This window comes from Enterococcus sp. AZ191 (assembly GCF_051713845.1).
Classification (GTDB): domain Bacteria; phylum Bacillota; class Bacilli; order Lactobacillales; family Enterococcaceae; genus Enterococcus_B; species Enterococcus_B durans.
On record NZ_JBIOQS010000001.1, the window covers coordinates 2,400,929 to 2,458,599 of the forward strand.

At 38.9% G+C, this 57,671-nt stretch carries 48 protein-coding genes, 4 tRNA genes, 3 rRNA genes, 1 other RNA gene, 1 pseudogene and 1 other annotated feature (2 of these 58 running past the window's edge); of the genes and pseudogenes, 11 read left to right on the forward strand and 46 right to left on the reverse strand.

Features of this window, described 5'->3' with window-relative positions; all coding sequences use genetic code 11:
* From hflX to IGI47_RS11660, 4 genes are all read right to left on the reverse strand, one after another.
* Positions 1-1,053, reverse strand: the 5' portion of a protein-coding gene (hflX, locus tag IGI47_RS11645) for a GTPase HflX (RefSeq protein WP_311929619.1). It extends 183 nt beyond the left edge of the window; the window shows 1,053 of its 1,236 coding nt (coding positions 1-1,053); it begins with the start codon at positions 1,051-1,053; its stop codon lies off the left edge, out of view.
* Entirely contained in the window at positions 1,054-1,968 is a 915-nt protein-coding gene (miaA, locus tag IGI47_RS11650; RefSeq protein WP_311929620.1) for a tRNA (adenosine(37)-N6)-dimethylallyltransferase MiaA, read from the reverse strand. It abuts the gene before it with no gap.
* A gap of 7 nt (positions 1,969-1,975) precedes the next feature.
* Positions 1,976-2,710: a glycerophosphodiester phosphodiesterase gene (locus tag IGI47_RS11655; protein ID WP_311929621.1), complete on the reverse strand. Its 735-nt coding sequence runs from the start codon at positions 2,708-2,710 to the stop codon at positions 1,976-1,978.
* A 504-nt stretch (positions 2,711-3,214) separates the two neighbouring features.
* Complete coding sequence (locus IGI47_RS11660; RefSeq protein WP_005875715.1) at positions 3,215-3,742, reverse strand: hypothetical protein; 528 nt, start codon at positions 3,740-3,742, stop codon at positions 3,215-3,217.
* Positions 3,743-3,921: 179 nt separating this feature from the next.
* Here IGI47_RS11660 and clpP point away from each other — a divergent pair, with 179 nt between their 5' ends.
* Positions 3,922-4,515, forward strand: coding sequence for an ATP-dependent Clp endopeptidase proteolytic subunit ClpP (gene clpP, locus IGI47_RS11665; protein ID WP_005875713.1), 594 nt, complete (start codon positions 3,922-3,924; stop codon positions 4,513-4,515).
* 176 nt (positions 4,516-4,691) lie between these two features.
* Here the strand turns inward: clpP and IGI47_RS11670 are convergent, their stop codons facing one another.
* From IGI47_RS11670 to efrA, 4 genes are all read right to left on the reverse strand, one after another.
* Entirely contained in the window at positions 4,692-5,180 is a 489-nt protein-coding gene (locus IGI47_RS11670) for a gamma carbonic anhydrase family protein (RefSeq protein ID WP_016177332.1), read from the reverse strand.
* Between the two features lie 212 nt (positions 5,181-5,392).
* Complete coding sequence (locus tag IGI47_RS11675) at positions 5,393-5,572, reverse strand: hypothetical protein (protein ID WP_016177331.1); 180 nt, start codon at positions 5,570-5,572, stop codon at positions 5,393-5,395.
* Positions 5,573-5,661: 89 nt separating this feature from the next.
* A complete protein-coding gene (gene efrB, locus IGI47_RS11680) occupies positions 5,662-7,428 on the reverse strand; it encodes a multidrug efflux ABC transporter subunit EfrB (protein WP_311929623.1) in 1,767 nt (588 codons plus the stop codon).
* Positions 7,425-9,155, reverse strand: coding sequence for a multidrug efflux ABC transporter subunit EfrA (gene efrA, locus IGI47_RS11685; protein WP_438784293.1), 1,731 nt, complete (start codon positions 9,153-9,155; stop codon positions 7,425-7,427). Before efrA ends, efrB begins: the two co-directional genes overlap by 4 nt.
* Before the next feature lie 390 nt (positions 9,156-9,545).
* On the opposite strand from efrA, the gene IGI47_RS11690 reads away from it, so the two are divergent.
* Together IGI47_RS11690 and rnjA are read left to right on the forward strand one after the other, a co-directional pair.
* Entirely contained in the window at positions 9,546-9,758 is a 213-nt protein-coding gene (locus tag IGI47_RS11690; RefSeq protein ID WP_311929627.1) for a DNA-directed RNA polymerase subunit epsilon, read from the forward strand.
* 1 nt (position 9,759) lies between these two features.
* On the forward strand, positions 9,760-11,442 hold the full coding sequence (gene rnjA / locus IGI47_RS11695; protein ID WP_438784294.1) for a ribonuclease J1: 1,683 nt from the start codon (positions 9,760-9,762) through the stop codon (positions 11,440-11,442).
* A gap of 497 nt (positions 11,443-11,939) precedes the next feature.
* On the opposite strand, the gene IGI47_RS11700 is transcribed toward rnjA, so the two are convergent.
* The 4 genes from IGI47_RS11700 to IGI47_RS11715 all read right to left on the reverse strand — a co-directional run bounded on the left by IGI47_RS11700 (position 11,940) and on the right by IGI47_RS11715 (position 14,996).
* On the reverse strand, positions 11,940-12,140 hold the full coding sequence (locus IGI47_RS11700) for a cold-shock protein (protein WP_005875700.1): 201 nt from the start codon (positions 12,138-12,140) through the stop codon (positions 11,940-11,942).
* A gap of 150 nt (positions 12,141-12,290) precedes the next feature.
* Positions 12,291-12,980 (reverse strand): RadC family protein, encoded by a 690-nt coding sequence (gene radC / locus IGI47_RS11705; protein WP_438784295.1) that lies wholly within the window; start codon positions 12,978-12,980, stop codon positions 12,291-12,293.
* Between the two features lie 56 nt (positions 12,981-13,036).
* Positions 13,037-13,693: an HAD family hydrolase gene (locus IGI47_RS11710; protein ID WP_438784296.1), complete on the reverse strand. Its 657-nt coding sequence runs from the start codon at positions 13,691-13,693 to the stop codon at positions 13,037-13,039.
* Positions 13,683-14,996, reverse strand: a complete 1,314-nt coding sequence (locus IGI47_RS11715) for a bifunctional folylpolyglutamate synthase/dihydrofolate synthase (RefSeq protein WP_311929631.1) — start codon at positions 14,994-14,996, stop codon at positions 13,683-13,685. The genes IGI47_RS11710 and IGI47_RS11715 overlap by 11 nt, the downstream gene beginning before the upstream one ends.
* Positions 14,997-15,183: 187 nt before the next feature.
* Between IGI47_RS11715 and IGI47_RS11720 the strand changes: the two genes are divergently transcribed.
* Positions 15,184-16,593 (forward strand): helix-turn-helix domain-containing protein, encoded by a 1,410-nt coding sequence (locus IGI47_RS11720; protein ID WP_438784297.1) that lies wholly within the window; start codon positions 15,184-15,186, stop codon positions 16,591-16,593.
* 265 nt (positions 16,594-16,858) lie between these two features.
* On the opposite strand, the gene IGI47_RS11725 is transcribed toward IGI47_RS11720, so the two are convergent.
* The 8 genes from IGI47_RS11725 to IGI47_RS11760 form a co-directional block, all read right to left on the reverse strand.
* Positions 16,859-19,504: a valine--tRNA ligase gene (locus IGI47_RS11725; protein WP_311929635.1), complete on the reverse strand. Its 2,646-nt coding sequence runs from the start codon at positions 19,502-19,504 to the stop codon at positions 16,859-16,861.
* 47 nt (positions 19,505-19,551) lie between these two features.
* Positions 19,552-19,772 (reverse strand) — a binding site (T-box leader).
* A gap of 418 nt (positions 19,773-20,190) precedes the next feature.
* Positions 20,191-20,838, reverse strand: coding sequence for a redox-sensing transcriptional repressor Rex (locus IGI47_RS11730; RefSeq protein WP_311929636.1), 648 nt, complete (start codon positions 20,836-20,838; stop codon positions 20,191-20,193).
* A 499-nt stretch (positions 20,839-21,337) separates the two neighbouring features.
* Positions 21,338-22,549, reverse strand: a complete 1,212-nt coding sequence (thiI, locus tag IGI47_RS11735; protein WP_311929638.1) for a tRNA uracil 4-sulfurtransferase ThiI — start codon at positions 22,547-22,549, stop codon at positions 21,338-21,340.
* Positions 22,550-22,567: 18 nt separating this feature from the next.
* Complete coding sequence (locus IGI47_RS11740) at positions 22,568-23,710, reverse strand: cysteine desulfurase family protein (RefSeq protein WP_438784298.1); 1,143 nt, start codon at positions 23,708-23,710, stop codon at positions 22,568-22,570.
* A 155-nt stretch (positions 23,711-23,865) separates the two neighbouring features.
* Positions 23,866-25,587 carry a septation ring formation regulator EzrA gene (locus tag IGI47_RS11745; RefSeq protein ID WP_438784299.1) on the reverse strand — a complete coding sequence of 574 codons (1,722 nt, stop codon included), beginning with the start codon at positions 25,585-25,587 and terminating at the stop codon, positions 23,866-23,868.
* Positions 25,588-25,810: 223 nt separating this feature from the next.
* Positions 25,811-26,335: an HAD family hydrolase gene (locus IGI47_RS11750; protein WP_123862514.1), complete on the reverse strand. Its 525-nt coding sequence runs from the start codon at positions 26,333-26,335 to the stop codon at positions 25,811-25,813.
* Between the two features lie 28 nt (positions 26,336-26,363).
* Positions 26,364-27,203, reverse strand: a complete 840-nt coding sequence (locus IGI47_RS11755) for a Cof-type HAD-IIB family hydrolase (protein WP_311929642.1) — start codon at positions 27,201-27,203, stop codon at positions 26,364-26,366.
* A 14-nt stretch (positions 27,204-27,217) separates the two neighbouring features.
* Entirely contained in the window at positions 27,218-28,051 is an 834-nt protein-coding gene (locus IGI47_RS11760) for a DUF72 domain-containing protein (protein WP_438784300.1), read from the reverse strand.
* Between the two features lie 162 nt (positions 28,052-28,213).
* Here IGI47_RS11760 and IGI47_RS11765 point away from each other — a divergent pair, with 162 nt between their 5' ends.
* Positions 28,214-29,182, forward strand: a complete 969-nt coding sequence (locus IGI47_RS11765; RefSeq protein ID WP_438784301.1) for an asparaginase — start codon at positions 28,214-28,216, stop codon at positions 29,180-29,182.
* An 82-nt stretch (positions 29,183-29,264) separates the two neighbouring features.
* Here the strand turns inward: IGI47_RS11765 and IGI47_RS11770 are convergent, their stop codons facing one another.
* The 7 genes and pseudogenes from IGI47_RS11770 to IGI47_RS11800 all read right to left on the reverse strand — a co-directional run bounded on the left by IGI47_RS11770 (position 29,265) and on the right by IGI47_RS11800 (position 34,835).
* Positions 29,265-30,008, reverse strand: a complete 744-nt coding sequence (locus tag IGI47_RS11770; protein ID WP_438784302.1) for an acyl-ACP thioesterase domain-containing protein — start codon at positions 30,006-30,008, stop codon at positions 29,265-29,267.
* 15 nt (positions 30,009-30,023) lie between these two features.
* Entirely contained in the window at positions 30,024-30,854 is an 831-nt protein-coding gene (locus tag IGI47_RS11775) for a fructosamine kinase family protein (RefSeq protein ID WP_311929648.1), read from the reverse strand.
* 227 nt (positions 30,855-31,081) lie between these two features.
* Positions 31,082-32,410, reverse strand: a complete 1,329-nt coding sequence (locus IGI47_RS11780) for an aminopeptidase C (protein WP_438784303.1) — start codon at positions 32,408-32,410, stop codon at positions 31,082-31,084.
* 598 nt (positions 32,411-33,008) lie between these two features.
* Positions 33,009-33,512: an alpha/beta hydrolase gene (locus tag IGI47_RS11785; protein ID WP_311929652.1), complete on the reverse strand. Its 504-nt coding sequence runs from the start codon at positions 33,510-33,512 to the stop codon at positions 33,009-33,011.
* Between the two features lie 13 nt (positions 33,513-33,525).
* Entirely contained in the window at positions 33,526-33,840 is a 315-nt protein-coding gene (locus tag IGI47_RS11790; protein ID WP_311929673.1) for a hypothetical protein, read from the reverse strand.
* 21 nt (positions 33,841-33,861) lie between these two features.
* Positions 33,862-34,412 (reverse strand): annotated as a pseudogene (locus IGI47_RS11795) (isochorismatase family protein).
* Between the two features lie 349 nt (positions 34,413-34,761).
* Positions 34,762-34,835: transfer RNA gene (locus IGI47_RS11800), tRNA-Asn, on the reverse strand.
* A 212-nt stretch (positions 34,836-35,047) separates the two neighbouring features.
* Here IGI47_RS11800 and IGI47_RS11805 point away from each other — a divergent pair.
* Positions 35,048-35,120 (forward strand) — tRNA-Thr (locus IGI47_RS11805).
* Positions 35,121-35,430: 310 nt separating this feature from the next.
* Here the strand turns inward: IGI47_RS11805 and IGI47_RS11810 are convergent.
* The 8 genes from IGI47_RS11810 to IGI47_RS11845 all read right to left on the reverse strand — a co-directional run bounded on the left by IGI47_RS11810 (position 35,431) and on the right by IGI47_RS11845 (position 42,568).
* On the reverse strand, positions 35,431-35,781 hold the full coding sequence (locus IGI47_RS11810) for an iron-sulfur cluster biosynthesis family protein (protein ID WP_311929654.1): 351 nt from the start codon (positions 35,779-35,781) through the stop codon (positions 35,431-35,433).
* A gap of 168 nt (positions 35,782-35,949) precedes the next feature.
* Positions 35,950-36,023 (reverse strand) — tRNA-Asn (locus tag IGI47_RS11815).
* Between the two features lie 9 nt (positions 36,024-36,032).
* Positions 36,033-36,148: ribosomal RNA gene (gene rrf, locus IGI47_RS11820) — 5S ribosomal RNA — on the reverse strand.
* A 92-nt stretch (positions 36,149-36,240) separates the two neighbouring features.
* Positions 36,241-39,154: ribosomal RNA gene (locus tag IGI47_RS11825) — 23S ribosomal RNA — on the reverse strand.
* Between the two features lie 210 nt (positions 39,155-39,364).
* Positions 39,365-39,437 (reverse strand) — tRNA-Ala (locus IGI47_RS11830).
* Between the two features lie 77 nt (positions 39,438-39,514).
* A 16S ribosomal RNA gene (locus IGI47_RS11835) occupies positions 39,515-41,074 on the reverse strand.
* The 16S, 23S and 5S rRNA genes sit together here with 2 tRNA genes alongside, the layout of an rRNA operon.
* Before the next feature lie 677 nt (positions 41,075-41,751).
* Positions 41,752-42,114, reverse strand: a complete 363-nt coding sequence (locus IGI47_RS11840; RefSeq protein ID WP_005876724.1) for a hypothetical protein — start codon at positions 42,112-42,114, stop codon at positions 41,752-41,754.
* Positions 42,115-42,187: 73 nt separating this feature from the next.
* On the reverse strand, positions 42,188-42,568 hold the full coding sequence (locus IGI47_RS11845; RefSeq protein WP_311930721.1) for a CvfD/Ygs/GSP13 family RNA-binding post-transcriptional regulator: 381 nt from the start codon (positions 42,566-42,568) through the stop codon (positions 42,188-42,190).
* An 87-nt stretch (positions 42,569-42,655) separates the two neighbouring features.
* Here IGI47_RS11845 and IGI47_RS11850 point away from each other — a divergent pair, with 87 nt between their 5' ends.
* The gene (locus tag IGI47_RS11850; RefSeq protein ID WP_311930722.1) at positions 42,656-43,822 is read left to right on the forward strand and encodes a MalY/PatB family protein; all 1,167 of its coding nucleotides are present in this window, start codon (positions 42,656-42,658) and stop codon (positions 43,820-43,822) included.
* Positions 43,823-43,865: 43 nt separating this feature from the next.
* Here IGI47_RS11850 and IGI47_RS11855 read toward each other — a convergent pair whose 3' ends face one another.
* A complete protein-coding gene (locus IGI47_RS11855; protein WP_005876718.1) occupies positions 43,866-44,450 on the reverse strand; it encodes a peptidylprolyl isomerase in 585 nt (194 codons plus the stop codon).
* Between the two features lie 373 nt (positions 44,451-44,823).
* Between IGI47_RS11855 and IGI47_RS11860 the strand changes: the two genes are divergently transcribed.
* Together IGI47_RS11860 and IGI47_RS11865 are read left to right on the forward strand one after the other, a co-directional pair.
* Positions 44,824-45,822 (forward strand): NAD(P)/FAD-dependent oxidoreductase, encoded by a 999-nt coding sequence (locus IGI47_RS11860; RefSeq protein WP_438784304.1) that lies wholly within the window; start codon positions 44,824-44,826, stop codon positions 45,820-45,822.
* A 120-nt stretch (positions 45,823-45,942) separates the two neighbouring features.
* The gene (locus IGI47_RS11865; RefSeq protein ID WP_438784305.1) at positions 45,943-46,452 is read left to right on the forward strand and encodes a phosphatidylglycerophosphatase A family protein; all 510 of its coding nucleotides are present in this window, start codon (positions 45,943-45,945) and stop codon (positions 46,450-46,452) included.
* A gap of 94 nt (positions 46,453-46,546) precedes the next feature.
* On the opposite strand, the gene IGI47_RS11870 is transcribed toward IGI47_RS11865, so the two are convergent.
* From IGI47_RS11870 to tadA, 6 genes are all read right to left on the reverse strand, one after another.
* Positions 46,547-47,191 carry a TIGR01906 family membrane protein gene (locus IGI47_RS11870; protein ID WP_311930724.1) on the reverse strand — a complete coding sequence of 215 codons (645 nt, stop codon included), beginning with the start codon at positions 47,189-47,191 and terminating at the stop codon, positions 46,547-46,549.
* A gap of 1 nt (position 47,192) precedes the next feature.
* Positions 47,193-47,957 (reverse strand): TIGR01457 family HAD-type hydrolase, encoded by a 765-nt coding sequence (locus IGI47_RS11875; protein ID WP_016177735.1) that lies wholly within the window; start codon positions 47,955-47,957, stop codon positions 47,193-47,195.
* 7 nt (positions 47,958-47,964) lie between these two features.
* Positions 47,965-48,633, reverse strand: a complete 669-nt coding sequence (locus tag IGI47_RS11880) for a YutD family protein (RefSeq protein WP_311930725.1) — start codon at positions 48,631-48,633, stop codon at positions 47,965-47,967.
* Between the two features lie 36 nt (positions 48,634-48,669).
* Positions 48,670-50,052, reverse strand: coding sequence for a bifunctional metallophosphatase/5'-nucleotidase (locus IGI47_RS11885; protein WP_104660974.1), 1,383 nt, complete (start codon positions 50,050-50,052; stop codon positions 48,670-48,672).
* Positions 50,053-50,391: 339 nt separating this feature from the next.
* Positions 50,392-50,478, reverse strand: an RNA gene (ffs, locus tag IGI47_RS11890) — signal recognition particle sRNA small type.
* A 14-nt stretch (positions 50,479-50,492) separates the two neighbouring features.
* The gene (gene tadA, locus IGI47_RS11895) at positions 50,493-51,008 is read right to left on the reverse strand and encodes a tRNA adenosine(34) deaminase TadA (RefSeq protein ID WP_376716956.1); all 516 of its coding nucleotides are present in this window, start codon (positions 51,006-51,008) and stop codon (positions 50,493-50,495) included.
* 105 nt (positions 51,009-51,113) lie between these two features.
* On the opposite strand from tadA, the gene IGI47_RS11900 reads away from it, so the two are divergent.
* Positions 51,114-51,965 (forward strand): helix-turn-helix domain-containing protein, encoded by an 852-nt coding sequence (locus tag IGI47_RS11900; RefSeq protein WP_311930727.1) that lies wholly within the window; start codon positions 51,114-51,116, stop codon positions 51,963-51,965.
* Positions 51,966-53,460: 1,495 nt separating this feature from the next.
* Here the strand turns inward: IGI47_RS11900 and IGI47_RS11905 are convergent.
* Genes IGI47_RS11905 through nadB form a run of 4 tightly spaced genes read right to left on the reverse strand, consistent with a single transcriptional unit; the run spans position 53,461 to position 56,866 of the window.
* Positions 53,461-53,982: a quinolinate synthase NadA gene (locus tag IGI47_RS11905; protein WP_438784306.1), complete on the reverse strand. Its 522-nt coding sequence runs from the start codon at positions 53,980-53,982 to the stop codon at positions 53,461-53,463.
* Positions 53,939-54,559 carry a quinolinate synthase NadA gene (gene nadA / locus IGI47_RS11910; RefSeq protein WP_438784307.1) on the reverse strand — a complete coding sequence of 207 codons (621 nt, stop codon included), beginning with the start codon at positions 54,557-54,559 and terminating at the stop codon, positions 53,939-53,941. The genes IGI47_RS11905 and nadA overlap by 44 nt, the downstream gene beginning before the upstream one ends.
* Entirely contained in the window at positions 54,556-55,407 is an 852-nt protein-coding gene (gene nadC / locus IGI47_RS11915) for a carboxylating nicotinate-nucleotide diphosphorylase (RefSeq protein WP_438784308.1), read from the reverse strand. Before nadC ends, nadA begins: the two co-directional genes overlap by 4 nt.
* Position 55,408: 1 nt before the next feature.
* Positions 55,409-56,866: an L-aspartate oxidase gene (nadB, locus tag IGI47_RS11920; protein WP_438784309.1), complete on the reverse strand. Its 1,458-nt coding sequence runs from the start codon at positions 56,864-56,866 to the stop codon at positions 55,409-55,411.
* An 89-nt stretch (positions 56,867-56,955) separates the two neighbouring features.
* Here nadB and IGI47_RS11925 point away from each other — a divergent pair, with 89 nt between their 5' ends.
* Positions 56,956-57,671, forward strand: the 5' portion of a protein-coding gene (locus IGI47_RS11925; RefSeq protein WP_438784310.1) for a cysteine desulfurase family protein. Its footprint extends 376 nt past the window's final position; only the first 716 of its 1,092 coding nucleotides appear in the window; it begins with the start codon at positions 56,956-56,958; the stop codon falls past the right edge of the window.

Below are 57,671 nucleotides of genomic sequence, written 5' to 3' on the forward strand. Positions count from 1 at the left end.
GATCCCAGCAATCAATTGATCTTTACCTTCCACACTTTGAGCAGAGATCAATACATTCGGGAATAGTGTCGGCGTAAAAAGAGCGGGGTCGATCTGATCCGCTTTATTATATACCGTCAATACAGGCATTTCGCTCATTTTTAATTCTTCCATCAACTGTAATACAGTTTGTTCTTGTAACGTTCGGTCTAGCGAACTTGCATCTACCACGTGTAACAATAGATCCATGTTTTGACTTTCTTCTAGTGTTGAATGAAAAGCATCGATCAGCTGTGTAGGCAAATCCTGAATGAATCCAACTGTATCTGTCACAGTGATTTCAAACCCTTCAGCGAACCGCCATTTTTTAGTTAATGGGTCCAGCGTCGCAAACAATTGGTCTTTAGAATACGTATCTGCTTGTGTGAGAAGATTTAATATCGTTGATTTCCCAGCATTTGTATAGCCGATCAAACCAATCTGAAAAACCTCACTCGTCTGACGTTTTTGTCTGCTTCTTTCCCGATGCGCTTCTACTGTCTTCAATTCACGCTTGACTCCTAGAATTTTGTTGCGGATGTGACGGCGATCTGTTTCCAGTTTTGTTTCTCCTGGCCCTCTTGTTCCAATTCCGCCCCCAAGTCTTGACATCGACTTTCCTTGACCAGCTAAACGTGGCAAAAGATATTCTAATTGTGCCAGTTCGACCTGCAGCTTCCCTTCTTTCGAACGTGCCCGCATCGCAAAAATATCTAGGATCAATTGTACCCGATCAATGACAGGAAGACCGACTGCTTCACCTACTAATTGACTTTGTCTAGGAGTCATTTCATGATTGAAGATGATGAGGTCTGCTTCGTAAGCATCTGCTTGTTGGATCAATTCTTGCAGCTTCCCTTTTCCAATGATCGTTTGCCGATCTACTTGTGGTCTTTTTTGTGTCAATGTGAATACCACTTTCCCAGAAGCTGTCATGGTCAGCTCACTTAATTCAGTCATTGATTCTTCAAAATAGCGTTGATTTTCTTCTGTTTCAACGCCCACGATGATGACTTTTTCCTGTCCATTTTCCATCTATTTTTCCTCCAGCCACTTTTTGATCACTCGCTCGATCTCTTCTTGTTGCTTTGGCTGTTCTAACAAGTCAAACCATTGCGGTTTTAGCCGATTACGAAACCAAGTCAATTGTCGTTTTGCATAACGTCTTGAGTTCTGTTTGATTTGTTCAACAGCCTCTTCCAAGGTTATTTCTCCTTTAAAATAAGGGTACAATTCTTTGTAGCCGATTCCCTGGCTTGCCTGTATCTCACCCAAGCTGTAAACAAAGCGTGCTTCGTCAACCAACCCCGCTGCGATCATTTGGTCCACTCGCTGATCAATTCGTTGATACAGAAGTTTCCTTTCTGTATCTAGCCCGATCATACAATGTTCATATAAGCATTGCGGTTTTTCTTTTGGTGTCATGATACTATAACCAGTTACTTCAAACACTTCTAAAGCACGGATGACTTTTCTTTGATTGTTCCAATGGATCTTTTCAGCTGCCAATGGATCTTTTTCTTTTAAATACTCCCATAATTGTTTTTTCCCGATTTTTTCAGCCAACTCTTCATATTTTTTCCGAACATCAGACACCACTTCTTTTGCTCCCAGCTGATAGTCATAAAGCAACGATTGTATATAAAGTCCTGTCCCGCCAGCAATGATCGGTAGATGCCCTCTCTCAGTTATTTCAGTAATCAGCTGTCTACCAGCCTTTTGGAAATCTGCTACAGAATAATTATCTGTTGGTTCGATCACATCGATCAAATGATGGGGAATCCCACTCATCTCTGAAGTACTGATTTTTGCAGTTCCAATATCAAGTTTTTTATAGATTTGCAGAGAGTCTCCACTAATGATCTCTCCATTGAATTTTTTTGCCAACTCCACACTAAGGGCGGTTTTCCCGACCGCTGTGGGTCCGACGATCACAAGTACTTTTTCCATCGTTAACCTACTTTTTCATTGATTGTTTTAGTCTTATTGCTCTTTCAGGAAAATCCGTGATGATTGCATCCATCGGCTGATTGAAGCATCGGATCATTTGTGCATCTTCATTGATCGTCCAACATCTAATTGCCTTAGGAAACGCTTGGACTTCTTCCAGATTGGAAAAGTACCAATCAACTTTAGGATGGATTCCTTCTAAATAAGTTGTATTTTTGGCTAAGGTCACTTTTTTCTGCGAGCTACTTAATAATAGGTCCAGCTGTACATCGGTTTCTAAAAGAGATAGCCGCTTTAAAGAATCTATATTGAAACTGCAATACGCATGTTGAAAAGGCCAAACACTATTGGTCAATAGCTTGGAGACTTTTTCTTCAATGCCTGCATAATCATATTTATCTGTTTTGATTTCAATCATCACTGTTCCACGATAGTTTTTTTGCAAGAGTAGATCCAACACTTCTTTTAACGTCGGAATCTTAGCTGCTGGAAACTTGTCATTGAACCAAAGACCCGCATTCAACTTTTTGATTTCTTCTAGTGTCTTTTCTCGAACAAGTCCTTTGCCATTGGTTGTTCGATCCACCTCTTCGTCATGGATCACGACCAACTCGCCATCTTCTGTCAAATGAACATCCAACTCAATGCCATCTGCATTTACACGAACAGCTTCAGCAAATGCCGGCAATGTATTTTCTGGATGCGTCCCACTACTGCCTCGATGGGCAAAAATCTGTACCATATCACTTCACTCCGATCCACTTTATTGTAACACAGGAAAAAGTAGTGACAACTGTGATTTATCCTATCCATATGTGAAAAAACACCAATTGATATAGCAACTATCAACTCACTTCACGTGTAGCAAACCACATAAAGCAATGTGGAACAAATCAAAAAATCAGTTTTGCTACAGACTCTCGAATAAACGGCGCCAAAAAGTCAGGTTTTTCGGAAATTTCAAAAAAAAACGAGGTTGGGACAGAAGTGTTTAACTCCGAGAAATAAGAAGAAATTCACGAAAATTGCTTTTCAAATTTTTGTGAATTTCGGCTTATTTAAGAAGGAGTTGCTTCTGCTCCCACCGTTTATTCGTTTTTAAAGAATGAGACAAAAGTGTTTCTTACTTTTGTCCCACGCTCGTTTTTCTCTCCAATTTTTCAAACCTAAACGACTTTTGTTTCGGCCTCAACTTTATCTCATTATTTGTTTTGCCACTTTCATGAGAATAGCATCCCACAGGCTACTAGCTCCATACATCATCTTTAGAGAAAAAGCCGATTGGCTGTCTTGTGACATTCTTTAATTGTGCTTTTTTTTCAATGATCATTTCATTTAAGTTATCGGTGAAATTTTCCAAAATAACCCGTCCACCTTTATAGGCATATCCTCCGATTTTCATTGTTTCATCCGGGGAAAGAATGACTTTTCGATGGGCGATATTTTTAAACAACTCGTCCAAGATATAGTTCGGTAGGTAAAAATTATTTTGAGCGGAGAAAGACTGTAAATAAGCAAAATCATCGATCGTGATATAGCAATCATCGAATGCATCAAAACTAACATATTCATCTAATAAGGTCGCTCTTTTTTGCAATATCTCATTGATTTTTTTATTTAATTGATTCAACGTCTCTATTTCTTTGACTTTCAACTCTAATTCACGTCTTCGTTGTTCTTTATTTTCAAGATGGCGCATTTGGACAGCCATTCCTATATATACGATGATAGCACCTAATAAGACGCCAATAAAACCTACGATACCAACTACCAATTCGTATTCCTCCTTGTTTTGCATTTCAATTTTTATCATAACATAAATTCATATAATAGACCTATTTCGCCAAAGTTTTTTATTTGACCTTTATTGACCAAAAATGTATACTACATTCTAGGTATTAGAAATCAATTTATGTTACACTATTTCTAAAGAAATCAAGGAGGAACCTTATTATGAATTTAATCCCTACAGTTATCGAACAATCCTCTCGTGGCGAAAGAGCCTACGATATTTATTCTCGTCTATTAAAAGACCGGATCATCATGCTGAGTGGACAAGTAACAGATGATTTAGCAAATTCAATCATCGCTCAATTACTTTTCCTAGATGCGCAAGATTCTGAAAAAGACATCTATCTATACATCAACTCACCTGGTGGATCTGTTACAGCTGGTATGGCGATCTACGATACGATGAACTTCGTGAAAGCAGATGTCCAAACAATCGTTATGGGTATGGCTGCTTCTATGGGTAGCTTCTTACTTACAGCTGGGAAAAAAGGCAAACGTTTTGCTTTACCAAACGCTGAAATCATGATCCATCAACCTCTTGGTGGAGCACAAGGACAAGCAACAGAAATCGAGATTGCAGCGCGTCACATTTTACAAACTCGTGAACGTTTAAATAAAATCTTGGCTGAACGTACTGGTCAACCACTTGAAGTAATCGAAAAAGATACAGATCGTGACAACTACATGACTGCTGAACAAGCAAAAGCATACGGTTTGATCGATGAAGTAATGGAAAACAGTGCTTCTTTAAACTAATCGGAGAGTGCTGAATAAGTTCCGTGCCTAAAAATTCGTACAACAAACGAGCCGAATAACAAAAACTATCTAGGTAGTTTTTCCGTTATTCGGCTCGTTACGTTTATCTAGAAGAAATACATTTTTTATCCGTTAGGCAAGGCAGTCAAAAGTAGACTCCCCAAAAAATCTTCATGCTACTGTATCTGATCGAACTCGCCTTTCAGGTATTTTTCTCCTAGATCAACATAATGCTGGATATTTTTCCGATTCTTTTCGATCTCTTCTTCCGTAAGCGGACGGATCACTTTGGCTGGTCGGCCAAAAGCCAATACATTGGGTGGGATGACTTTTCCTTCCGTTACTAGCGATCCAGCGCCGATCAAGCTATTTTCTCCAATCACTGCATGATTCAAAATCGTGGAACCCATGCCGATCAGTGCCCCTTTTTCAATCGTACAACCATGCAGCAAACATTGGTGCCCAATAGTCACATTTTCAGCGACTTCGACAGGTGCATCATGATCCACATGAATAATCGTGCCATCTTGAATATTAGTGTTTGACCCAATCTTGATCGTGTTACTGTCACCACGTACAACTGCTTGATACCAAACAGTTACTCCTTCCCCAAGTTCAACCTCACCGACAACAGTGGCGTTTGGGGCAATAAATCGTTCTTTCATCCATGATCCCCCTTCTTTTGTTGTTCATTATAACAGAATCGTGATGACTGCAACAAAAAGAAGATGAGAAAAAGGAAAATTTACCTTTCACTCATCTTCTAAATCAAACAGTGGAAATAGTAGCCTCTTTGAAAAGAAATCGAGATTCTCAAAAATTTGTAAAGTGATTTCTGTGAATCGCAGCTTATTTCTCATGGCTTGATACTTCTCTTTTAGGCTTCTAAATGTTCTAATACAGATTCATATGCCACTACTTGTGCTCGTAACCGTTCGATTTGTAGTTCATTTTCAATAAAATTAATGGAATTTCCTAGTTCTTCTTGTCGGCGTGTTGTCAAACGGTCGATTTCCTTCTTTGTTTCAGCAATTTTTTTGTCCAAAAATTCTTGCATGATCTCATCTCCGCTTCTTATTTGATACATTAAGCGTAACACCAATGACAAAGAAAAACAAAAATAAACCTTCTTTTTTGTTGCGCTTTTTACGCCTCTATTACTTCTTCTGCAAATTGACTATTATAGAGTTTTTCATAGAAACCGCCTTGTGCAAGCAAGCTTTCATGCGTTCCTTTTTCGATGATCTGTCCTTGATCCATCACTAAGATCAGATCAGCATCTCGAATCGTGGATAACCGATGGGCGATCACGAAACTGGTTCGTCCTTTCATCACGCGATCCATTGCTTTTTGGATCAATGCCTCAAGACGTGTATCCACTGAACTGGTTGCTTCATCTAAAATCAAAATCTTAGGATCAGAAACCACTGCCCGAGCAATCGTCAACAGTTGCTTTTGCCCTAGAGAAACATTGTCCCCTTCAGAATTGATCTCCATTTCATAGCCATCTGGCATCGTTCGAATAAAGTGATCAACATTAGCTGTTTTCGCAGCATCAACCACTTCATAATCTGTCGCATCCAATTTACCGAAACGGATATTGTCCGCAATCGTTCCTTCATATAGCCATGCATCTTGCAGAACCATACCGAACAATGACCGAACATCACTTCGGCTCATTGATTTTGTATCGATACCATCGATTTTTATAGCCCCATGTGTCACATCATAAAAACGCATCAATAGGTTGATCAACGTTGTTTTTCCTGCACCTGTAGGACCTACGACTGCTACCGTTTGCCCTGCTTTGACCTCAAAATTCAAGTCTTGGATCAACGGTTTTTTTGGATCATAGGCAAAGTCCACATGTTCAAAAGAAACATTTCCTAATATTGTTTCTGGAAGAGTGACATCTACTTTATTTTCTTTTTCCTCTGGTTCATCTAAAATCTCAAAGACACGCTTCGTAGCCGCCGAAGCACTTTGTAGAACAGAAGACAATTGCGTGATATTTCCCATTGGTTGGCTGATTTGCCAAATATATTGGATGAACGCTTGTAGTTGCCCCACAACGATCACACCTGAAATCACATAAAAACTACCCAATACAGCCATTCCGATATACGTAGCATAGGCGGTAAGTTGAACTAAAGGCATCATCAGGCCAGAAATAAACGCTGCTTTGAATCCATAATGTTTCAACGAATGATTGACCTTTTTAAATCCTTCAAAGGTCTCTTGTTCCCGACCATAGACTTTCAATACACTAAAACCAGTCATATTTTCTTGAACATAGCCATTCAATTCCCCCAATGAATTTTGCATTTGTTGGAAGTATTTTTGGGAAGCATTGATCACTCGTTTAGAGATCCAGATGGAAGCTGGGATCATGATCATTGAAATCAGAGCCATGATTGGTTGTATATAAAACATCATTACCGCTGCCATCGTAATTCCTAAAATCGCATTCACGACACCAATAAACGCTTGTTGCAAAGCACCACTGACAGCATCCACATCATTAGTGACACGAGATAAAATATTTCCTTGCTGGTTCTTGTCAAAATAAGAAACCGGTAAGCGATTGATTTTTTCCTCGATATCTCTTCTCAAATCTTGCATTGCACTTTGCACAACATTGGTCATCAAAACACCTGAAAGCAATTGTGAAACACAATAACCAATCCCAACAACTGTGATCCAAATCAAACACTTAAAAATATAATCAAAGTTGATCGACTCACCATTCGCAATATTATTGCTGATTTCAGTGGTTGGCAAACCAACTACGTAAGGTAGAGCGGCATTGAATGCGACCGTCAATACAGTAAACAATAAAACAAAGATAAACGTCAATTTGTAGGGGTTGATATAACGAGCTAATCGTTTTAAGGAAGCAAATGTATTTTTCATGCTAATTCCTCCTTCGATAACTGTGAAGCAGCTATATCATAATAGATCGGGCAATTTTCCAATAACTCTCGATGCGTGCCCATACCTACCACTTCCCCCTCATTCAAGACAATGATCTTATCAGCATGCATGATCGTTCCTACACGTTGTGCCACGATCAAGACAGTTGATTCTGTCGTTTCTTTTTTCAGTCTTGCACGAAGCTTCGCATCCGTTTGATAATCCAATGCAGAGAAACTGTCATCAAAAATATAGATCTCCGGTCTGCGAATAATTGCTCGTGCTATTGCAAGCCGTTGTTTTTGTCCACCTGAGAAGTTTGCTCCCCCTTCGGAAAGATGTTCATCATATCCAGCGGTTTTCTTAGATATAAAATCCGCTGCCTGAGCAATTTCGGCAGCTTGTTCCATCTCTTCTTGGGTTGCATCCTCTTTACCATATCTCAAATTTTCAGCGATCGTTCCAGTAAACAACAGCGCTTTTTGTGGAATAAAGCCGATTTTATCTCGAAGTTTGCTTAAGCGATAGTCACGCACATCTACTCCATCAATTAAAATCTCGCCGTCACTGACATCGTAAAAACGAGGAATCAATTGGATCAGTGTTGATTTCCCACTACCAGTACTCCCAATAAATGCTATCGTTTCTCCAGGAGAGGCAGTAAAGCTTACGTTGCGGATCACTGGCTCTTGTGAGTGTCCTGGATAAGCAAAGGTTACATTTTTAAATTCGATATACCCTTTTGTTTTTGTTTCAGAAACGCCATTAGGATCTTCAGTGATTGATGGAGAAGCATCCAATGCTTCTTGGATACGACCAGCAGAAACTGCTGCACGCGGGTACATCATGAAGACACTTGCAAATAGCATGAATGAAAATAGCGCATGGAAAATATATTCGATAAATGCGATCAAGTCACCTACTTGTAACGCTCCTGCTTCAATTTGAACTGTTCCGCTCCAAATGATCAAGACCATAACAATATTGAACAAAAAGTAAAAACCAGGTTGCGCAACAGCCATCAAACGAAAGAGACTCTTTGAACTAGAAGCATAATTCTTATTTACCTTGGCAAAACGTTTTTCTTCGAATTTTTCATTGACAAACGCTCGAATAACTCGTAAACCAGATAGATTTTCACGTAATATACTATTGATTTTATCTAAATTCTTCTGTTGTCTTTTTGACAATGGTTCAGAAAATTTAGCAATTGCTACCACGGCGATTAGTAAGAGAGGTAACGCCCCGATCACATACAAACTTAATGATACGCTTGTACGCATGACCATGTAGAGACTCACCACGAACATCATCGGCGTCATAAAACCGATTCTCAAGATATTTTGTAAAAATAGCATGATTTGATACGCATCATTCGTTGTTCGAGTAATCAAAGATGCTACCCCTAATGTTTCATATTCTTGGTGTGAGTAACTTTGGATTTTTTTGAATAGATCATCTCTGATATCTGCTACAATATTCGTCGTGATCCGAGAACCAAAATAGCCTAACAATATATTCATAATGATCCCTATCACCGTAATGATGATCATGAAAATTCCTTGTTGTTTGACATAATCGAAATCGTTGTTGCGAATGCCGACATCGATCATTCGAGCCAAGATCGTTGGTAACCCCAACTCGATCAAAATAAAACCAAATACGCAGATAAAATTTAATACAAGATATTTTTTATAGCGCATGGTGTAATGCCACATCAATTTCACTTTCTCATCTCCTTTTAATCAAATTAAATTTAGCCATTAATAAAAATAATAGCATACTCCGTGACTATATAGAACACTTCTAGTGGGAAAAAAATTTTTTTATTATATTCGGATGATAAAAACAATTTTCCTTTCCACTTAGTCGATTTCTATACTTATCACCAATTTTATGCTAAAATAGCAATTAACTATTGTATGTGAAAACCATACAGAAGGGCACGGTTGAAGAACAATCTGAATGGATAAGCAAAACGAGGCTTGTCTCTTTGAGTAAAATCGATTATTTTACTCAAAGCATATGAAAAACTAGGTGGCTTGTCCCCTCGTTTTGTGTTGTCTAAAAATCAACTAGCTAAATTACTGCTATACGCAGATAAAGGAGACTTACTAATGATTTACAAAGTATACTATCAAGAAACAAAGATTCGTAATCCCAAACGAGAAGAAACTCAATCACTTTACATTGAAGCAAACAGCGATGTCGAAGCACGTCAAAAAGTGGAAGAAAATACCCCATACAATATTGAATTCGTTCAACTTCTAGAAGGAAGCCATCTAGAATACGAAAAAGAAAATGCCGAATTCACTTTAGTGGAGTTTTAAGATGAAACTTTCCATCAAAAATAACGAGACAGGCGTCTTTGCGGTTGGTGGATTAGGTGAAATCGGGAAAAACACGTATGGGGTACAATTTCAAGATGAAATCATCATCATTGATGCTGGAATCAAGTTTCCAGAAGATGACCTTCTTGGAATTGACTACGTAATTCCTGACTACAACTATATCGTTCAAAATATACACAAAGTGAAAGCACTTGTAATTACTCATGGGCATGAAGATCATATTGGTGGGATCCCTTATTTATTGAAACAAGCAAATATCCCTATCTATGCTGGCCCCCTTGCGTTAGCGTTGATAACAAATAAGCTTGATGAACACGGGTTGTTACGAGATGCTGAAATGCATGAGATTAATGAAGATACTGTGATCCGATTCAGAAAAACATCAGTTAGCTTCTTCAGAACGACCCATAGTATCCCTGATGCATTAGGTGTCGTTGTAAAAACACCTTCTGGTAACATCGTTGCCACAGGTGATTTCAAATTTGACTTTACGCCAGTTGGCGAACCTGCGAACTTGCACAAAATGGCGCGTATTGGTGAAGAAGGTGTTCTTTGCTTGCTATCTGATAGTACAAATGCAGAGATCCCAACGTTCACAAAATCTGAAAAAACGATTGGCCTTTCTATCTTAAAGATTTTTGAAAAGATTGAAGGTCGCATCATATTTGCTAGTTTTGCGTCAAATATTTTCCGTTTACAACAAGCTGCGGATGCTGCTGTTGCGACGGGTCGAAAAATCGCTGTATTTGGTCGTAGCATGGAAAATGCAATCGTCAATGGGCAGCGTCTAGGATATATCAAAGTGCCAGATGGGACATTTGTGGATGCACATGAAATCAATCGTTTACCAGCAAATGAAACAATGATTTTATGTACTGGTTCTCAAGGTGAACCAATGGCTGCGTTGAGTCGGATCGCAAATGGCACGCATCGTCAGATCCAAATCCAACCTGATGATACAGTCATCTTTTCAAGTTCACCTATTCCAGGAAATACAACAAGTGTCAATCATTTGATCAACTTGTTATCTGAAGCAGGTGCAGAAGTTATCCACGGCAAAATCAATAACGTCCATACTTCTGGTCATGGTGGTCAAGAAGAGCAAAAATTGATGCTTCGTTTGATGAAACCAAAATATTTTGTTCCAGTTCATGGGGAATTCAGAATGTTGAAAATCCATGCTTCATTGGCCCAAGCCACAGGAGTCCCAGCTGAGAACTGTTTTATCATGGAGAATGGTGATGTGCTAGCTTTAACTAGCGATAGTGCACGTCCCGCTGGTCATTTCGTTGCTGGTGATGTTTACATCGATGGCAGCGGCATCGGTGATATCGGGAATGTTGTATTAAGAGATCGTCACCTACTATCTGAAGAAGGTCTGGTCTTAGCAGTTGCGACTGTCGATATCAAGAAGAGAGAAATCTTAGCTGGACCAGATATTCTATCTCGCGGTTTTGTTTATATGCGTGAATCTGGTGAAATGATCAATGAAGCGCAACGAATCTTATTCCATGCTCTTCGCGATGTCTTGAATGCACCAGACTGTTCAGAGCATAAATTAAAAGAAGCCATGACGGGTGCCTTACAACCGTTCTTGTTTGAACGGACTGAAAGACATCCAATGATTCTTCCTATGGTGATGACACCTGACGAAAAAAAATAAAAGCTTTTAAAAAAGTTTGTTCAATATAAAAAGCAGGCAGCCTTTAGAGGCTGTCTGCTTTTTTTGATTATCGTCTGATTAAAAGTCGAAGGAAATATAGATCCAAAGACACAATAGAGCTAAGAAAATGGGAATCCCCTCTTCCAACTTGATACCACAGAGCTGCTGTTGAATACAATAAAAATCATTTGATGAAGGAGTTCGAGACAAAAGTCGTTCATCCCGAACTAGAGTCTGCAGCAAAGCTGATTTTTAGATTTGTCCCACATTCTACTGATTGGAAAAATCATCATTTGCCCTTAGACTTAGAAGTTCACTTCTCTTTTTTATTTTTAGACAAAAAAAGAGACCGTAATAATTACGGTCTCTTTTGGATGGTGTTTAAAAGTGATCTATATTGACTACAAATACTTTTATAACAACCTCTTATAAACAGTATTTATTCTTTTCCTACAAATCAGTAGGTGAACAACACTTGTTTGGCTTTTTCAATGAAATTATGCTTTTTCAACATTCGTAGCTTGTGGGCCACGATCTGATTCTTCAACATCGAAAGTTACTGCTTGACCTTCTTCTAAAGTTTTGAATCCGTCACCTTGGATAGCTGAAAAGTGAACAAATACGTCACTTCCGTCTTCACGTGAAATAAAACCAAATCCTTTTTCAGCGTTGAACCATTTAACTGTTCCGTTTTCCATTAATAATACCCTCCTCGTGCCTAAGCACTTAATTGATTGTAACATTGCTCGCGTACGATAGAGGTGCAACAGATGTTTCAACTTCTATTCCCAAACAAAATTACAATATAATTGTACACTTGCTTCATTTTTTTTGCAAGAAAGCCACTCTTATTCTTCTAATATTCCTTCTTCTCGTAAACTAAAATATTGCTTTTGCCCAATGATCAAATGATCCAATACATCGATCCCCATCATCTCTCCACATCTCTGTACTCTTCTTGTGAACTGCACATCTTGCTTGGATGGAATAACATTTCCCGATGGGTGATTATGCACAAGAATCAGTCTAGCTGCAGAATAACGAACAGCGTAATGAAAAATTTCTCTTGGATGCGCAATGGTCTGATTCAAGGAACCGATGAACAGCGTTTTTTTCAATATGACTTGGTTCTTCGTATCTAAATAGATACAGACTAAGTGTTCTTGCTGATAATCTTTCATCTCTAAGATCAATTGTTTTGCTAATTCAACACTTGCATGGATCTTAGGCTTGATCTGTACCTGTTCAGCATGAAGCCGAGTACCTAGTTCGATCAGTGCTTTTATCTCAAGAGCCTTTACTTGTCCGATCCCTCTTATTTTTTCTAGTTCAGAAAGCGTAGCTTGACGCAAGAGAGCCAATCCGCCAAATGCTTTTAATAGATGTCCTGCTACTTCTAAAACATTAAAAGGATGTTGACCCGTGCGCAGTAAAATCGCTAGTAATTCTTGGTCAGACAATGATTTTTCTCCATATATCAGCATTCTTTCTCTAGGTAGTGAAGTCATTGGTACCGTGCGCATCAAATTTTTCTCCATAAAACCCCCCCTTTTTCTCTTCACATAATAAGATACGAAAAAAAGGGGCAATTTTTTTATTTTTTCATCATTTGAGGTACTTCATGTAAGGAAGATAAAACAGCTACTGTTTTGTGTCTTAGTTCTTCGGATGGAAGTAACAGGTCAGGAACCATGATGACAGGTATATTCGCTTGTGCAGCAGCTAGTATGCCGTTTTGTGAATCTTCCAGAATAAGTGTTTCATGCTTTTTCGTGCCTAAGTATTCATTTGCCACTAAGAAGATTTCTGGATCTGGTTTTGCTCGTTGGACATTTTCAGCCGAAATGATTGTTTCAAAATACCCAGTCAACTGATTTTTTTCAAGAAGCAACTGAATAATTTTCCGTTGATTACTTGAGGCAACAACTTTTGGTATTTTATGTTCTTCTAAAAAATCCAATAGTTCCATCACACCAGGTTTCAGTGCCACTTCTCCCTGTGAAAATCGTTGGATAGTTTCATTATATGCTTCTTTTATAAATCGTTGGACAGTGTCTTTCCCAAAGTCAGCAAAAATACGGTGATAGTTTGCCCAAACCTCTTCATCAGACACGCCTAAGAATTTCAAGTAGAGTTCTTTATCATAAGGAAATCCAAAGCGATCAGCCACGACCTGCGTTGCTTCGTAATAAACGATCTCAGTATCAAACAGCAATCCATCCATATCAAAAATCACTGATTTATAATTCATCATTTCCTCCTAATTGTAATAATAGATTTCGTACATCTGAAATAAAGTAAAGCGAACCAGTCACAACTAAAGCATCTTCATCTGTCATTTTTTCTAATATCTCTGCTAATCCAAATTGCCATAATGAAACGATTGATACTTTGTCATCCACTAAATCTGAAACGTTACTCAACTCGATTGCTTTTGGATGTTCAAAAGTTGTTAAGTAAATATGGATATTAGGGACCTTCTTCAATTGTTCGATCATACTTTCCACATTCTTCGTTCTTAATGCAGAAAAAAGCACATTGATATGGTATTCTTTGAATTCTTTTTTTAAATTTTGCACCAATCGTTTAATAGCGTGTGCATTATGGGCACCATCTAAAACTACTAAGGGTTCATTACTCAATTTTTCCATGCGACCAGGCCAATGGGCACGTTTTAGTCCTTTGATGATTTCTTTTTCACGAAATGGGATTTTTTCTTTCAAACAGTAAATTTGATATAATTCGATAGCCATTCCTGCATTTTCTACTTGATGCTGCCCGATCATCGAGGTCGTCAGACGTGTCATCTTGCCATGGTCGTTACTAAATGTAAATTGTTCGCCCCAACTTTCTGCAGGATGTTTGTAATCCACATGATACGCATCATCATAGGCAAAAAGAGGTGCATTTCTAAGCTTTGCCTGTTTTTTGATTACTTCTAACGCGCGTTTCTCTATATTCCCAGTTACCACAGGTATCCCTTGTTTGATGATCCCTGCTTTTTGTGCAGCAATTTCTTCAATCGTTTCGCCCAAGATATCTGTATGGTCCAAGCCAATTGTAGTAATACCCGTAAGCATTGGTACAGCCACATTTGTCGAATCAAGCAATCCACCTAACCCGACTTCTATGATCGCTACATCCACTTCTTTATTAAAAAAATAATCAAATGCCATGGCTGTCAATGTTTCGAACTCAGTGATCCCAGAAACAGCTTCAAAACGATCTAACTGTTCCACTAATGGCTGATATTTATTTACTAATCCGATCAGATCTTGGTCAGGAATACCTTGTCCGTTGATCGAAATTCTTTCATTGAATGATTCAATGTATGGGGAAGTAAAGGTTCCTACAGTCAAACCAGCCTCTTCTAATAAGCATCTAAGATAAGTGACTGTTGACCCTTTCCCATTCGTTCCTGCTATATGGATTGTTTTGACTTTTCTTTCTGGATGACCGACCACCTCTAGTAATGACTCCACTCGATCTAAACCAGGTCTTGATCCAAAAGGTAAACGACTATGGATCCAAGCAATTGCCTCTTCGATTTTCATTAACGATTCCCCCATTCTTTTTTATTATAACAAAAAGAATACTGATTAACAGAAAAAGGAAACAGTCTTAAAAAAGAATCGCCGAGTTCAAAAAATTTGAGATTTGTAAAAAACAAGTGTAAGCCATACGTGTATTCTTGTTAGAATCAATAATTATATAGACAAACTAAATAGAAAGGAAGAAACAATGCGTACTTTATTATCTAAAAAAGAGAGTGCTCAACTCATCATCCTAGAAGTTTTGTTGGAAAAACAAAAAATTTCGCTCGATGATCTAGCTAAAGTGAGCCTTATCTCTAAACAAACTTTATGCAGCTACTTAGATGAACTTCTTACCAAGCTTCCTTTTTTACAGATCAAAAAGAAAAATAACGAAATCCGCTTATTGAAAAACACAATTATCAGCTATCCTGTTATCTACTCTTATTTTTATACTTGTTCCGACCATTTTGCATTTTTAGAATACCTATTTTTTCATCCTTTCACTCAGACAAATAAACTGATTGATCAGCTACACCTGAATCCCTCGAAGTATCGCCGTATCAAAAAACAAACCATTTGCTTTTTGGAGAAAGAGAATATTTTTCTTTCCAATTCACCACTGTACTTTCATGGGGATTTTTATCATTTAGCACATTTTTTTACTACTTTCTTATACGAAAAATACCATTCACTGACTAGTTTGATTCCAGCTAGAGAACGAAAAGTAATCAAAGAAATTACCGACAGCCTCTCGAAACAGATACCGGAGGAACTACATATCGAACTATATATATGGGTGATGATCAAGCTAAGTATGCATTATCCACATTGCTTGACCGATTCATCCAACCAAGAAATGGATTGTTCAAAAATATTAGTCAATCAAAAACGTTTTGAGCAAACGTTTAAAATTCCATATACAGTTTTTATCCACGACCTTTTTGTCCGTTGCTACACAGATTTAAATCAGCCTATATTGACAACAGAAAAAAGAGAGTTCAAAAAGGAATTACTCTATTTGAGAAAGAAAATGTATCAGATTTTTCAAGCTCAATCTAATTCTTTTTTACCTCATACTGTTGATTTGATCATTCATTTTTTGGATGGTAGGACTGATTTATTAAATTCGTTCAAAAAACGTTTTGTCTTAGATTTTTTTATGCAGAATGGTTGTTTTTGTTCAAGTATTTCTGAACAATTGAAACAAGCATTTCTCATTTTTAAAAACAAAATAGCAAATGATGATTTATTTTTTGAATTGATCTATTATCTGATTGTGCATGATACTACACTTGTACAACTATTCATCCAGCACCAACAAGCTAAACGAATTGCCGTTGCCTGTACTTTTGGAAACCCGCATAATCTCATGCTTGCTGATTATTTGAATCAATGGTTTGGTTCTCGCTTCTCTTTTGAAGCAATTACTTTTGATAATATGATGAATCTAGATCGACAAGTAGAAACTTATGATTTTTTCCTCACAAATCTGGCAATCGTCGATCATCCAAAATGTATTTCATGTGACAGCTTTCTAAACAACCATGACTTGAATTACTTGGTGCACTTATTTAGCCACTCCATGTTTCAAGATTGGTTAAAAGAATTTCGATGATCTTTTTTATATTCTCCTTTAATTAAGACCTATAAAAAATGCGTAAAGAGCCTCCTAAAAGTTAGTTTCTGTACTAACCAATTAGGAGGCACTTGTCTTTTTGTTGCTTATTCAAATGAATAATAAAGTTGATTTTGAAATGATCAACCATCGATTATAGAATCTACTGGATATAGTTGAACTAGCTGCAAATTCCATAAGGGTTACTTCAACATTTTTTGCTAATCTTTGCCAAAAATAAGCATTTATCAGTTTTGATGCCCACTTATTGGATCGTTCGTAAGCTTTGGATTCTTTCTTTTACAGCAGCTTGTTTTTCCAAGTAATCTTTTTCTTTGGCACGCTCTGCTTCAACTACCTCTTCAGGTGCATTGGAAACAAATCGTTCATTTCCTAGTTTGCCTTGGACACGTTTGACTTCGCTCGTCCATTTAGCTAATTCTTTTTCCAAACGGTTGATTTCTTCTTCAATATTGATCAATCCTGCCAATGGTAAGAAGATTTCTGCCCCAGTCAAAACAGCAGACATCGCTAGATCTGGTGCAACGAGATCACTAGAGATTGTCAATTCTTCTGGATTACAGAAACGTTCAATATAACTTGTATTTTCTGCCAAGAATTGATCGATTTTTGGATCATTTGTTTTGATCAACAAAGTAATTGGTTTAGATAATGGCGTATTGACTTCTGAACGAATATTTCGCACGGAACGAATCAATTCTTTCAATACTTCCATTCCCTTAGAAGCTGTTTCATCATCAAATTCTGGATGAACAACTGGATAGTCAGAAATGACTAATGAGCTTCCTTGATGTGGGATATGTTGCCAGATCTCTTCTGTAACGAATGGCATGATTGGATGCAATAGTCGCAAAATCTGGTCTAACGTATGCACTAAGATGCTTTTAGTTATTTGTTTCGAAACTGCGTCATCTCCATACAAGATTTCTTTACTCATTTCAATGTACCAGTCACAAAAATCATCCCAGATGAAGTTGTACAATTGACGCCCTGCTTCACCAAATTCAAAATGATCGAACAAATCTGTTACTTTAGCCACTGTTTCATTCAGACGAGTTAAGATCCAACGATCAGCCACCGTCTTTTCACCAGTTAGATCAATATCTTCTACAGTCATGCCTTCGATATTCATGATGACGAAACGAGAAGCATTCCAAATTTTATTAATGAAGTTCCATGAAGCATCCATTTTTTCATAACTAAAACGAACATCTTGACCAGGTGCTGACCCATTTGACAAGAACCAACGTAAGGCATCTGCACCATATTTTTCGATTACTTCCATCGGATCGATCCCGTTACCTAGAGATTTACTCATCTTACGCCCTTGTTCATCACGGATCAGTCCGTGGATCAACACATTGTCAAATGGACGACGATCGGTAAATTCTAAACTTTGGAAAATCATTCGGCTAACCCAGAAGAAGATGATGTCATACCCAGTAACTAATGTACTTGTCGGGAAATAACGTTGGTAATCTTCACTCGTTTCGTCTGGCCATCCCATAGTTGAAAAAGGCCATAAAGCAGAGCTGAACCACGTATCTAAAACGTCTGGATCTTGTTGCCAATTCTCGCTATCTGCTGGTGCTTCCATCCCAACATACATTTCACCAGTTTCTTTATGGTACCATGCTGGAATTTGGTGTCCCCACCATAATTGACGAGAGATGACCCAATCATGAACATTTTCCATCCAACGTAAAAACGTCTGGTTGAAACGTGGTGGGAAAAATTCTACAGCATCTTCTGTTTCTTGATTTTTCATCGCTTTTTCAGCTAAAGGTGCCATTTTAACGAACCATTGTGTAGATAGACGTGGTTCCACAACTACGCCTGTACGTTCTGAATGACCAACACTATGGATCATTTTCTCGATTTTGATCAGACGACCGATTTCTTTTAGATCAGAGACGATTGCTTTACGTGCTTCAAAACGATCCATTCCTTGATACTTACCAGCTAGTTCATTCATCGTACCGTCTTCATTCATGACGTTGATCCGTGGCAGATCATGACGATTACCTACCTCAAAGTCATTCGGATCATGGGCAGGTGTAATTTTTACGACCCCTGTTCCAAATTCCATATCTACGTATTCATCCGCAACGATCGGGATTTCTTTATTTACTAAAGGTAAAATAACCTTTTTACCAATCAGTTCTTGGTATCGTTCATCCTCTGGGTGAACGGCGATCGCAGTATCTCCAAGCATCGTTTCTGGACGAGTCGTAGCAATCTCAACCACACCAGAACCATCAGCAAGTTCATAACTCATGTGGTAAAACGCACCTTCGATATCTTTATGGATAACTTCGATATCTGATAAAGCAGTACGTGCTTGAGGGTCCCAGTTAATGATGTATTCACCACGATAGATCAAATCTTTTTCATAAAGAGACACAAATACTTTACGTACAGCTTCTGATAACCCGTCATCTAGAGTAAAACGTTCGCGGCTATAATCTAAAGATAAGCCCATTTTTGCCCATTGTTCACGAATATGGCTTGCGTATTCTTCTTTCCATTCCCAGACTTGTTCAACAAATTTTTCACGTCCTAGATCATAACGAGAAATACCTTGCTGACGAAGTTTTTCTTCTACTTTTGCCTGTGTGGCAATTCCTGCATGGTCCATTCCTGGTAACCAAAGAGTATCATAACCTTGCATGCGTTTTTGGCGAATCAGCATGTCTTGCAAGGTCGTATCCCACGCATGTCCTAAGTGAAGTTTCCCAGTTACGTTTGGCGGCGGGATCACGATTGAATAAGGCTTTGCTTTCTTGTCGCCACTTGGTTTGAACAAATCTTGGTCCAACCAGTTTTGATAACGGCCAGCTTCAACTTCTTGCGGATTGTATTTTGTTGATAAATTTTTTTCTTCCGTCATACTGATTTCCTCCTTAAAAATAAAAAAAGTCCTAAAATACTTTCGTATTTTAGGACGTATTGATTTACGCGGTACCACCTAATTTGTAATAGTTTCTCCTATTACCTCTCCATGTGAGTTAACGATCACGACCCGTTTATCCCTACTAAAAGATTCAAGATAAAAACTCCCAAGCTACCTTCACCAGCTGCTACTAAGAACGTCCCACCCATTCGTTCTCTCTCTAAAAGTACCTAAACTAGCTACTCCTCTTGTTCAACGTTATGCTTCATTTTACAATGGTTAGAAATTAAAGTCAATAAAAGGTCGTGAGCAAAGCGTTTAGATTTGAGCAGTAGCTCTGAAAAAGAGAAAACAGTTTCTCATGTTTTTCTTTTTCAGAGCTAGTGTTGAAAATCTGCTTTGCGAACGCCGTCTATCAAGTCGAAAAAAGCCTTTAATTTGAGCAGTAGCGATGAAAAAGAGAAAACAGTTTCTCATGTTTTTCTTTTTCAGAGCTAGTGTTGAAAATCTGCTTTGCGAACGCCGTCTATCAGGTCGAAAAAAGCCTTTAATTTGAGCAATAGCGATGAAAAAGAGAAAACAGTTTCTCATGTTTTTATACTAGTGGTAAAAGTTATTTGTGGACATCACAGATAGGACTTTAAGATAGCGCTTTATTTTTATTGAAAAAAGCAACGCGTCTATTAGGCAAATACTTCTGAATATTTTTCATCAAAATAGATAAGTGTTTGCAATTCTGTCGTCAAATCAATATATTGGATATTTACGTGTTCAGGAACTTTTACTCGATCTGGCGCAAAATTCAAAATTGCTGATACTCCACCCTGAACAATTTTATCAATTGCAGATTGTGAATATTTGCTTGGCACCGTCGATATTGCGACTGTCACATTTTTTTCTTTTGCTATTTCCGCAAAACGATCGATTGGATAAATCATTTCCCCATCGATCACTTTTCCAACAATCTCTGGATCATTATCAAACACACAGACGATATTCAAATTTTCATTTCTTCTAAAATTATTGTGTTTCAATGCTTTACCAAGATTTCCGTATCCTACCAAAGCAATCCGTTTTTCCTCATCTGTATTTAAAATACGATCAAATACCTCTATAAGATAAGGGACATCGTACCCATAACCACTGCGCCCTAATTCTCCTAAATACGAAAAATCTCTGCGGATCGTTGCAGAGGGTACTTGCGTGATTTTACTGAATTCATTTGATTTGATACGGCCAACGCCAGAATCATTGAGCATATTCAAATAACGCAAGTACAAAGGCAGTCTTTTAGCTGTCGCTTTTGGCAACGTTTCTGATTTTTCTCCCATAGTCAAAGCTCCTTGTTAATTTATTCACATACTTAGTTTAGCATTTATTCGCTGTGTGAGCAACATTTGCAAAAAAATAAACGATCTCTTCCTTATGACAAGGTTAACTAAAAGAAAGAATGTGGAAAAAATCAGGTTTGCTACAGATTCTAATTCCCAATAAACGGCGTCCAAAAGTTAGGTTTTTCGGAAATTTCAAAAAAAAGGCTGGAACAGAAGTGTTTAACTCCGAGAAATAAGAAGAAATTAACGAAAATTGCTGTTCAAATTTTTATGAATTTCGGCTTATTTAAGAAGGAGTTGCTTTTGCTCCCACCGTTTATTCGTTTTTAAAGAACGTGGGACAAAAGTATTTCTTACTTTTGTCCCACGTTCTTTTCTCTCCAATTTCTCAAACCTAAACGATTTTTGTCTCGCCCTCATTCTAAAATCAAATTTTTATCTATTGAAGACTGATTGCTTTTTTACTTGTGATTATTCTTCGCCTATTAGCTTCTCACTATAGTAAATCAGAAAATTCTTCAGTTGCTTTTTCTGTCGTTTCTGTATGGATCGTTTCGATTTTCAACCCAGCTAATGCTCGCTCGATCATTTCATCGACTGCTAAACGTTCTTCATACTGATGGACTTTATCCAAACGAGGACGTGTTTTAGGTTGTGGTGGTGCAAAAATCGTACAGCAATCTTCAAATGGTTGGATCGATAATTCAAATGTATCGATTCGTTCAGCAACTTCAATGATTTCTAGTTTGTCCATAGTTGCTACCGGACGAATGATCGGTGTATTCGTGACTTCATTGATTGCTACCATACTCTGCAAAGTTTGAGACGCTACTTGGCCAAGTGATTCGCCATTCAGGATAATCAAACCTTGGCGAATGCGTCGGACTTCATCTGTTAAACGCAACATCATCCTACGCGTAATCGTCATCCAATAACCTTGTGGTACACTTCTCTTTATTTCTTCTTGGATCTCCGTAAAAGGTACTTCAATAAAAACGATTTTTCCAACATATGGAGTCAGTTTTCCAGTTAGATCTTTTGCTTTTTGTAAAGCTTGCTCGCTTGTGTATGGTGGACTAGCAAAGTGGACAGCCTCGATTTCCACGCCACGTTTCATCGCAAAGTAACCAGCAACTGGAGAGTCAATACCACCTGAAAGCATCAGCATCCCTTTTCCACTTGTTCCTACTGGTAACCCACCTGCACCTTTGATGGTCTCATAAGATAAATAGGCGCCATCACGGCGTATCTCTACACGTAAGGGAATATCTGGTTTACGCATTTGTACTTGGATATCTGGAAAAATATCAAAGACAGCATTTCCTAGAGTTTGATTCAATTCGTTACTTGTCAATACAAAGTCATGATCACTACGTTTTGCAATGATTTTAAATGTTTCGTTTCCTGTGTAGATTTCCTTCATGATTTCTTGAACAGCTGCTTTTAGTTGTTCCACATCTTTTTCGATCCGGATACTCGGTGAAAAATTTTGGATACCAAAAATCTTTGCTAATTTAGGAATAACTAATTCACTATCCGCACCATTCAATAATAAGTGCATTCGATCTCGGTCAGCATGGATCTTGATTTCTGGAAAATCACCAAGGGCTTGACGTACATTTTGTGCTAATTGCATGATAAAACTTTTTCGGTTTTTCCCTTTTGTTGACAGTTCACCATAGCGGACCATGATTTCACTATATTTCACAAAAACACTCCTCAAGAATTAATTGATTGTTGAAAACTTTTTATATAATTGTTTGAATATGATCATAAATTGTTCAACTTCTGCCATCGAATTACTTTCGTCTAAACTGATACGTACTGCTGAAGTCGCTAAATCGTTTGGAACATGCATGGCATGCAACGTACTACTTGCCATATGTTTGCGGGAAGAACAAGCACTAGTTGTTGAAATGAAGATCTGTTTTTCTTCTAACGCGTGTACCAGTACTTCTCCACGTATGCCTTTTAACGAAAAGCATAGAATATGCGGCGCGTAATCTTCTCCTTCGGAATAGATCGTGACCTTTTCATATGTTCCTAGAGCATCAATCAATGCATGCTTTAAATTTTTTGTGTGATCTGGCTTTTGTGATTTGATACCTAAAGCAAGTCTCAATGCTTTGGACATTGCAACGATAGCTGGTACATTCTCTGTGCCGCTTCGCTGATTTTTTTCTTGGCCACCTCCGGTTAAAAGCGGTGCTAAACGCCGCCCTTTTTTCCAATAAATAAAGCCGATTCCTCGTGGTCCATGAAATTTATGTGCGGAGAAAGTAGCAAAATCAACACGGTCTGTCAACCAAGTGGAAAGTGGTACTTTACCGATTGCTTGCACTGCATCCACATGAAAATGGATCTTAGGATGATCTTTCAGTAATTCGCTGATCTCCATGATAGGCTGAATAGAACCCACTTCATTATTGACAGCCATGATGGAAATCAGTACAGTCTCTTTGCGGATCAATTTCTTTAATTCTTCTACAATCACAAAACCTTTTTTATCAACTGGAGCCACACTAACCTCTACTCCTAAAGATTTTAACTGTTCAGCAGTCTCACTTACTGCTGGATGTTCGATTCCTGAAATGATCATATGGTTTCCATACTCACGCTTTTCGATCATGGTTCCTTTAAGTACCCAGTTATCTCCTTCTGTTCCGCCAGAAGTAAAATAGATTTCATCGGGTGTTACTTCAATCAACTCAGCAATTTGTTTTCTTGCTTGCTGTAATAAACGATTGGCTTGATTACCTAAATCATGTAAACTTGACGGATTCCCAATTATCCGCTGACTTGTTTTTACGTAGGCATCTAAACTTTGCGGAAAGATTGGGGTTGTTGCACTATTATCAAAATATATCATAAGAAACCCCTCTTTTTTGAAATTCTCATCTATTATAACGGTTGTCTTATCTGCTTTCAAGGGTGGGATGAGATTTCATTTTTTTGAAACTTACTAAAAAAGCAACATCAGCTTATCCGCTGACGTTGCTTTTATTGTTTATTCGTTGATTCTGATTAGACTAGATCAGGATGATTGAAATAAAAATCTTCAATTCGTTTAAATGCACCAGGTTCAACACGTTCCAATGCTGTACCGATCTCATCTAGGGCTTCTTGATAATGGTATTCTTTATTAAACATAAAGTAGCTCTTATCAATTGCTTCTTTGACTTCATCATGAGTATGGCGGTAACGGTTGGCATATTGCAACATTTGTTCAGTTAGCGCAGCAGCATCGACTAAATCATGTGTCTTTTTATCTAGTAATTCTAAGTCTTCTTCACATAAAGCAACTAAACGATTGACCTCTTCCATGTTCACTCTGATTTTATTCAGTACCACACTTAGTTCTTCAATACGTTCTGTCGCCACAAAGAAAAATTCTAGATAATCATTTGGTAAGCCAGGTAAACGTTGTTTTTCAACAAAGCGTTTCAGACTACGCAATTTAAATTCAAATGTATCAATTTTTTCTTGCGCTTCTTTTTCACCTTTTCTTAGTTCATATAAAGAGTCGTCGATTTCTACTTGTTGGTTCTCAATATCTTCTAAGATTTTGAAAACTTTTTTGTAGAATGTACGTACTTCAGAATAAGGGACCGTGTGTTGTTGGATCTGTGGTTTCATTTGCTCATTTTGTCGTTCAATTTCTTCCACTTCTGTTTGGAATCCTCTTACTCGGCCGATCTCATTATGATTTAGTGCATAACTTTGCGCAGTATGATCTAACTCGATCAGTAGCTGACGATTATTTTTTGTCGCATGTTTGATGTATTGTTCGATCGTTGCTTGGTTTGTTGCCACATAAATTTTGGCATCCATCTCACGTTCTAAAATATCATATAATGCGTCGATCATATTCGCAGTTTCGCGGTTTTCGAATTCTACCGTTTCCACTTCGGTCTTTTCAAGGTTCGCTAATGAACCTTGGATCCGATTCCGTACTTTATCAATTTCTCCAACAAGGTCTTCTTCTGGAAAAACATACTGTTCCTGCATTAATTTTTCGTAAGTATCATCGATTTCTTCAAGTTGCTCTGGGAAAGTAGTAGCCAGATCTTCATATAATGGTGGGATTTTTTTCATCAAAGCATCCACTTCATACGTATGTTTTTCTGCTTTATCCAGAACTTCTCGCGCTTCTACGGGATCACCAGAGGTATTCAATGTGACGAATTGAGTAAACTCACTTTCGATCATTTTGACTTGCTTTTGCAACTCTGGGAATGCTGGACCGTATGATTGCTCATCTTCTTTGATCGTTCCCTTCAATTCTTCGTAGATATCAAGCGCTTGTTGGACAGCTAATGAATTACGTTCTTCTGTTTCACGAAGTTCTTTTAATCCTTCACGGATCTCAGATACTTCTTTTTCCATTTGATTCATCGTATTCTCTGCTTCAACAACAGCTTTTTTACCCTTTAAGAATCGGAAACTTTCATTTAGATTCTCAACTTCAAAAATTTGACTTTCTAACTCAGCAAATGAGGAAGTAGATATGTCATTCCATTTTTGACTCCACTCACGAAAGGTATTTTGGCTTTGCCCAACCAGATGCATTTTTTTGACATCATCGACTTCTTCAATCACAGGCAAGTCAAATAATTCTTCCTTGCGCTTTTCTAAGGCATCCAATCGATCTTGGTTTTTTTTCTTCATCAAGTAACTAACCAAAAAGACGACAATGGCGACTATAATGATTGCAATGACGATCCCGATGATTACATTATTTCCCATTTAAGGTTCCTCCGTTTTCAATATGCATCTATTTTTTATGCTCAGACGAACATCCGCTTCGCATAAAACGAATAAATACGTCTTTCGTGCAAAAGACATCTACCGTAAATTATAACATACTATTTTCAAGCATTCACTAACTTAAGCGAAAATCTTTATTCAGTCATTCGTTTTTTTACGAACAAAAAGCAGGATATCTTTTAATTGTTTTCACAGCTATCCACTAACTTTTCTTTTTCGCTTGCTCGATCTGCCGTTGGATCTCTTTTGCTATCTTTGGCTCTGGTGCATAATTTTGTTCCCAATCTGCAGGTTTTAGCACTTTGTTCGTCACTGGATGATAATGTGGTTGACCATCAGGAAATAATTTTCCCATATTTGCTTGATGAACGATATCAAATATATTGGTTGGATCTACTCCTAATAATGAAAAAGAACCATACGTAAAATATAAGATATCTGTTAATGCATCGACTTGTTCGATCAACGGTTCTTTTCCCCAATTCGTTTTTGTATACATTTTTCTTTCTGCTTTATCTAATGCATCGTGTAGTTCATTGACAGCTTGATGTAATTTTTGGTGATCATTTTCAGCAGTAGCTGCCACCATCTCTACCAATTCTTCAATTTTAAATCCTGCACGGTAGCTCGCTTCTTTACTTGTAAAAGCTGTAGGAGATTCTGGTGATCGTGGATCAAAGATCCGATGAAAATCCTCTACTTTTTGAAATGGTGTTTCTTCCGTCATGATTCTTCTCTTCCTTTTATCTTCATTTTCAATAAATTAGTCCAAAGTGCTTGAGCCCTTCATATATGCCATTTTTCTCGTTTGTTTTGGTCACGAAATCGGCTGCAGCTTTTACTTCATCCTGTGCATTTCCCATCGCAACACCGATCCCTACACCTTTCAACATATCGATATCGTTATAATGATCGCCAAACGCCATGATCTCAGACATCTCAATTCCTTTTTCTTTTGCAAATATTTTGATACCAGAAAGTTTTGAGCCACCTTTTGGAATGATATCGACTGTATAAGCATTTGAACGTTGGAACGAACACTCAGGGAAATACTTTTCTAGTTTTGCCTGTTCTGACTCTTGACTCAATAAAATACATTGATAGATCGGTTCATTCAAGATTTCTAGTGTTTCATATCTTTTTTTCTGGCGGTGTGGACTAAATAGTTGCAGCCCTTTCTTCATCAATCGAACAGGAAATTTCTTAGGTAAAAAACTAACGATGTGCTTGATCAGCAAGGATTGTCCTAATAGCATCGTCGTCGAACCTGCTAGCTGATACCGCCCTCCAAAAATAATTTGTCGATGATTCTTATCTGCAAATCGTACGATCTTCTTTAATGTGGATCGATCGAATGGTTGATCCACTATCGTACGATCTGCTGTAAATACTAATTGTCCATTGTAAACAACATACATGTCTAACTCTAATTCATCAATGATTTCTTTAATCCTTATCGGACTACGACCAGTCGCTACGCCGCATAATATACCGTTCTTTCGAGCATAATTGATTGCTTTTTTTGTTGACTCTAGTGCTTTAGACTGGTTGTTGACCAAGGTACCATCAATATCAAAAAAAATCGCTTTGATCATCTAATGCCCCTTTTCTAAAATAAATCCATTTGTTTTGGGTTCAATCCTTGTGGTTTTATCTTCAATATTTTTTGTAGAGCCAATGCATTTTCCGCCGCATCGCCACCTGAATTATTATTAAAAATAATGCCGATGTCCTTCGTCTGTTGCTCAACTGATCGAATAGCAGAAGCTAGTTCGATCAATTCTTCTTCAGAATAACGATAAAGCGTACGCTTTTTTCGCCAATCTTTGTCATTCGCTTGCCAACCTTGACTATTTCTTCCGTGAAACCGAAAAAGTGTGAACTGAGCGTTGGTTACATAAGGATCAAATGGCACAGTAGTTTGAAGTAATTGCGGTTCATCAATGATTGCTAAAGAAAAATCAGCACGTGTCATAAAACTTCTGGTACGTTCAACTAATGCTTGACTATACCAAGAATAATCACGTAGTTCGATAGCAATGGGGTAGCCATTAAACCACTTTCGAAGTTTACGCAGATACTGGACACTTTCTTTAGTACATTTGAACGACGCCGGAAACTGTACCAAAAAACAAAATAACTTTCCACTGTCATGTATCGGTTGCATGCTGTCTAAAAATTTCTCTACCATTTCTTCTTCTGTTTGGTAATATTCCTGCCAATCGCTTTGTCCACTGATTCCTTGATAAACTTTTACGACAAAACGGAAACTTTCTGGTACTTCTTCGATCCACTTCTCAACCGAAGTTTTCCTTGGAATACCATAATAAGCGGTATCTAATTCCACTAAAGGCAAGAAACCTGCATACTCATAAAGTGTATTATTTTTCTTACCTGTTAATTTATCATGTTCTTTGAACGAAGTTAGTCCAATACGTATCATTTCAAGCCATCCTTCTTCTAAGTTTCATTCAACGTTCTTATGTATCACTACGTAATAAAGCCTATTGTTCTTAACTTAACACCTTGATAGCAAAACTCTTTTATATAGTATACAATAAGCTTTGAAGCCTATGCAAAATTATTCGTAAGGAAGTCCATAAATATGAAAAAAATACTTATTTTACACACTGGTGGAACCATTGCTATGAAAGAAAACATCTTGACAGGGGGCGTGAGTCCAGATGTTGTCAATCCCTTATTGGATGCAGAAATCACTGTACCAGAAAATGTCGATCTCGTGATGGAAGATATTTTTAATCTTCCTTCGCCGCATATCATGCCAAAACACATGCTGATCTTAAAGAAACGGATCATGGAAGCCATTGATTCAGATATTAGGGGTGTTGTCATTACCCACGGAACAGATACTTTGGAGGAAACAGCCTTTTTCTTGGATACGACAATCGTAGACCAGATTCCTATCGTGGTCACAGGAGCCATGCGGTCTAGTAATGAACTTGGAAGTGATGGTCTGTATAACTTCGAAAGTGCCATACGCGTAGCAAGTTGCGATGAAGCAATTGGAAAAGGAGTCTTAGTGGTCATGAACGACGAAATCCATTCTGCTCGCTATGTCACAAAAACTCATACAACCAATGTGGCTACTTTTAGAACACCGACTTTAGGACCCATCGGTTTAGTGACCAAACACCGTATTTTATTCATGCAAGAATTGTTAGACTCTACACGACTCGATATTTCTTCGGTCAATGGAACGATCCCTATCGTTAAAGCCTATGCTGGCATGCAGGGGGATCTTTTAGAAGCACTTGCTCATGCTAAAGTAGATGGCTTAGTGATCGAAGCTTTAGGTGCTGGTAACTTGCCACCTCAAGCACTGACGGCATTGAAAAAATTATTGATACAAAAAATCCCCGTCATCCTTGTTTCACGTTGTTTCAACGGGATTGCAGAACCCGTTTACAACTACGAAGGCGGCGGTAAAGAATTAGCCGATATGGGTGTCATTTTCTGTAACAGCATCAATAGTCAAAAAGCCCGATTAAAGTTACTGATTGCGCTAAATTATGGTTTGAAAGAGCAAAAGTTAGCGGATTTTATCACTAACTAACCACTTTACAGCAAAAACTCTGAAGGATTGTACACAATAAAGTACGTCCTTTCAGAGTTTTTATCCATTAAAAATATAAATATTATGCCTCTTTGTTTCTCCACGTAATATTAGCTTCACAATACACTTGATCTTGCATCCGAATCTCGTGTCTTGTTTGGACACCATCTTCTAGAGCAATCTGTTCATAATGACTTTCGATCTCATTACCATATTCAACTTCTTTATCAAAACGGATCAATACTTTTTCAGGAATATGCGTAGTTAAAAAATCATAACCTAAAACATCAATGATCCAATTGAAGTACATCGTATTGTTCACATGCTGATTGCTATCGATATCATAAAAACGCACACGATAAGGTAACATAAAGCCAGCCTCTACTTTTTCAATTTTCTCTTGACGTTTGATTTTCTTGATTTTTTCACTTTCAAATGGTGCAATGATTTCTTCATTTACACTACTCATTTTACGGTTAACAAAATCCATCAATACGAAAACAGATTCGATCTTAACCAGTTCTTCTCCTTGTTCATCATGAATCCAAAAATTACGATAACAAAAGAATTTGTTGTATTCCATTGCCTGAGTAGTTACAGAAATGATTTCGCCAACTTTTGGGAGTCTAGTGATCATGATCGAATAATTCGTGATGACCCAAGTAAATCCAAAACTCTTGACGAAGTCACTTCCTCGGCCTAATGCATCACTTTGATCTTCAGACGTTTTGATTACTACTCCAAGCATTGACGGAAACATCATTGTTTGATTTATATCGCATTCATAATATGAAACTTCATGTTTTTTTGTGTATCTCTTTGCCAAAAAAACACCCTCCTCTTATCTTTTATCGAGTAATTGTTCTACTTGTGAGCCATAGGTTTCTCCAAACATATTTAGATGAGCTAATAAATAATACAACTGATAGACAGATAAGCGTTTTTTCCAGCCCTCTTCCAAAGGATAATTGAATTGATAACTTTCTAAAAATTCTGGACGAAAACCGCCAAATAACTGACTCATTGCAATATCTTGCTCACGATCACCATAAGATACTGCAGGATCAATGAAAACCGGTGTTCCTTGCTGATCAAAGAACACATTACCACTCCACAAGTCTCCATGCAATAGGCTAGGCACAATCTTTTTGTTCGCTAAACTTTCAAGTACATATTGTTTGAAGACTAAAAATTTTTGTTGCCGTACTTGATTCCATCGATTATTTTTTTGTGCCAAAGCAATCTGACTCTCTAATCGGTTTTTGAAAAAAAACGTCCACCAATCTTCCTCAAACGTATTTATTTGGGGCAATATACCTAAATAGTTGTTCTTTCGATAACCGAATTGCGGTGCAGTTACCTTATGCAGGTTGGCTAAAGTAGCTGCCAGTTCTTTCTGGCTACCTTCTCCTGGTTCGATCCATTCCATCAACAGGTAGGCGCCATCTTGTATTTCTCCTAGCATATAAGTTTCTGGTACACGTACATAAGGTGCTAATTCTTTTAATCCAGCTGCTTCAACTTCAAAAAATTCTTTACCGATATTCGGATGAATTTTTAAAAAATAAGAACATTGACCCTCAATCCGATAGGTTTGATTGACATCACCACCAGTTATCGGGATGATTTTTCCTTCTAACTTGATTTCTGACAAGACCGATCGTACATCCATTTCTACTCCTCCTCACAGGCTTAGGAAAACAGACTTCTGCTTTTATATATGCTATATGAATTATACCATAGACGATTAGAAAAGAAGGAAATCAGCCTGTAGTCAGCTAGTTCTAGAAAAATGATCCACTCAAAGAACACACTGCTTTTTAGCTCTGCTAGAAGAAAACCCACTAAAAAAGGAGAAGGAATCTACATTTTTCCCTCTCCTGGTGAATCTATTGGAATTTAAGCTAGTGCGCCCATTGGATCCCATGGAGCCAAGACAGTTGGTTCTTCATTAAATGCAGCTAGTTGTTCTTTTGTCAATAAATCTTTACGAACGACGATTTGATAAGTGTATTCGTCCATCCATTCATCACTCATCACAAAGAAGCCATTCGTTCCGACTTTTTCACCCCAGCTATTTTCAACTTTCCATTTTGTTGATTGTCCATCAACAATGTCGACCCCTGTCAATACCATCGCATGAGTCATTAAACTTTCTCCGTAATCAAGTCTTTCTGCTTTTGTCATTGTAAAATCAATATCAAATAGGTCATCCATGCTATAAACATCTAATGCCATGATTCCACTATCTCTTGTAGAAGATTGACCCACATCACAACCAAACCAAACTGACTCTCCTTGTTCCAATTGACTGATCGCCAATTTTTTAAATGTTTCCATATCAACGTTCAAGTATTTTACTTCTGTTCCGTCAACGACATTTCCTAACATTTCAACTGTGTAAGAGCGATCAAATGGTTTGTCTTTGGTAGGTGCATTGATGATACTTACATAGTCTTCCAATTTTACACCGATATATTTGTCATAGAATGTTTGTGGTGTAAGATTTTGGTCGATGTGGTAATTTTTGTCTTCATCACGGTACTCAAAATCGAATTTTTTTGGAGGTGTACCTAAAGAAGTTGCCAAGAAATTATAGACATCTTCTAGCATTTTTTCTTTTTTAGCTTGAATCGTTTCTTTTGTTTCTCCATCAGCAATCATTTTGCGCAAAGCAACTGCATCTTTACGTAATATCTTATTTAGATAATTATTCAATTCACGAGAATTAGAGCTATTTGCACTCTCTGGCATCACCGATTTAGGAACAACGCCATATTTTTGGAATAGCGAAACGATCATATCCCATTGTCCGCCATCTTGCTGAGGTGTAGTAAGTAAAAAGGCAACTTTTCGACTATCCAGTGCTTCTTTTCCAGTAGCAATGATATTTTCATAGAAATAGTTTGCTTTTTCATATTTATCCCAGAAAAATGTGTAGTTTTGAGATAATTCAAAATCTTTTAAATTGAACTGATTCAATAATTTATGACGGAATGTATTTAATGCTGCAAACATCCAGCAGCGTCCTGATTGCTTTTGATTCGCAACTTTTCCTGTTGCTAGATCAATAGAAAATACAGGTGTATTTGTCACATGTGCAGAAACATTCTCTGCAGAAGCAGTGATTCCGTTTTTTACCACAGCTCTTTGTAATGCTTGTTTCTTGTTACTTGCTTGAAACTGTTGTTCAAATTTTTTCGTCATATCCGAAGTAATAGCTTTCATCCAATCATCCTTCCAATCCAAAATGTACTTACCATTTTACTCTTAAGTTCTTTGAAATACAATGTCCTACTCATTTCTCTCAAGAATCTTCATTCATCGAACAAAGAATACAAACATGAACAAAGAGTACAGGTATCTCATTATCACAATAAAAGCATTCTTGTTTTTTTGTGAACAATTTTTACTTTCGTTTTCATTCAGAAAAAGCCGAGAAGAGATTTCCATCCTTCATCAGCTTTCTCACTGGATCATCTTATGAATTTTTCTGATTTGAATTCACCTATCTGGCTAAATCAATTACCATTTTTTTAATTAATCTAGCCCGATTTCAGCCTAAATATTCCTGTAAAAAATTCAGCGTGTTCGCAAAAACTTCATTGGCGTAGCCTTCTCCATGCTGGCTACCAGCGATAAATTTGCTTTCGCTAGGAACTTTATATTCGGCTAAATTTTGCTGCAATTTGTACACACTACTTGGGGGTACTAATTCTTCTAAAGAATTGGCTAAAAAAATCGTTCCACTCTGAGCTGAAACCCTTTGTAATGGATCTGCTTGCTGTAATAAAACTTGATCCTGGCCGACATAATTTAAAATAAACTACTTGTAAAAAGCGTTGTTGGTACCTCCTTGATCAATCTGACGACTTTCCTGTTGATCAAAATTGGGTTGTTGGTTCATTTCAGATACGACATCTGGATGTTTAGCTACCCAATCTGCTAAATCAATGATCCCTGACCAAGAAGCAGAGGCAATTCCCTTTTGTAAAGCCAGTTCAATTGCTAAGTTCCCACCAGCAGAAGAACCTAAAGTGGCAATTTTTCCCTTTTCCACTGGTAAATCACTTGCTAGCAACCAATCATAAACCTTCAACACATCGTTCAAGACAGCTGGATAAAGATAGTTGGGTGCCAAACGATAATTAGGAGCGATAACTAAATAACCGATTGTCCTCAACTGTTCCGCTAAGGACGATTCTTTTTGCTTATCTCTTCGAAACCATCCACCACCGTGAATCAGAATAATCGTTCCTTTGGTCACGTTGGGTTGATACACGTCGCATGCCAGTTGATTTTCCATATCATAAATCATTTCTTGGACCATCTTGGATCTCCTCCTAAATCAAATCATTTTCAGCAGTCACTGGAGGCTGTTGTTGCCTGATTCTTTCTAAAACGTCTCTCAAGTGATTTTTCGCATGTTCATATTCCGACATTTGTTTACCAAATTGTTGGTTGAACACTGGAAAACCACCTTCTGCAAAAGCATACACAAACGGATAAACTGCTTGATACGCTTGCGTAAATTCGGACAATAATGACCTTTCGTTAGCTAGTTGTAGCGCCATTTGGATGACCCTAAAATCGGTATATGCGATTTCAAATTGAATCGCCCAGATCCGAATGAAGTCATACTGATTTTTGATATGCAGAAAATAACGTTCTGCTACTTTCTATAAATTTTTAATAGAGCCGATCATGTCAAGCATTCTCCCACCCCACTGTAATTTCAAGAAAATTCCTTTGTCTTGCATTGCTTTAACATAAACTAGTACTGTCTCTCCTCAATTCCAATCCCGCTACATCTGACAAGCCAGTTGGGCAAAAATCGGCAATTGTGCACCTACCTGTTCCACACATCACAAAGCCATTTCATAACCAATCACGTTTGTGCCATCAACCGCATCTACTACTGGATTTCATAACCAGTTCGTAGAGCATCCAGAGTTGTAAATGTTAAACAGGCTTCCGTCCATAATACTACAATAATCAATTTTTTCGGCCAGTCGCTTCAACAGCGGCCTTAAAACTCCGCATCCTCCCAAGCATTGATTGACGTACGATCATAGCTGGGTAAATCAGCTAACATACTCTTTAATTTGAGGATCATCTCCTGATTACGACCAGTTGCCACATTGACTGTCAAAAGAATGATCGACACTTGATACTCCTTCAGCAGATTCGTCACAGCAGTTATATTTTCAATTAATTGATGGCGATCCATAGAATTGATGGAATCAACTTAGGTTGGCGGATAATCGATCAACAGAGACACTGAATGATCCGAAGATAATGATTCATCTTGTGTAGCATCACGTGGTTTTAAACTTGTCATAAAGCATTCGACCTTTCATTTTTGATACCTATAATCTAATCTTTTTCTGAATTTTCTAACAGTAAAAGCTCTCGGTAAAAGAGTACTCTTTTTAGATCACCTTAAACAAACGCCTTTTCGCTCACCATTTTTAGCAAAAAAATAGGCTCAGGGAATTCCTCCAATGAACCGTTTTTACCTATGGAAATACTATTTTTCTCTATAAAAAAAGCCACAGTCAACGACTGTGGTCGAATTACTCCGGCAGTAGGACTCGAACCTACGACATCATGATTAACAGTCATGCGCTACTACCAACTGAGCTATGCCGGAATCAAGTACATGTATATAATAGCAAGTTACGATAAATAACGCAATACTTTTTTTGAAAATTTCTATTATTTTTTTATGGAAAAAATTTTTAAAAATACGTTATTTAAAAACAACATTTTTCCCATTATTTTAAAATATAAAAGAGTTACTTCTTCTAATTTAATGTTGACAAATCTGCCTATATTAGTTATCCTAATATCTGTAAGATTTTTGCCGCTTTAGCTCAGCTGGTAGAGCGCTTCCATGGTAAGGAAGAGGTCGCCGGTTCAAGCCCGGCAAGTGGCTTCATCATACAGCGTAACATGTTGTTTTATCAATGTGCCTGCGCTGTTTTTTTGTTTTTTGCCACAATGATATCATAAGTACTTTTTTATTTTATTCCTCTTTCTTTTCATACCATTCGCTTATATATTTAGTGACTAGCTACATGAATAAAGAATTCTCACTCTTGCCTATATTCTCCACCATCAACCTCAAGATATCATTTCCTAATTTATTCTGTTTTGGATGATGAGATTGGTTTTGCGCTTATTTTGTCTAAAAAAGCTAGAACATTGTCAAAACTTTAATCCAACGTTCTAACTTTAGAGATACATTATGGTCGCAGATCAACTAATTGTACATGGCTATCTAATGTTCCACTTGGGCTTTCAAGTTTAAATACACCTAACCGCGGATCAAGCGATAGCGTCATTGCTTCATCCATATACATTTTTGAATAGTCTTTGACATAAACTTCACCTATGTCACTATCTACAGTGAGCTGATAATCATTTTTTTCTTGTTTCTTATCTAAAAGGAGTAAACGGAAACTAGTATCCAATGAACAAATCCCCATCTTTGAATATTTTCCTACCCCATCATCCAAATCAAGGATTATCGTAGCACCCTCATCAGTATACTTCTGTAGTCTTTCTTGTGCTTTTTCAGAAATTTTTAGATACATCTATCAATTACCTCCTCCAATATATTACAAACTGATGCTAGCACATTTATTTTTTTTTTAGCGAAAATTCTGCTTTTATTCATTTATTTACGTTCTTATAATGAAAAATTATTTTTTCGTATAATGCACAAAAAAAACACAATAGATTACTCTATTGTGCTTTAACTACTCCGGCAGTAGGACTCGAACCTACGACATCATGATTAACAGTCATGCGCTACTACCAACTGAGCTATGCCGGAATATTACCAGCGTGGCGACGTCCTACTCTCACAAGGGGCAACCCCTCACTACAATCGGCGCTAAGAAGCTTAACTTCTGTGTTCGGCATGGTTACAGGTGTATCCTTCTCGCTATCGCCACCACACTGTGGTGTTATCTTTTATTGAGTTTGCATTTTGCTCACTCAAAACTGGATTTGAAGTTTAAGCAATGTCCGAGTTCTTTTCTTTTAACCATTTGGTTAAGTCCTCGATCGATTAGTATCAGTCCGCTCCAACCATCACTGGCCTTCCACTCCTGACCTATCTACCTGATCATCTCTCAGGGATCTTACTTTCTTAAAGAAATGGGAAATCTCATCTTGAGGTGGGCTTCACACTTAGATGCTTTCAGCGTTTATCCCTTCCCTACATAGCTACCCAGCAATGCCCTTGGCAGAACAACTGGTACACCAGCGGTAAGTCCATCCCGGTCCTCTCGTACTAAGGACAGCTCCTCTCAAATTTCCAACGCCCGCGACGGATAGGGACCGAACTGTCTCACGACGTTCTGAACCCAGCTCGCGTGCCGCTTTAATGGGCGAACAGCCCAACCCTTGGGACCGACTACAGCCCCAGGATGCGACGAGCCGACATCGAGGTGCCAAACCTCCCCGTCGATGTGGACTCTTGGGGGAGATAAGCCTGTTATCCCCAGGGTAGCTTTTATCCGTTGAGCGATGGCCCTTCCATGCGGAACCACCGGATCACTAAGCCCGACTTTCGTCCCTGCTCGACTTGTTGGTCTCGCAGTCAAGCTCCCTTCTGCCTTTACACTCTTCGAATGATTTCCAACCATTCTGAGGGAACCTTTGGGCGCCTCCGTTACCTTTTAGGAGGCGACCGCCCCAGTCAAACTGCCCATCTGACACTGTCTCCCACCACGATCAGTGGTGCGGGTTAGAGTGGCCATAACGCAGGGGTAGTATCCCACCAGCGCCTCCATCGAAACTAGCGTTCCGATTTCTACGGCTCCTACCTATCCTGTACATGCGGTACAGACACTCAATATCAAACTACAGTAAAGCTCCATGGGGTCTTTCCGTCCTGTCGCGGGTAACCTGCATCTTCACAGGTACTAAAATTTCACCGAGTCTCTCGTTGAGACAGTGCCCAAATCGTTACGCCTTTCGTGCGGGTCGGAACTTACCCGACAAGGAATTTCGCTACCTTAGGACCGTTATAGTTACGGCCGCCGTTTACTGGGGCTTCAATTCGTACCTTCGCTTACGCTAAGCACTCCTCTTAACCTTCCAGCACCGGGCAGGCGTCAGCCCCTATACTTCATCTTACGATTTTGCAGAGACCTGTGTTTTTGATAAACAGTCGCTTGGGCCTATTCACTGCGGCTGATCGAAGATCAGCACCCCTTCTCCCGAAGTTACGGGGTCATTTTGCCGAGTTCCTTAACGAGAGTTCTCTCGCTCACCTTAGGATTCTCTCCTCGACTACCTGTGTCGGTTTGCGGTACGGGTCATTGTTTTCTCACTAGAAGCTTTTCTTGGCAGTGTGACATCAGGAACTTCGGTACTATTATTTCCCTCCCCATCACAGCTTATCCGTGTAGACAGAAGCATTTGACTCCTATCAAGACTTACTGCTTGGACAGACATTTCCGATCGTCTGCATTCCTTAGCCTCCTGCGTCCCTCCATTGCTCAAACAAAAACAACGAGTACAGGAATATCAACCTGTTGTCCATCGCCTACGCCTGTCGGCCTCGGCTTAGGTCCCGACTAACCCTGGGCGGACGAGCCTTCCCCAGGAAACCTTAGTCATTCGGTGGACAGGATTCTCACCTGTCTTTCGCTACTCATACCGGCATTCTCACTTCTAAGCGCTCCAGCAGTCCTCACGATCTGCCTTCAACGCCCTTAGAACGCTCTCCTACCAATACACCTCATGGTGTACTCCACAGCTTCGGTAATATGTTTAGCCCCGGTACATTTTCGGCGCAGGGTCACTCGACTAGTGAGCTATTACGCACTCTTTAAATGGTGGCTGCTTCTAAGCCAACATCCTAGTTGTCTGTGCAACCCCACATCCTTTTCCACTTAACATATATTTTGGGACCTTAGCTGGTGGTCTGGGCTGTTTCCCTTTCGACTATGGATCTTATCACTCACAGTCTGACTCCCGGATATGAATGAATGGCATTCGGAGTTTATCTGAATTCGGTAACCCGAGATGGGCCCCTAGTCCAAACAGTGCTCTACCTCCATCATTCTCAAATCCGAGGCTAGCCCTAAAGCTATTTCGGAGAGAACCAGCTATCTCCAAGTTCGTTTGGAATTTCTCCGCTACCCACACCTCATCCCCGCACTTTTCAACGTACGTGGGTTCGGTCCTCCAGTGCGTTTTACCGCACCTTCAACCTGGACATGGGTAGATCACATGGTTTCGGGTCTACGACTACATACTCAAACGCCCTATTCAGACTCGCTTTCGCTGCGGCTCCGTCTCTTCGACTTAACCTCGCATGCAATCGTAACTCGCCGGTTCATTCTACAAAAGGCACGCCATCACCCATTAACGGGCTTTGACTTGTTGTAGGCACACGGTTTCAGGTTCTATTTCACTCCCCTTCCGGGGTGCTTTTCACCTTTCCCTCACGGTACTGGTTCACTATCGGTCACTAGGGAGTATTTAGCCTTGGGAGATGGTCCTCCCGGATTCCGACGGAATTCCTCGTGTTCCGCCGTACTCAGGATCCTCCTAGGTACCTTCCAAATTTCATCTACGGGGTTTTTACCCTCTTTGACTGACTTTTCCAAGTCATTCGATTATCTGAAAGAACTACCATATCGGAGTCCTACAACCCCAATGAGCAAGCTCATTGGTTTGGGCTTTTCCCGTTTCGCTCGCCGCTACTCAGGGAATCGAATTTTCTTTCTCTTCCTGCAGGTACTTAGATGTTTCAGTTCTCTGCGTCTACCTCGAATGCGCTATGTATTCACGCAAACGTAACATCCTATAAAAGATGTTGGGTTTCCCCATTCGGAAATCTCTGGATCATAGCTTACGTACAGCTCCCCAAAGCATATCGGTGTTAGTCCCGTCCTTCATCGGCTCCTAGTGCCAAGGCATCCACCGTGCGCCCTTATTCACTTAACCTTATCAACCTTGCGGTTGGGTTTTGATCTTTCTTCTAGCGATAGAAGTCCGATCAAGAAAATAAGCAATTGAACTTATTAAAAAACTCTATCCAGCTAAACAAGTGTTTAGCCTTCAAATTCAACGCGGTGTTCTCGGTTTGTATTACTTAATTTACTTCAAATATCCAGTTTTCAATGAACAAAATAATTTAACAACATAAGTTGTTAATGGAGCCTAGCGGGATCGAACCGCTGACCTCCTGCGTGCAAAGCAGGCGCTCTCCCAGCTGAGCTAAGGCCCCGATCTAAATTTTGAGTAGACCTCTCAAAACTGAACAAAGTATAAAACAACCAGTGTAGTCTCCGTAATATTCCTTAGAAAGGAGGTGATCCAGCCGCACCTTCCGATACGGCTACCTTGTTACGACTTCACCCCAATCATCTATCCCACCTTAGGCGGCTGGCTCCAAAAGGTTACCTCACCGACTTCGGGTGTTACAAACTCTCGTGGTGTGACGGGCGGTGTGTACAAGGCCCGGGAACGTATTCACCGCGGCGTGCTGATCCGCGATTACTAGCGATTCCGGCTTCATGTAGGCGAGTTGCAGCCTACAATCCGAACTGAGAGAAGCTTTAAGAGATTAGCTTAGCCTCGCGACTTCGCGACTCGTTGTACTTCCCATTGTAGCACGTGTGTAGCCCAGGTCATAAGGGGCATGATGATTTGACGTCATCCCCACCTTCCTCCGGTTTGTCACCGGCAGTCTTGCTAGAGTGCCCAACTGAATGATGGCAACTAACAATAAGGGTTGCGCTCGTTGCGGGACTTAACCCAACATCTCACGACACGAGCTGACGACAACCATGCACCACCTGTCACTTTGCCCCCGAAGGGGAAGCTCTATCTCTAGAGTGGTCAAAGGATGTCAAGACCTGGTAAGGTTCTTCGCGTTGCTTCGAATTAAACCACATGCTCCACCGCTTGTGCGGGCCCCCGTCAATTCCTTTGAGTTTCAACCTTGCGGTCGTACTCCCCAGGCGGAGTGCTTAATGCGTTAGCTGCAGCACTGAAGGGCGGAAACCCTCCAACACTTAGCACTCATCGTTTACGGCGTGGACTACCAGGGTATCTAATCCTGTTTGCTCCCCACGCTTTCGAGCCTCAGCGTCAGTTACAGACCAGAGAGCCGCCTTCGCCACTGGTGTTCCTCCATATATCTACGCATTTCACCGCTACACATGGAATTCCACTCTCCTCTTCTGCACTCAAGTCTCCCAGTTTCCAATGACCCTCCCCGGTTGAGCCGGGGGCTTTCACATCAGACTTAAGAAACCGCCTGCGCTCGCTTTACGCCCAATAAATCCGGACAACGCTTGCCACCTACGTATTACCGCGGCTGCTGGCACGTAGTTAGCCGTGGCTTTCTGGTTAGATACCGTCAAGGGATGAACAGTTACTCTCATCCTTGTTCTTCTCTAACAACAGAGTTTTACGATCCGAAAACCTTCTTCACTCACGCGGCGTTGCTCGGTCAGACTTTCGTCCATTGCCGAAGATTCCCTACTGCTGCCTCCCGTAGGAGTTTGGGCCGTGTCTCAGTCCCAATGTGGCCGATCACCCTCTCAGGTCGGCTATGCATCGTGGCCTTGGTGAGCCGTTACCTCACCAACTAGCTAATGCACCGCGGGTCCATCCATCAGCGACACCCGAAAGCGCCTTTCAAATCAAAACCATGCGGTTTCGATTGTTATACGGTATTAGCACCTGTTTCCAAGTGTTATCCCCTTCTGATGGGCAGGTTACCCACGTGTTACTCACCCGTTCGCCACTCTTCTTTTTCCGGTGGAGCAAGCTCCGGTGGAAAAAGAAGCGTACGACTTGCATGTATTAGGCACGCCGCCAGCGTTCGTCCTGAGCCAGGATCAAACTCTCATAATAAAAGTTAGAACAATCTTGCGATTGTTAAGCTCAATTTGTTTGCTAGCATATTGCTTGCTTGTTAAAAATGTTTGTTGTCTTGAATCAATCAAGACGCCCTACACATTTGGTTTGTCTTACTTTGTTCAGTTTTCAAAGGTCTACTTGAATTACCGTAGCAACTTTTATATCATATCAGAGTGACAAGTGAATGTCAACTGTTTTTTTAAAAGTTATTTTCGATTTCGTTTTTTAGAAATCTTTCAGCAACTCGTATATCACAATTCATCTTTTGTTATTTATCAAGGACTTTTTTGAAGTTTTTCTTGATTAAATCAAGCTTTTCAATAAATTCTTTTTAAACGACCTAGTTATCTTATCATGTGGTCACCCACACGTCAAGAACTTTTTTTAAAGTTTCTTTTAGAAAATATTCAAAGTCATTTTTCTCAAATCAACGTTGTTAAATTTACCATGTAAGACAGCAAGCGTCAATAGTGATTTTTAGTCTAATTTTGTCCCAGATGGTCGCTTCAAAAAGCAATTATTCGTCTTTAACACAAAAGCAATGGCACTATCTGATATATTTCCAGAAAACAACAAGAATTTACTTAACATTCATACCAGTCCAGCCTAAAATGAGTAGAAAAAAAGAAACTTGAAATAAATTCAAGTTTCCTTTAGTTTCAACTATTACATCAAAAGAAAGGAACGCCTTCAACTTCGTAAGTTCCAAGAACAGAGCGCATTTGACCTGAGTCTTCCCAAAGATATCCTTCGCCTAATTTCTCACTTTGGCTCTTTTGCTCTGTTTCAAAAACAAATAACGGGATATTTTCATGGTTAATATGTGTATTCGTCAACTCCATCAAGTCAATCTTACTAACATCAATATGAACAATTTCTTTCAAAAAGCTAAGTATGTTTGCTAAACCAGTCTTTTCCTCTGAAAGTTCTGCTAACGCAAACTCCAGTTTATCATCAACTGAATGGACTAAAAACTTTTTCGATCCATCCTCCAAATGCAACATGATTGTTCCAGCGACTCTTTTGCTTGCCAAAATTTCCACCTCGATCAATTTGTTCTATGGCTTACGTAAAAATTTTAGCACATTTTCAGAAAAAATACACTTTTTATTTCTTATTTTCTTTCTGTTCTAATTCCGTCAAAGCTTCACTTACCCAGATAGGAAGTTGCTCTGCAATGGTCGCAAACCCAATTTTTTTGTTTTTATTTGTAAAATATCTCTTTCTTCGATACGGAATCACGGGGCTTTTTTTCTCTAATGTACGTAATGACAAACTGATTTTTTTTGAATATTCATCAATATCAATGATCTGAACCGTTACTGGTTGACCGACTTTTAACAAGCTATGAATACTTTTTGTATAACCTGACTGCACTTCTGAAACATGGATCAACCCTTGTGTTTCTTCGTCTAAAGACACAAATGCGCCATAAGGCTGTATTCCAGTTATTTTCCCTTTGATTATTTGTCCAATTTTATATGTCATGTACTTCCCTCTCTTCGCATTTATCATTATACTGTAAATGTTAGAAAAAAAGAAGTTCTGAGAAGAATCAAAAATGGGGGCCATCAAATGAATGAATTTGATAAAAAAATTGCAAGAAGAAATACGGAAAGCGTCAAATGGGATTCGATAGCGCAAACTTATCATGCGAACGATCTGTTACCATTATGGGTTGCAGACATGGACTTTTTGTCTCCTACCAGTGTAAAACAGGCGTTTGAAAAGTACGTTTCACATGGTCTTTTCGGGTATTCAATCATCAGCGACGAATTGTATCAAGCTGTGATTGATTGGGAGAAAGAACAGCACGATGTCTCTTTAGCCAAAGAAAATATTACCTTCACTAGTGGGGTATTAGCTAGTTTAGCGGTTTCTATCCAGACATTTACTGAAGAAGGCGATCGTATCTTGATCCATGATCCCGTCTATCCTCCATTTGCATCTATTGTGGAAAATAACCAACGACAACTCGTACGTAGTAAATTGATAGCAAAAGACCATAAATTTATGATGGATTTTGAAGATATGGAAGAAAAAATGATTACCGAAAACGTGAAAGTAATGATCCTTTGCAATCCGCATAACCCCGGCGGTCGCGTATGGACAAGAAAAGAACTGACTAAAGTAGCCGCTCTTTGCTTAAAACATGATGTTCTGCTTTTTAGCGATGAAATCCATCAAGATTTGGTTTTTGCTCCTCATACATTCACTTCATTGCTTACTATTGATGAATCTTTAAATGATTCTTTGGTCGTTTTCACTTCTGCTACAAAAACATTTAACTTAGCAGCGATCAAAAATTCAATGGTATTTATAAAAAATCCAACGTTAAAAGCGGCGTTTGAAAAGAAACTTGTGATGAACCAACAGCATGAGGTGAATACATTCGGCTTGATCGGTACCAAGGCAGCTTACGATACTGGTTCAGACTGGCTAAGCAAACTTCTCCCTTATTTAAAAAACAATGCAGAATTAGCCCAAGATTATTTCAAAGAAAACTTGCCTGGAGTACGCGTGATGATACCTGAAGGGACATATTTGATGTGGTTGGATTTTACTGCTTATGAAGAGGACGACCAAGCTCTAGAACAGTTACTGGTAACAAAAGGAAAAGTAGTATTGAATCCTGGAATTACTTTTGGACCTGCTGGCCACTCGCATATGCGTTTAAATCTTGCATGCCCTAAAGAAGTATTGTTGGATGGATTGGAACGAATCAAAAAAACATTTGCCTAATAAAAAAGTCGAAGCAGCATTATGCTGCTTTGACTTTTTATTCTTATTCTGAAATCTCAATTGTTTCAATTACAACATCATGAACAGGTCGATCTTGTGGGCCACGTTGCGCATTTGCGATTTCATCCACTGTATTCATGCCGTCAACGACATGTCCAAAAACAGTATGACGGAAATCAAGCCATGGTGTACCACCTTTTTTATACGCTTCGATGATTTCAGCAGGGAAACCTGCGCCTTCTAATTGACCAAGCATATTTGCAGGTACATTTTCATTATTTACGATAAAGAATTGACTACCGTTCGTATTTGGTCCTGAGTTTGCCATAGATAAAGCGCCACGTAGATTGAATAGCTCGCGGCTGAATTCATCCTCGAAACTTTCACCATAGATACTTTCGCCACCCATGCCTGTTCCAGTTGGATCGCCACCTTGGATCATAAAGTCTGGAATAACACGGTGGAAGATTACACCGTCATAGTATCCTTTTTTAGCTAATTCGATAAAGTTTTTGACAGTTTTTGGTGCTAATTCAGGAAATAATTGTACCGTGATTTCTCCTCGATTTGTTTTAATAACTGCTTTTGGACCCTTCTCATTTGCTAGATTCAATTGTGGGAATGCCATAGTATTTTCCTCCTAATGTTTATTACTACAAATGCAATAATAACATATTCTATCTAGTCACTGTTAAATGAAACACAAGAAAAATCAAAAGACTAGGTTCCATAGTTTAAAACGATTATATACCTTTTTCTGAAATGTGGATACTTATCTGCTATTTGCTTATAAGCGGGTCTTATCCTCGAAACAAGTATCATACTCGAAGCACTAGTATTCGTAAATATCACATCTCTAACTGAACGAACAATTCTCGCAATAAGTGAGAAAAATTTTTATTGCTTTTTTTCAAATTCATTTATTTTTAACGGTTAATCTATTTGAGAAGAATTCTCAATTAAATTCTGCTATAGTGTGTCTATAGGGGGGGAATCATTTTATGGAAATCTACGATATTACAATTATTGGTGCTGGTCCAGTAGGTATGTTTGCAGCCTTCTACGCAGGTATGCGGCAAGCGAAAACAAAGATTATTGATAGTTTACCTCAATTAGGAGGGCAATTATCGACACTTTACCCTGAAAAATATATCTATGACATTCCTGGGTACCCGGCAATAAAAGCGAGTGAACTGGTAGGAAATCTTGAAAAGCAATTGACAACGTTCAATCATACCTTTCAATTAAATGAAGAAGTTCTTTCAATCACGAAGGATGAAGATATCATTGAAATTACTACAACAAAAGGAATCCATTATTCTAAAGCAGCAATTTTAACTTTGGGGAATGGCTCTTTTCAACCTAGAAAATTGAATTTACCTGATGCAACCACTTATGAAAACCATGGCATTGATTATTTTGTAAATGATTTGATGAAATATGCAGGAAAAAAAGTCGCAATTGCTGGTGGTGGCGACTCCGCAATTGACTGGGCTTTGATGCTTGAACCCATCGCAAGTGAAGTTTATTTGATCCATCGGCGTTCAGAATTCAGAGGCCATGAACATAGTGTGAACCTATTAAAGTCTTCTTCTATCAATCTATTGACTCCCTATCTTATCGAGAGTTTATCTGGCGAAAATGGTGAATTAACAGATATCCGTTTGCAGATGGTCAAAAGTGAGGAAACAATCAATTTGATGGTTGATTCCTTAATTGTTAATTACGGATTTACATCGAATCTCGAACATCTCGCTACGTGGGGGCTCGAAAGCTCAAGAAATGCTATTGCTGTAAATTCCGATATGTCTACTTCTGTTCCCGGTATCTATGCGGCGGGAGATATCTGCTCTTACGATGGGAAAGTAAAGTTGATTGCGACTGGTTTTGGTGAAGCTCCAACTGCTGTTAACAATGCGCTACATTTCATCAATCCTAAAGAGCGAGCACAACCTGGGCATAGTACAAGTCTATACGACAACACGATGCGAAGAAAATAACTATTTTTCAGATGATATAAGTACAAGCTGGCAGGGCTATCTCAAATGATCATTTTTTACTTTTTCATCCGAATGAGCTACCATTAACTTGATAGAAAATGGTAAAAAAGGAGGAACAACATGGTTATAAAAACTGAAACTTTAGAAGAAAAAGCACGGGATCTATTGAAAGAGCGTGGCGTAGAAACAGCTGACATTGCAGAATTAGTGATGTTTTTACAAAAAGATTATATCTCTGATCTTACTTTGGCGGATTGCATCGAAAGTATCAATGCTGTTTTAACGAAACGGGAAGTGCATAACGCGATCATCACAGGTGTGCAGTTGGATATCTTAGCTGAAGAAAACAAATTGATGGCTCCTTTACAACATATTATTGAAGATGATGAAGGACTGTATGGGATAGATGAAATATTAGCGTTATCGATCGTGAATGTCTACGGAACGATTGGTTTTACGAACTATGGCTACATCGACAAAGTAAAACCTGGTATTCTAAAAAAATTAAACAGTCATGATGGAAAAAACGTGCATACATTTTTAGATGATATCGTGGGGGCGATTGCTGCTTCTGTCGCTAGTCGTCTCGCGCATCAAGAACCAGAAAAGCGGAGCCGATTAACTCAGTAATACAAATCTATAAGAAGTCAATGAAAGCTGAAACTTGATCGTAAAAAAGGAAGGAACTCTACTAACGTCTATACGTTGTGTGAATCCTTCCTTTTTATTTTTCTTTTTTTAATTCTCTTTTTCCAATAAAAATGAACAATGCAAAAAACAGTTCAATTAAAACAAAAAATAAAATAAAACTATGCATAAAAAACTGTTCTGGCAATACATTGATGATTGGATCAGTAGCCGGATTGAATAACCAGTCTTCATTATTAAAAATGGTTTCATGAAAAAGAATGAAGAAACGATCGAATCCTATCGCCATGAAAAAACCTAATACGATCGGTATGAACATGCCAATCTGGAATGGGCGGATCAAACGCCAAAATCGTTTATTTTTCTTCAAGTAAACAAGAAAATAAATACTAGGAATCAACGTAACGGCCAATACAAGATAATCGATCAGAAAAAGCCGTTTGACTTCGAAAAAGTGATGCGCACCACTTGCTGATACTGGAAAATCAGGTAATCTTAATCCTTTTTCAAACGGATTATTCAAATACCCCATCAAATGATCAAAGTTTTTTAACAATGTATCCTGATCAAGCGTTGTATATCTTAGGATATTCAAATGATCGATATCAAACACATACAATAGGCGAAAGTTGATGGTTATAGCAATAGCTAAACTGATCAACAGGAGGAACAAGCTGATTGTTCCAGCATATTCTCCCCAGATCCATCTCTTATTTTTCATATTAGAAACTCCAGTCGTCTAAAGAATCCAAGACATGCGTAGCCGGAATCGGCAAATTGGGAATATCTTCTTTCTTCGTAAAACCAGATAACACTAATAGCGTATCGATACCATTACGGATACCTGCTTGAATATCTGTTTCATAATTATCTCCAACCATGACTACTTCTTCTTTTTTCAGTCCCAACTGCTCCACTGCTTTATCCATGATGATTGCTTCAGGTTTGCCAATGTAAATGGGGGGTGTCTGTGTAGCTGTTTCAACAAAAGAGATCACAGAACCAGCTCCCGGTAGCAACCCTCGTTCTGTTGGGATATTTTTATCTGGATTCGTTCCAATAAAAGTCGCACCCTTTTGAATAGCTAAAGTTGCTTTCACAACCTTCTCATAAGTTAAATAATTATCTAGACCAACAACAACGTAATCCGGATCTGCTTCCTCCCACTCGAAACCTGCTTCTAAAATCAAATCGATCAGACCAGCTTCGCCGATCACATATACTTTATTGCCCTTGTTGTCAGCTTTCATATAATCGATTGTCGCAAGTGTAGCTGTATAAACAGTTTTTGGTTCAACGTGGATATCAAATTCATTTGCTAATCGGTTTGCGACTGTTTCTGGGCTCTTAGTTGTATTGTTGGTCACAAAAATAAACGGTAAGTTTCTTTTTTGCAACTCTTCCACAAAACGTTTACCTGCTGGGATCGGCTCTGTTCCGCGATAAATTGTTCCATCTAAATCAATCAAGTATCCTTTATAACTCATCTCTTCACTACTCTTCCCTTTGTCTTATCGTAAAGTTCGTATTTGATTTTGGTTTTGCTGTATTCACTTTTTGTTTTACTGTTTCTTTGCTTGTTTGGTTTGTATTTCTTTTTTTGATGACCGGTTTTTTGTGATTTGAAGCTACGGGTACTTTCTTCTCATCAATATACGCCCGACCTTGGTTTTTCTTTTTCCTGCGACGTTGTGTACTTTTTTCTTTTTTGCCACCGATTCGCTCGATCACAAAATAGGCACAACCAAAATTGCAATATTCATACAAATAATCTTCTAGAGAGTCAATTCGTTGTTCTGGATGAGCACGCCTATTGTCTTCACGGAAAAAACCTTTTAATCTTAACTGTTCATAGCCCCAGTCACCAACGATATAATCATACCTAGATAATACATCACTGTATCTTTCACCTAATTTTTCAGAATCAAACCCTTCACGATAATTCGTTACAAGTCGATACTGTCTTTCGCCAATCAAAAAATTGGTTTCATCTAAAAAAGTAATTATTTCTCCTTTTACTTTTTCTGGTTTTGGTTCCTCAATGATTTCTTCTATGACTGCCGTAATCTCTTCTGTCACAGTCTTATCTTCACTAGTTTCTGTTATGTTTTTTTCTTTTCTTTCGGATTCAATGTTTTGTTGCTTTTTTTGTTTAGCCGACATGCTTTCACCACCTATCTTTCACATTATACCTTGTTTTTATTTTATTGGATAGTAAGCATTTAGGTAATTGCCTACAACACTTCGAATAAATTCTGGAAATAAGAACTCATTTTCTCCTGCAATTTCAATTGTTGGGAAAAAAGGGATGAACATGAAATGATCAACCGTAGTAAACGTGTACTTTTTTTCCAAGTCTATTGGTTTATTCAACCAATAGACTTGATGATTTATCGCATCATATGAAATACCGCTATAAACGATCTGACCAAATATCTTACCTCTAAATCCCATTCCTTTCATAGGAAAATTCCGTAAAAAAGCTCGATTTTTTTCAATTTCTAATACTAAACGTATCAGATCACTTCCTTTGAGCGTAACATTCAACAGATGCATTGGATGAGGTAATGCCGTGTGGAGTTGATCTTGGTCTACGATGCCCTCTGGGATACTGGTTAAAAACAACCCACTGTTTAAGATAGCCCCCTCCGTTTCCCCTCTATATTTAATTGCTTCTAGTGCTTCATGGATAAACGAATATTCGTCATAGATATCTAGTGATAATTCAAATGGGATCTCTGCCACTTTTTTCTCTGCTAACAACTGATGGCCTCTGTTCAAATATTCCTCGATTTCTTGTTCATCTTCGGCAAAAGACGTCATTGAATCAGTAGGTATCGCTTTAGCAGAATGAGCAATGATCTTTTTCTCTTCATCGATCGTTAAATGAACTTCACCAACATATTGTCCATATTTGCCTGCCGCAGCCAGTTGAACAGTATTGATTACTCGGCCCTCTTTAAATAAATGATGGGTATGTGACCCTAAGATAACATCAATAGCAGGTAACTCCATCGCAATTTGACTATCGTCTTGAATCCCTAAATGACTCATCAAAACCAAAACGTCCACAGTTGATCGTAACTCTTCAACAAGTTCTGGCAAGATGTCATAGGGATTACGGATATCCCAACCATTCGGACTATAAGTCAGAGGAAAAGGTGCAGTAAATGCAATCAATCCGATTTTGGTATGCTCCGGCGTTTCGATCACTTTGAAACGTTTCGCCCATTTTGGTGGCTGTAACGTGTTTTTATCAAATAAATTATCTAACAAAATATCAAAGTTCGCTTGATCATATAGATGATTCAATTCTTTCTTAGCATTTCCCACACCTTCATTATTTCCTATCGTCGCCGCATCATAACCTACTTCATTCATCAGTTCAACATTTGCTTGACCATTTGTTGCTTCTGATAATGGATGCCAACGATCAGTAAAGTCACCGAGATCAACTGTGATCGTCGTTATCCCTTTCTTTTCGTTTTCTCGCTTTTTTTGATCGATGAACCGTCTGATTTTTGGCCAATTTTCTAAATGTGAATGTAAGTCATTGGTATGTAAAAGAACTATATTTTCCATTTTATTTATTCGCCTCGCTTTATTTAATAATACCATAGGGGATTTGAATGTTCACTTTGAAGGGATTCCTTTAACCAAGTCTCTTTTTCATTTATCAGCTGATTCGACATACAAAAAAAGAGCTGGCCCAATGAATGGAACAACTCTTTCAACTTTTCGAATAAATAGCTGCTATTAATGGATGTGCGTTGGACTCAATCGAGCATGTACCACGCTCGCTACTTTTTGGTCCCAGTCACCTGGCATAACTACCTCCTCTTATCCACTATGTATAAAATACAGATAAACTACAAAAAAAATGCGGATAAATCAACTGATTTATCACGCTTACGATCAATCTATTCAATCAGACACATGGCGGATCCTGCTTAGTGCTGCTTCCTTCCAGATCTGACACGCTTCACAAGCCCACCATTGTCCTAGCCTTTCGGCAAAGATTATTATAACTCATTTTCAGTAATTTGACCAGACTTTTTTGCTTTCTTTTTTCTTGCACGAAGTTCCCGGAAAAAATCTGATAAGAGTTTCCCGCAGTCTTCTTCTAAAATACCGCCTTCGACAAAAGCTTGATGGTTAAAACGTTCATCTTCAAGAAGGTTCATCAATGTACCCGCAGTACCACCTTTTGGATCAAACGCACCAAAATAAACTTCTTTTACGCGTGAAAGAATCATTGCCCCACTGCACATCGGACAAGGTTCTAAGGTGACATATAGCTGTGCTTCTTCTAGTCTCCAGCTTCCGACCTTTTGACACGCTTCTCTGATAGCGATCATTTCTGCATGAGTCGTAGCATCCTGTGTTGTTTCTCGTAAGTTGTATCCTCGCCCGATAATCTCATTGTCTAGTACAACGATTGCCCCGATCGGCACTTCTTCTAATTCATGTGCTTTCTTCGCTTCTTCTATAGCCAAACGCATCCAATGTTCTTTTTCTTGCACTTTTTGTTCGTCCACTTTTAAAATTCCTCTGCTTTTTATTTCTTGTTTAACTGTAGCATATGTTAAAAAGGTTGTAACTAGCTTTTTTTCTTATGGTAAACTATAGGAGAGGTGAATCCCATGAATATGACCAAACTGATTGAACTTTATCCCAATGCGCAAAGAAAGAAACATCCTGCTTCTGATGAAAAGATTCTTTCTTTGTTGATAGAAAATGAGTTCTTATGGATTGAAAAAAACTCCTTATCTTCTCAGGAATCGAATCTTTTGGAAGCGCTATTCCCTAACGCGATCAATGCAGCTACTCATGTATGGTATCAGTTTCTCTTTGAAAACAAGCCTATTTCTCTAGATAACAGTTACCGTATCATTCAATTACACGTCACTCCTAGAACTGGCTTTCTCAAAAAAGAGTGGCAAGAAACTATCCGCGAAATGTTCTTTTCTCTCGAAGACTTTTTCTTTTATACTGAGACAGATGCACTGATCATTGAAAAAAAACAAACAGGCTATCTTGATGTTACTGAGCTTAATGGGATTTTTCTTTCGCTTGATACTGACTTTGATATAACCACACAAGCATTCGTTGGAACATTTCATTTACCTACACAAGATCTTCCTGATTTGTTTTTTGAAGAGCGAAAGATTTTCTTACAGGAAAAACAACATTTGGGTGCCTACAATCGTACCACTACATTGTCAGAAATCGCTCTCCAACATTACACAAGGGAAACAATCAAAAAGAGTTCCTTGATGCATAGCTATCGAGAAATACTAAAACAAGCAGAAATGGAAGGAATCATCTTAGAGCTTTGGCGAAATCTAGGAAATATCAGTTCTACCGCTAAAGCGTTGTTTCTCCATCGAAACACATTGAAATATAAAATCGAGAAGTTCCAAGAACAAACCGGATTCAATTTAAAAGAAGCAAATGATCTCCTTTTTTGCTATCTTATTTTATTGCAAAATTGATCTCTAAATAAGAGTGTGGGACAAAAGTAAGAAACACTTCTGTCCCAGCCTTTTTTCTCTCCAATTTCTCAAATCTAAACGACTTTTGTTTCGATCTCTTCTTTTTATTTTTGGGGCGTCGCCCCAATCCCCGTTTCTAACTTTTTATTAGCCATTGCTCTCATCACTTTTCGTCTCTTTAAAAGCCTCAGATAGAGCTAGCAACATAGCTGAAAAAGCAAACGTTGCTAACAAACTAATTACAATGGTTTTGAAGCCTTTAAAATTATGATGGACGTAAATTGAAGTTAAGTTCCACACAATAAAAGGTGTGAGCCAATAAATAACCCATGAAATACTCGTTCGTAAATTAAGTTTTAAAACACCAAGAATTAACAAGGCGCCCCCACATAATAAAGAATAATTAACCAATCGAAAGAAGTATGAAAGAGTACCGATAATATTCAGTAAAACACAGCTAATAAAACGAGTGTAAATAATACACGACCAACGACATTTAGTTTCTTATACCACTTTGTAAAAGTATTCAATTTGTCATTCTCCTTTATATTGTAGTAACGCTTAGATAGCTTAATTTTTCTTTGCAATACGCATAAGAGTATAGTACAAAAATATATAAACATAAGACACAGTATCCAAATGTTCAATTTTCTTTCCCTCAAAATAAAAACGCTCGCAAAACAAATCAATAGATTATAACTACCACTAAAACGAATTATGGGTAGCGTTAAAAATCTAATAATATCCTGCTATAATTTTTCTACATCTATTTATGCCTGATAATTTTTACAAACCAAAATTACTAAAATACATAAACAGTAATCCAAACACTAAAAATACACCACATCCTAATAAAACAAAAATTGGTCAAAAAACTGCTAACCAACCAGAATCAATTTTACCTTTAATTTTTTAACAGCACTGATACTATAGTTATTACCACTGAAATAGCTATGAATAAGGATATTATAGTAAAAATACTGTCATCAACATAACATACCTTTCTATTTTTATTAAAACAGCATACTATTGTTTCTTTACAAAGTTCTCTGTAATACTTTTAGGAATTTAACATCAAATCATATTCGATGGATAAATAAAATTTTCCTCTAGCCCCTCCATCTTGAACCCTCGTTAGACAGACGAAAAAGGTCGATGGAAATTTCTATGCTGTATTTCGGTTTAAAAACACCCTGGATGAAACACCAGTATAATGTCTGCTTCATAACGTTGATTCACAAATTGCTGTTTTTTTAGTTTTCTTTGGCTAATTCGCCCGAGAAATTCTTGATAATTTTTGGGCGAATTAGTTCTTCTGGCACGATGCCAAGCCACGGAAGTTCCTAATGAGTTGCTCCAGCGAAAAAAGTGCGTTGAGTCCAATACCGAAAACCAACTACCGTAAACTCACAAAAAGCTAAAAACTAAGGTATTTAGACTATTTCCTCAACGCCTAGCTTTTTGACTATTCTGACTTACTACCAATATCATCTGATCAACTTAAGGCTAACATCCGTTCAAGGGCCTTTAAAGCTGATTTTGTGGTTCTTTCATCGACTGTGATCTGGTTGACGACTTCACCTTGCACCAATTGTTCCAAAGACCAAGCTAAATGAGGCAAACGGATGCGATTCATCGTCAAGCAGGCACAGGAACGAGGATTCAAAAAACTGATTTTTTTATCGGTAAAGGTGCCCTTCATTCGACCGACAAGATTATTATCAGTTCCAATCGCCCAATGACTACCCGCCGGAGCCGCCGCCACCACCTGCAAGATTTTATTGGTGGAGCCATACTCGTCGGCCAACGCCACTACTTCCTGAGGACATTCAGGGTGGACGATTATGTTAATCTCAGGGTCAGCTTGCTTCAAGGCTTTGATCTGACCTGAGGTAAATTGTTGGTGCACCGAACACCAGCCATCCCAGAGAATCACTCTTGGGTCAGTTTCAGCGGAGGCAATCAGTTCATTTTTACGGGGATTCCACAGGGCCATGTCTGATAAAGGAATGCCCATGCCAAAAGCTGTATTTCGGCCTAAATGTTGATCCGGTAAAAAAAAAGATTCGCTTCTTCTGCTTGAATGCCCATTTCAACACCTGGGTCGCATTACTGGAAGTTACGGTAACTCCCCCGTGTTCCCCAACAAAAGCTTTCACGGCAGCAGTCGAATTAATATAGATAATCGGTAAAATTTCAGCAGGATATTTCTCCTGTAGTTGCTCCCAAGCAGCCTGTAGTTGATAACGATCCGCCATATCTGCCATCGTGCAACCCGCAGTCAAATCTGGCAAAATTACTTGCTGATTGGCTTCTGTCAACATATCAGCTGTTTCCGCCATAAAATGGACGCCACAAAAAATGATATATTCCGCCGTTTTATTTTTGGCGGCAAGCTGAGCCAATTGCAAAGAATCCCCTACCTCGTCGGCCAAGGCCACAATCTCATCTTTTTGATAGTGATGAGCCAAAATTAATAGCCGCGAACCGAATTGTTTTTTGGCTGCCAGAATTTTTTCTGTTAGCTGACTTGCTGAAACATCAAAATAATCCTGCGTGATGCGTTGCCCTTGAAATTCTGTCAAAATGCTCATCCTTTTACTCCTTCCTTACTATTAAAACTGATATCTAAAGCTGTTACTGAGTGGGTCAGAAAGCCTAGAGAAATACAATCTGCCCCCGTTCCTTGATAGTTCGCGATATTTTCTAATGTAATCCCACCAGAAATTTCAGTGGTGATACCGGCGGGTACCAGCTGCTGAAATTCCTTGACTTCAGTGGGCGTGCGGTTATCGAACATAATCACATCCACCTGAGCCTCAATCGCCGCCTGCAATTCTTCTTTTGTTTCCACTTCCACTTCCACTTCGATTTTTACCATGTGACCTAATTGTTGGCGGGCTTTTTTAACGGCGGTTGGTATCCCGCCGGCAAAAGAGATATGATTATCCTTTAACATCACCCCATCGTCTAAACCAAAACGATGATTAAACCCACCACCTTGTGTCACCGCGTACTTGTCAAATAATCGCAGCCCTGGCGCCGTCTTGCGGGTGTCGCAGATTTTGATACTTGAGTCAGCGAGACGCTCACAAGCAATCCTAGTCGCGGTGGCAATTCCTCCCATTCTCTGCCATAGATTCAAGATTGTCCGTTCGCCGGTTAACAGTATGCGAATCGGTCCGGTGACTTTTGCCAAAATAGTTCCTGCCGATTGATAACTTCCTTCTGCCACTAACGGCGTAAATTCCACCTGTCCTCCTAATAATTCATAGACTAATGGGGCAATAAATAAACCACAAACCACTCCATCAGCCTTTAGAAGAAAGGTTCCTTCCCCTTGAGCTTCGACAGGAAAGAGTGTTTCACTGGAAAGATCACCAAAACCGAGATCTTCATTGAGAAATAAGTGTAATGCTTCTTTTACTGCAATCTGATTCATCTTAATTTTTCCTCCAGGCATGGGCCCCTAAATTTTCTTTGCGTGCCAAGGCTGCTTGAGCAATTGCTTCAGCCACTAAGCACAAATTTGCTGTTTCTAATTCAGTTAAACTATAGTGGGCTGGTAAAGATTGAAAATCAAACTGGGCCAGCCAAGTTAAAAATCCCTCGATTTCTGTTGGACTTCGTTGGATTCCCAGCGCTGCCCAAGCCCGAGTTTGCAATGTTGCTTTATCCGGTAAAGTAAATTTATCGGATAGCTTTTGAGAAATAGGTGTTGTCGTTTTTGTTTCGTCGGGTAAATCCGCAATCTCTTGAGCTACTTGGTGACTAAAGACAACGCACTCCAATAAGGAATTACTGGCTAAGCGATTCGCGCCATGAACTCCGGTACAAGTGGCCTCTCCGACTGCATACAATCCTGGCAAGCTAGTAGCACCAGTTTGATCCGTAGCAATCCCCCTCATCATAAAATGTGCCCCTGGTCGAACCGGAATCAAATTGTTTTGCCGAAATGGAATTTGATGACGATCGATTAATTGGGTAATCTGGGGGAAATGTGTTTCAAAATTTTGTACTTCCCTCAGATCCAAGAAAATTTGATGACCGGCTTGATATTCAGCGGTCAATGCCCGTGCCACGATGTCGCGTGGAGCTAGGTCTTGCATTGGATGGACCTCCTTCATCACTAGGCGACCATGCTCATCAACTAAATGGGCCCCCGCTCCCCGGACAGCTTCGGAAATCAAGCCGTAATATTTTCCATCCTGGGTTAATAATGTCGGATGAAATTGAACAAATTCCATATCCGCTAATCTTACTCCCGCTCGGATAGCTAAAGCTGCTCCATCCCCGGTGATGGTTTCGTCATTAGTGGTCAAAGGATACAACCCGCCGATGCCACCAGTTGCTAAAATGACAGCATCCCCGTAAAGTTGTGTAGGTTCTCGGGTTTCACTCAGATATTCCACCCCGATACAGCGTCCCTCCCCTAAGAGCAAACGAGTCACCGGCTGATTTTCTTTGATTTCCACTTGCGACAAATGTTCATGGGCAAAGCGGGTCAGATATTTACCGGTCTGATCTCCATGACAATGTAAAATTCGAGGAAAACTATGGGCTCCTTCCAAACCAAATTGCCAATTTCCTTGCTCATCTTGATCAAAAGCCATTCCTTGTTGAATCATCTTCTCGATCGCTGTGACCCCATTTTTGACTAATAGGCTCGTTGCCGCCGGATCATTATGAAAAACACCGGCTTTGAGAGTATCTTGATAGTGGGCCCGCCAATCATCATCTGGTGACATAGCAACAGCAATTCCCCCTTGTGCTAATATCGAATTGCAATCGGTCAATTTTTTTTTGGTAAACAATGTCACTTTACATTGCTCCTGTAAGCTAGTGGCAGTCAAACTACCGGCTAGGCCTCCACCAACAATAATTACTGTTTTTGTTTTCATCTTAAATCGATCCCCAATATGTTTGTGTCTTGACAATAATATGTACCTATTCTACCATACATGTCAAGACAGTTTAGAAAGGAGTTTCCATGAACTATTTTGATTATGCGGCAACTACACCAATGTCAGCGATTGCATTAAAAGTTTACCTTGAAACAGCAGAAAAATATTATGGGAATCCCTCCAGCAACCATCCCATTGGACAGGCTGCTCAACAATTATTGAGCCATTGCCGGCAAGTCTTTAGTGAACTGGTTGAGAAACCAGCCGAAAGTTTGATTTTCACCAGTGGCGGAACCGAAAGTAATCAATTGGCTTTAGCATTGAGTTTAAAACTACTTCCAAAAGAAAGACGGGAAGTGTTGGTCAGCCCGATTGAACATCCCTCATTACTTTATGCTTTGGCCGCTGATCCAACGATTCGGGTAAAAAAACTGCCCCTTGATCAACAAAGAAAAATTTCACCGGCTGTTTTCGCTGAAGCACTAACAGAGCAGACGGGACTGGTGGTTATCCAACAACTCAATTCGGTGACTGGAATCCAACAGCCGATTGATACCTTGGCCAAGATAGCTCGCCAACACAGAATCCTGTTTCACTGCGATTGTGTCCAGAGTTTTGGTAAACAGCCTTTACCAAAAGGTATCAGCTCTTTTAGTGCCGCCAGTCATAAGCTCGCTGGTCCCAAAGGCTGTGGCTTACTGTATCTTGATTCAACAGTCGCTTTTCGACCCCTCAGTCCTGGAACGACGCAGGAACACGGTTTTCTTGGTGGGACGCAAGATTTGCCGGCCATTGCGGCTTT

Excerpts from the sequence above, each read along its gene's own strand:
- nadC (WP_438784308.1), bottom strand. The coding sequence starts at position 55,407 with ATGAATCAGATTGCAGTAAAAGAAGCATTACACTTATTTCTCAATGAA.
- rnjA (WP_438784294.1), top strand. The coding sequence starts at position 9,760 with ATGAAACTTTCCATCAAAAATAACGAGACAGGCGTCTTTGCGGTTGGT.
- IGI47_RS11690 (WP_311929627.1), top strand. The coding sequence starts at position 9,546 with ATGATTTACAAAGTATACTATCAAGAAACAAAGATTCGTAATCCCAAA.
- nadB (WP_438784309.1), bottom strand. The coding sequence starts at position 56,866 with ATGAAAACAAAAACAGTAATTATTGTTGGTGGAGGCCTAGCCGGTAGT.
- IGI47_RS11670 (WP_016177332.1), bottom strand. The coding sequence starts at position 5,180 with ATGAAAGAACGATTTATTGCCCCAAACGCCACTGTTGTCGGTGAGGTT.
- IGI47_RS11755 (WP_311929642.1), bottom strand. The coding sequence starts at position 27,203 with ATGATCAAAGCGATTTTTTTTGATATTGATGGTACCTTGGTCAACAAC.
- IGI47_RS11765 (WP_438784301.1), top strand. The coding sequence starts at position 28,214 with ATGAAAAAAATACTTATTTTACACACTGGTGGAACCATTGCTATGAAA.
- IGI47_RS11850 (WP_311930722.1), top strand. The coding sequence starts at position 42,656 with ATGAATGAATTTGATAAAAAAATTGCAAGAAGAAATACGGAAAGCGTC.
- IGI47_RS11715 (WP_311929631.1), bottom strand. The coding sequence starts at position 14,996 with ATGAAAATCGAAGAGGCAATTGCTTGGATCCATAGTCGTTTACCTTTT.
- IGI47_RS11865 (WP_438784305.1), top strand. The coding sequence starts at position 45,943 with ATGGTTATAAAAACTGAAACTTTAGAAGAAAAAGCACGGGATCTATTG.
- efrB (WP_311929623.1), bottom strand. The coding sequence starts at position 7,428 with ATGAAAAATACATTTGCTTCCTTAAAACGATTAGCTCGTTATATCAAC.
- IGI47_RS11740 (WP_438784298.1), bottom strand. The coding sequence starts at position 23,710 with ATGATATATTTTGATAATAGTGCAACAACCCCAATCTTTCCGCAAAGT.
- IGI47_RS11775 (WP_311929648.1), bottom strand. The coding sequence starts at position 30,854 with ATGGATGTACGATCGGTCTTGTCAGAAATCAAGTTAGAAGGAAAAATC.
- IGI47_RS11780 (WP_438784303.1), bottom strand. The coding sequence starts at position 32,410 with ATGAAAGCTATTACTTCGGATATGACGAAAAAATTTGAACAACAGTTT.
- IGI47_RS11675 (WP_016177331.1), bottom strand. The coding sequence starts at position 5,572 with ATGCAAGAATTTTTGGACAAAAAAATTGCTGAAACAAAGAAGGAAATC.
- IGI47_RS11870 (WP_311930724.1), bottom strand. The coding sequence starts at position 47,191 with ATGAAAAATAAGAGATGGATCTGGGGAGAATATGCTGGAACAATCAGC.
- IGI47_RS11750 (WP_123862514.1), bottom strand. The coding sequence starts at position 26,335 with ATGACGGAAGAAACACCATTTCAAAAAGTAGAGGATTTTCATCGGATC.
- IGI47_RS11700 (WP_005875700.1), bottom strand. The coding sequence starts at position 12,140 with ATGGAAAACGGAACAGTTAAATGGTTCAACGCTGAAAAAGGATTTGGT.
- IGI47_RS11845 (WP_311930721.1), bottom strand. The coding sequence starts at position 42,568 with ATGACATATAAAATTGGACAAATAATCAAAGGGAAAATAACTGGAATA.
- miaA (WP_311929620.1), bottom strand. The coding sequence starts at position 1,968 with ATGGAAAAAGTACTTGTGATCGTCGGACCCACAGCGGTCGGGAAAACC.
- IGI47_RS11745 (WP_438784299.1), bottom strand. The coding sequence starts at position 25,587 with ATGGGAAATAATGTAATCATCGGGATCGTCATTGCAATCATTATAGTC.
- IGI47_RS11855 (WP_005876718.1), bottom strand. The coding sequence starts at position 44,450 with ATGGCATTCCCACAATTGAATCTAGCAAATGAGAAGGGTCCAAAAGCA.
- IGI47_RS11900 (WP_311930727.1), top strand. The coding sequence starts at position 51,114 with ATGAATATGACCAAACTGATTGAACTTTATCCCAATGCGCAAAGAAAG.
- nadA (WP_438784307.1), bottom strand. The coding sequence starts at position 54,559 with ATGAGCATTTTGACAGAATTTCAAGGGCAACGCATCACGCAGGATTAT.
- IGI47_RS11730 (WP_311929636.1), bottom strand. The coding sequence starts at position 20,838 with ATGGGAGAAAAATCAGAAACGTTGCCAAAAGCGACAGCTAAAAGACTG.
- IGI47_RS11725 (WP_311929635.1), bottom strand. The coding sequence starts at position 19,504 with ATGACGGAAGAAAAAAATTTATCAACAAAATACAATCCGCAAGAAGTT.
- IGI47_RS11810 (WP_311929654.1), bottom strand. The coding sequence starts at position 35,781 with ATGTATCTAAAAATTTCTGAAAAAGCACAAGAAAGACTACAGAAGTAT.
- IGI47_RS11875 (WP_016177735.1), bottom strand. The coding sequence starts at position 47,957 with ATGAGTTATAAAGGATACTTGATTGATTTAGATGGAACAATTTATCGC.
- IGI47_RS11760 (WP_438784300.1), bottom strand. The coding sequence starts at position 28,051 with ATGATACGTATTGGACTAACTTCGTTCAAAGAACATGATAAATTAACA.
- IGI47_RS11905 (WP_438784306.1), bottom strand. The coding sequence starts at position 53,982 with ATGGGCATTCCTTTATCAGACATGGCCCTGTGGAATCCCCGTAAAAAT.
- IGI47_RS11880 (WP_311930725.1), bottom strand. The coding sequence starts at position 48,633 with ATGTCGGCTAAACAAAAAAAGCAACAAAACATTGAATCCGAAAGAAAA.
- IGI47_RS11655 (WP_311929621.1), bottom strand. The coding sequence starts at position 2,710 with ATGGTACAGATTTTTGCCCATCGAGGCAGTAGTGGGACGCATCCAGAA.
- IGI47_RS11885 (WP_104660974.1), bottom strand. The coding sequence starts at position 50,052 with ATGGAAAATATAGTTCTTTTACATACCAATGACTTACATTCACATTTA.
- radC (WP_438784295.1), bottom strand. The coding sequence starts at position 12,980 with ATGGAGAAAAATTTGATGCGCACGGTACCAATGACTTCACTACCTAGA.
- IGI47_RS11710 (WP_438784296.1), bottom strand. The coding sequence starts at position 13,693 with ATGAATTATAAATCAGTGATTTTTGATATGGATGGATTGCTGTTTGAT.
- clpP (WP_005875713.1), top strand. The coding sequence starts at position 3,922 with ATGAATTTAATCCCTACAGTTATCGAACAATCCTCTCGTGGCGAAAGA.
- IGI47_RS11860 (WP_438784304.1), top strand. The coding sequence starts at position 44,824 with ATGGAAATCTACGATATTACAATTATTGGTGCTGGTCCAGTAGGTATG.
- IGI47_RS11720 (WP_438784297.1), top strand. The coding sequence starts at position 15,184 with ATGCGTACTTTATTATCTAAAAAAGAGAGTGCTCAACTCATCATCCTA.
- IGI47_RS11785 (WP_311929652.1), bottom strand. The coding sequence starts at position 33,512 with ATGGTCCAAGAAATGATTTATGATATGGAAAATCAACTGGCATGCGAC.